Source organism: Vibrio sp. 10N.247.311.47 (genome assembly GCF_041467535.1).
In the GTDB taxonomy this organism is placed as follows: domain Bacteria; phylum Pseudomonadota; class Gammaproteobacteria; order Enterobacterales; family Vibrionaceae; genus Vibrio; species Vibrio crassostreae_C.
In genome coordinates, this window is record NZ_JBFSUR010000032.1 from 1 (window position 1) to 57,671 (window position 57,671).

General features: G+C 44.4%; 43 protein-coding genes, 5 pseudogenes and 1 riboswitch. Of the genes and pseudogenes, 19 read left to right on the top strand and 29 right to left on the bottom strand.

Annotated features, from left to right (window positions below; translation table 11 throughout):
- The first annotated feature begins 126 nt into the window (after nt 1–126).
- From AB6E51_RS18895 to AB6E51_RS18935, 9 genes and pseudogenes are all read left to right on the top strand, one after another.
- On the top strand, nt 127–1,263 hold the full coding sequence (locus AB6E51_RS18895) for an ISAs1 family transposase (protein ID WP_065584870.1): 1,137 nt from the start codon (nt 127–129) through the stop codon (nt 1,261–1,263).
- Nucleotides 1,264–1,435: 172 nt separating this feature from the next.
- Complete coding sequence (locus AB6E51_RS18900; protein ID WP_083190245.1) at nt 1,436–2,230, top strand: helix-turn-helix domain-containing protein; 795 nt, start codon at nt 1,436–1,438, stop codon at nt 2,228–2,230.
- Between the two features lie 157 nt (nt 2,231–2,387).
- Nucleotides 2,388–3,302 (top strand): helix-turn-helix transcriptional regulator, encoded by a 915-nt coding sequence (locus AB6E51_RS18905; protein ID WP_065584871.1) that lies wholly within the window; start codon nt 2,388–2,390, stop codon nt 3,300–3,302.
- Between the two features lie 139 nt (nt 3,303–3,441).
- Nucleotides 3,442–3,810 (top strand): annotated as a pseudogene (locus AB6E51_RS18910) (transposase); the annotation flags it as partial.
- Nucleotides 3,811–4,378: 568 nt separating this feature from the next.
- On the top strand, nt 4,379–6,514 hold the full coding sequence (locus tag AB6E51_RS18915) for an LruC domain-containing protein (protein ID WP_372058133.1): 2,136 nt from the start codon (nt 4,379–4,381) through the stop codon (nt 6,512–6,514).
- Between the two features lie 11 nt (nt 6,515–6,525).
- Nucleotides 6,526–7,161, top strand: coding sequence for a hypothetical protein (locus AB6E51_RS18920; protein WP_017064433.1), 636 nt, complete (start codon nt 6,526–6,528; stop codon nt 7,159–7,161).
- A 206-nt stretch (nt 7,162–7,367) separates the two neighbouring features.
- On the top strand, nt 7,368–7,682 hold the full coding sequence (locus AB6E51_RS18925) for a hypothetical protein (protein ID WP_017061706.1): 315 nt from the start codon (nt 7,368–7,370) through the stop codon (nt 7,680–7,682).
- 123 nt (nt 7,683–7,805) lie between these two features.
- Entirely contained in the window at nt 7,806–8,654 is an 849-nt protein-coding gene (locus AB6E51_RS18930; protein WP_017065718.1) for a sulfurtransferase, read from the top strand.
- 385 nt (nt 8,655–9,039) lie between these two features.
- Entirely contained in the window at nt 9,040–11,334 is a 2,295-nt protein-coding gene (locus tag AB6E51_RS18935) for a putative bifunctional diguanylate cyclase/phosphodiesterase (RefSeq protein WP_372058134.1), read from the top strand.
- A gap of 89 nt (nt 11,335–11,423) precedes the next feature.
- Here AB6E51_RS18935 and AB6E51_RS18940 read toward each other — a convergent pair whose 3' ends face one another.
- Together AB6E51_RS18940 and AB6E51_RS18945 are read right to left on the bottom strand one after the other, a co-directional pair.
- Nucleotides 11,424–12,794: a glycoside hydrolase family 18 protein gene (locus AB6E51_RS18940; protein WP_372058135.1), complete on the bottom strand. Its 1,371-nt coding sequence runs from the start codon at nt 12,792–12,794 to the stop codon at nt 11,424–11,426.
- Between the two features lie 172 nt (nt 12,795–12,966).
- Nucleotides 12,967–13,971: a sugar-binding transcriptional regulator gene (locus AB6E51_RS18945; protein WP_017064428.1), complete on the bottom strand. Its 1,005-nt coding sequence runs from the start codon at nt 13,969–13,971 to the stop codon at nt 12,967–12,969.
- A gap of 459 nt (nt 13,972–14,430) precedes the next feature.
- Here AB6E51_RS18945 and tal point away from each other — a divergent pair, with 459 nt between their 5' ends.
- A complete protein-coding gene (tal, locus tag AB6E51_RS18950; protein ID WP_009845571.1) occupies nt 14,431–15,381 on the top strand; it encodes a transaldolase in 951 nt (316 codons plus the stop codon).
- An 87-nt stretch (nt 15,382–15,468) separates the two neighbouring features.
- A complete protein-coding gene (tkt, locus tag AB6E51_RS18955) occupies nt 15,469–17,475 on the top strand; it encodes a transketolase (RefSeq protein ID WP_137001017.1) in 2,007 nt (668 codons plus the stop codon).
- A 108-nt stretch (nt 17,476–17,583) separates the two neighbouring features.
- Here the strand turns inward: tkt and AB6E51_RS18960 are convergent, their stop codons facing one another.
- Both AB6E51_RS18960 and AB6E51_RS18965 read right to left on the bottom strand, forming a co-directional pair.
- Nucleotides 17,584–19,146 carry a PAS domain-containing methyl-accepting chemotaxis protein gene (locus AB6E51_RS18960; RefSeq protein ID WP_102428997.1) on the bottom strand — a complete coding sequence of 521 codons (1,563 nt, stop codon included), beginning with the start codon at nt 19,144–19,146 and terminating at the stop codon, nt 17,584–17,586.
- 165 nt (nt 19,147–19,311) lie between these two features.
- Nucleotides 19,312–19,716, bottom strand: a pseudogene (locus AB6E51_RS18965) (Lrp/AsnC family transcriptional regulator); the annotation flags it as partial.
- A gap of 409 nt (nt 19,717–20,125) precedes the next feature.
- Between AB6E51_RS18965 and AB6E51_RS18970 the strand changes: the two are divergent.
- The gene (locus AB6E51_RS18970; protein WP_102428996.1) at nt 20,126–20,452 is read left to right on the top strand and encodes a hypothetical protein; all 327 of its coding nucleotides are present in this window, start codon (nt 20,126–20,128) and stop codon (nt 20,450–20,452) included.
- Between the two features lie 47 nt (nt 20,453–20,499).
- Nucleotides 20,500–23,254 (top strand): annotated as a pseudogene (locus tag AB6E51_RS18975) (immune inhibitor A domain-containing protein).
- Nucleotides 23,255–23,467: 213 nt separating this feature from the next.
- Here AB6E51_RS18975 and AB6E51_RS18980 read toward each other — a convergent pair.
- The gene (locus AB6E51_RS18980) at nt 23,468–24,643 is read right to left on the bottom strand and encodes an MFS transporter (RefSeq protein WP_017064421.1); all 1,176 of its coding nucleotides are present in this window, start codon (nt 24,641–24,643) and stop codon (nt 23,468–23,470) included.
- A gap of 227 nt (nt 24,644–24,870) precedes the next feature.
- Between AB6E51_RS18980 and AB6E51_RS18985 the strand changes: the two genes are divergently transcribed.
- The gene (locus AB6E51_RS18985; RefSeq protein ID WP_017061891.1) at nt 24,871–25,761 is read left to right on the top strand and encodes a LysR family transcriptional regulator; all 891 of its coding nucleotides are present in this window, start codon (nt 24,871–24,873) and stop codon (nt 25,759–25,761) included.
- Between the two features lie 94 nt (nt 25,762–25,855).
- Here AB6E51_RS18985 and AB6E51_RS18990 read toward each other — a convergent pair whose 3' ends face one another.
- The 6 genes from AB6E51_RS18990 to AB6E51_RS19015 all read right to left on the bottom strand — a co-directional run bounded on the left by AB6E51_RS18990 (nt 25,856) and on the right by AB6E51_RS19015 (nt 35,864).
- Nucleotides 25,856–30,751 (bottom strand): ATP-binding protein, encoded by a 4,896-nt coding sequence (locus AB6E51_RS18990; RefSeq protein WP_372058137.1) that lies wholly within the window; start codon nt 30,749–30,751, stop codon nt 25,856–25,858.
- Nucleotides 30,752–30,821: 70 nt separating this feature from the next.
- Nucleotides 30,822–31,847 carry an HD-GYP domain-containing protein gene (locus AB6E51_RS18995; RefSeq protein ID WP_029235511.1) on the bottom strand — a complete coding sequence of 342 codons (1,026 nt, stop codon included), beginning with the start codon at nt 31,845–31,847 and terminating at the stop codon, nt 30,822–30,824.
- A gap of 310 nt (nt 31,848–32,157) precedes the next feature.
- Nucleotides 32,158–32,922, bottom strand: coding sequence for an ABC transporter ATP-binding protein (locus AB6E51_RS19000; RefSeq protein ID WP_372058138.1), 765 nt, complete (start codon nt 32,920–32,922; stop codon nt 32,158–32,160).
- Between the two features lie 12 nt (nt 32,923–32,934).
- Nucleotides 32,935–33,885, bottom strand: coding sequence for an iron chelate uptake ABC transporter family permease subunit (locus tag AB6E51_RS19005; RefSeq protein WP_372058139.1), 951 nt, complete (start codon nt 33,883–33,885; stop codon nt 32,935–32,937).
- Entirely contained in the window at nt 33,878–34,831 is a 954-nt protein-coding gene (locus tag AB6E51_RS19010) for an ABC transporter permease (RefSeq protein ID WP_017061896.1), read from the bottom strand. The genes AB6E51_RS19005 and AB6E51_RS19010 overlap by 8 nt, the downstream gene beginning before the upstream one ends.
- Nucleotides 34,832–34,931: 100 nt before the next feature.
- On the bottom strand, nt 34,932–35,864 hold the full coding sequence (locus AB6E51_RS19015) for a siderophore ABC transporter substrate-binding protein (protein ID WP_372058140.1): 933 nt from the start codon (nt 35,862–35,864) through the stop codon (nt 34,932–34,934).
- A 927-nt stretch (nt 35,865–36,791) separates the two neighbouring features.
- Here AB6E51_RS19015 and AB6E51_RS19020 point away from each other — a divergent pair.
- Nucleotides 36,792–37,001 (top strand): hypothetical protein, encoded by a 210-nt coding sequence (locus AB6E51_RS19020; protein ID WP_004731601.1) that lies wholly within the window; start codon nt 36,792–36,794, stop codon nt 36,999–37,001.
- A 230-nt stretch (nt 37,002–37,231) separates the two neighbouring features.
- Here the strand turns inward: AB6E51_RS19020 and AB6E51_RS19025 are convergent, their stop codons facing one another.
- The 6 genes and pseudogenes from AB6E51_RS19025 to AB6E51_RS19050 form a co-directional block, all read right to left on the bottom strand.
- The gene (locus AB6E51_RS19025; RefSeq protein ID WP_050648160.1) at nt 37,232–37,825 is read right to left on the bottom strand and encodes a hypothetical protein; all 594 of its coding nucleotides are present in this window, start codon (nt 37,823–37,825) and stop codon (nt 37,232–37,234) included.
- A gap of 252 nt (nt 37,826–38,077) precedes the next feature.
- The gene (locus AB6E51_RS19030; RefSeq protein WP_372058141.1) at nt 38,078–38,734 is read right to left on the bottom strand and encodes a potassium channel family protein; all 657 of its coding nucleotides are present in this window, start codon (nt 38,732–38,734) and stop codon (nt 38,078–38,080) included.
- Nucleotides 38,735–39,835 carry an AI-2E family transporter gene (locus AB6E51_RS19035; RefSeq protein ID WP_136974477.1) on the bottom strand — a complete coding sequence of 367 codons (1,101 nt, stop codon included), beginning with the start codon at nt 39,833–39,835 and terminating at the stop codon, nt 38,735–38,737.
- A gap of 22 nt (nt 39,836–39,857) precedes the next feature.
- Nucleotides 39,858–40,430: pseudogene (locus AB6E51_RS19040) on the bottom strand (hypothetical protein); the annotation flags it as partial.
- Nucleotides 40,419–41,099: pseudogene (locus AB6E51_RS19045) on the bottom strand (PAS domain-containing protein); the annotation flags it as partial. The pseudogenes AB6E51_RS19045 and AB6E51_RS19040, both read right to left, overlap by 12 nt.
- 274 nt (nt 41,100–41,373) lie before the next feature.
- Nucleotides 41,374–41,802, bottom strand: coding sequence for a PACE efflux transporter (locus AB6E51_RS19050; protein WP_017066716.1), 429 nt, complete (start codon nt 41,800–41,802; stop codon nt 41,374–41,376).
- Nucleotides 41,803–41,939: 137 nt separating this feature from the next.
- Here AB6E51_RS19050 and AB6E51_RS19055 point away from each other — a divergent pair, with 137 nt between their 5' ends.
- Both AB6E51_RS19055 and AB6E51_RS19060 read left to right on the top strand, forming a co-directional pair.
- Complete coding sequence (locus AB6E51_RS19055) at nt 41,940–42,842, top strand: LysR family transcriptional regulator (protein ID WP_050648153.1); 903 nt, start codon at nt 41,940–41,942, stop codon at nt 42,840–42,842.
- A 418-nt stretch (nt 42,843–43,260) separates the two neighbouring features.
- Entirely contained in the window at nt 43,261–43,605 is a 345-nt protein-coding gene (locus AB6E51_RS19060; RefSeq protein ID WP_017064409.1) for a hypothetical protein, read from the top strand.
- Nucleotides 43,606–43,705: 100 nt separating this feature from the next.
- Here the strand turns inward: AB6E51_RS19060 and thiE are convergent, their stop codons facing one another.
- Nucleotides 43,706–44,323: a thiamine phosphate synthase gene (thiE, locus tag AB6E51_RS19065; RefSeq protein ID WP_171733114.1), complete on the bottom strand. Its 618-nt coding sequence runs from the start codon at nt 44,321–44,323 to the stop codon at nt 43,706–43,708.
- Between the two features lie 261 nt (nt 44,324–44,584).
- Between thiE and AB6E51_RS19070 the strand changes: the two genes are divergently transcribed.
- The gene (locus tag AB6E51_RS19070) at nt 44,585–46,528 is read left to right on the top strand and encodes a methyl-accepting chemotaxis protein (protein ID WP_372058142.1); all 1,944 of its coding nucleotides are present in this window, start codon (nt 44,585–44,587) and stop codon (nt 46,526–46,528) included.
- 123 nt (nt 46,529–46,651) lie between these two features.
- Here AB6E51_RS19070 and thiM read toward each other — a convergent pair whose 3' ends face one another.
- From thiM to AB6E51_RS19120, 10 genes are all read right to left on the bottom strand, one after another.
- On the bottom strand, nt 46,652–47,437 hold the full coding sequence (gene thiM, locus AB6E51_RS19075; RefSeq protein ID WP_017064406.1) for a hydroxyethylthiazole kinase: 786 nt from the start codon (nt 47,435–47,437) through the stop codon (nt 46,652–46,654).
- 29 nt (nt 47,438–47,466) lie between these two features.
- Nucleotides 47,467–48,147, bottom strand: coding sequence for a thiaminase II (tenA, locus tag AB6E51_RS19080; protein WP_017061912.1), 681 nt, complete (start codon nt 48,145–48,147; stop codon nt 47,467–47,469).
- 8 nt (nt 48,148–48,155) lie between these two features.
- Nucleotides 48,156–49,112, bottom strand: coding sequence for an ABC transporter substrate-binding protein (locus AB6E51_RS19085; RefSeq protein ID WP_102428986.1), 957 nt, complete (start codon nt 49,110–49,112; stop codon nt 48,156–48,158).
- 46 nt (nt 49,113–49,158) lie between these two features.
- The gene (locus AB6E51_RS19090; RefSeq protein ID WP_372058143.1) at nt 49,159–49,974 is read right to left on the bottom strand and encodes an ABC transporter permease; all 816 of its coding nucleotides are present in this window, start codon (nt 49,972–49,974) and stop codon (nt 49,159–49,161) included.
- Nucleotides 49,967–50,725, bottom strand: a complete 759-nt coding sequence (locus AB6E51_RS19095) for an ABC transporter ATP-binding protein (RefSeq protein ID WP_372058144.1) — start codon at nt 50,723–50,725, stop codon at nt 49,967–49,969. The genes AB6E51_RS19090 and AB6E51_RS19095 overlap by 8 nt, the downstream gene beginning before the upstream one ends.
- Entirely contained in the window at nt 50,715–51,599 is an 885-nt protein-coding gene (thiD, locus tag AB6E51_RS19100; RefSeq protein WP_017064402.1) for a bifunctional hydroxymethylpyrimidine kinase/phosphomethylpyrimidine kinase, read from the bottom strand. The genes AB6E51_RS19095 and thiD overlap by 11 nt, the downstream gene beginning before the upstream one ends.
- A 98-nt stretch (nt 51,600–51,697) precedes the next feature.
- A riboswitch (TPP riboswitch) is annotated at nt 51,698–51,809 on the bottom strand.
- Between the two features lie 98 nt (nt 51,810–51,907).
- Nucleotides 51,908–52,825: a DMT family transporter gene (locus AB6E51_RS19105; protein WP_017061917.1), complete on the bottom strand. Its 918-nt coding sequence runs from the start codon at nt 52,823–52,825 to the stop codon at nt 51,908–51,910.
- Nucleotides 52,826–52,902: 77 nt separating this feature from the next.
- Nucleotides 52,903–53,643 carry an AraC family transcriptional regulator gene (locus tag AB6E51_RS19110; RefSeq protein WP_017061918.1) on the bottom strand — a complete coding sequence of 247 codons (741 nt, stop codon included), beginning with the start codon at nt 53,641–53,643 and terminating at the stop codon, nt 52,903–52,905.
- Between the two features lie 245 nt (nt 53,644–53,888).
- Nucleotides 53,889–54,140 (bottom strand): DUF2999 family protein, encoded by a 252-nt coding sequence (locus tag AB6E51_RS19115; RefSeq protein ID WP_137002141.1) that lies wholly within the window; start codon nt 54,138–54,140, stop codon nt 53,889–53,891.
- A 107-nt stretch (nt 54,141–54,247) separates the two neighbouring features.
- Nucleotides 54,248–55,345 carry an ElyC/SanA/YdcF family protein gene (locus AB6E51_RS19120; RefSeq protein WP_371724983.1) on the bottom strand — a complete coding sequence of 366 codons (1,098 nt, stop codon included), beginning with the start codon at nt 55,343–55,345 and terminating at the stop codon, nt 54,248–54,250.
- Between the two features lie 497 nt (nt 55,346–55,842).
- Between AB6E51_RS19120 and AB6E51_RS19125 the strand changes: the two genes are divergently transcribed.
- Nucleotides 55,843–56,517: a glutathione S-transferase family protein gene (locus AB6E51_RS19125; RefSeq protein ID WP_102333929.1), complete on the top strand. Its 675-nt coding sequence runs from the start codon at nt 55,843–55,845 to the stop codon at nt 56,515–56,517.
- A gap of 103 nt (nt 56,518–56,620) precedes the next feature.
- Here AB6E51_RS19125 and AB6E51_RS19130 read toward each other — a convergent pair whose 3' ends face one another.
- A complete protein-coding gene (locus AB6E51_RS19130; RefSeq protein WP_372058145.1) occupies nt 56,621–57,664 on the bottom strand; it encodes a GMP reductase in 1,044 nt (347 codons plus the stop codon).
- Nucleotides 57,665–57,671: the final 7 nt, after the last annotated feature.

The following is a 57,671-nucleotide window of genomic DNA, read 5'->3' on the forward strand; positions in this document are numbered from 1 at the left end:
TTACCGACTATAAGTTTAGACGGTGGGTGGAAGTGTCCATATCATTAACAACGCCTTATAAATGGGAACTTTTGAATAAACGGGAGATCAGAGCAGCTAGTAATTCTCTATTGTAATGTTTTAAGTATGCCTGACTCTTTTCTCCAACATTTTGAAGCAATTGAAGACCCACGTATTGATCGATGTAAGCGACATGAACTTCTCGATATTATCTTTTTAGCCGTTAGTGCCGTCCTATCAGGAGCGGAAGGCTGGGAGCAAATTGAGGATTTTGGTTCTCATCGCTTAGATTGGCTCCGACGTTATCGCCCTTTCGAATACGGTATTCCACGGCATGACACCATCGCTCGCGTTATATGCCGTCTTAAGCCAGAAGAAATTGAGAGAGCGTTTCAAAGCTGGATGAGTTGTCTTATTGAGTCTACAGGGAGTGATGTCATTGCCATCGATGGTAAAACTGCTAGACGTTCTTTTGATACGCGTGAGAGGCGAAATCCACTCCATGCGGTCAGCGCATGGAGTCGTCAACATCAGCTCGTTCTTGGGCAAGTTGTGGTTGACGAGAAGAGCAACGAGGTAACCGCTATCCCAAGATTACTCACATTACTTGATATTGAGAACTGTATCATCACGCTGGACGCAATGGGATGTCAAAAAGACATCGCTAAACAGATAGTGAAAGGTAAAGCGGATTACGTATTAGCCTTAAAGGGCAATCACTCAGGAATGAAAGCTGAGCTTGAAGCTTGGTGGCATAAATCAATGCGAGAAGGCACCACTTCTGAGACGTATGATGAGTACAGTGAAGTTAGTGTAGGTCATGGACGCATTGAAACTCGTCAGTGTGAGCAGTTAATCGTTGATAGAAACTGGTTAGGAAAAGGTTATCGCTGGGATGGTTTACAGAGTGTAATCAAAGTGACCGCTATGGTTGAAGAAAAATTGAGTGGTAAAAAATCGGAGGAAACTCGATGGTATATCAGTTCATTACCCCTCAACGCGCAGCAAGCATTGGATGCAATAAGAAGCCACTGGCAAGTAGAAAGTATGCATTGGATGTTAGATGTAACGTTTAGAGAAGATGAATCGCGTATCCGTAGGGGCACCGGAGCCTTAGCTTTCAATGTATTGAGAAAAATCGCACTAAGTCTTTTCAAACAAGATAAAAGTAAAAACATCAGCATGGTAAGAAAGAAGAAGATAGCGGCTATTGATGACGAATATCGCTCAGCCCTTTTAAAGACTGGAATTAAAATGCTCTAGCCGTGATCATAAGGGAATGAATATACCAGTGATCATTGAAGATGCTTGATTTTCAATAGAATCAGGATCATGCTACGAACCATGAAAATTACACTGACTCCTCAACAGAAACTACAACTCGAACAATAGCGTCTATTATTATTGTTAATACAATAAATAAAGGGGGCGTAATTTGTTTGGAGAATACTTGAAAAAGTTAAGGCTCGAAAAAGGTCTCACCCAGAAAGGACTCAGCGCATACCTGAACTTAGCCAGCCCCGAGTTCGTAAGCATCGACTCGGTTTCAGTAAGCCGTTGGGAACGGGGCACCACAACGCCACACCCAGTGAGAGCAATCAAAATACTCCGCACCTTAACCAATGATTTGATGCCTTACTTGACATCACTTGAGTGGGAGGACGAAGAGGACATCATGAGCAGAATGGTGTATGAGCGATTTTATTCCACCAAGGCCGCCATCTATTCCGCCTCTTACTCACGCGTAGGCAACATATCAGCGCCCATCATCATTGAAAAAACGATAGACCCAGATGCAGATAAAACGTTCTTTGAGAGTATCCAACATTTTTTACACACTTCTCAGTCCGGTTACCCTGGTTTAGAAGCACTAGACCTCCATTATCTATACAAAACAAGAAAGCTGCTTTTAAACGTATATATTGATAAACAGAGCTTGGAAATTGTTGGCCACAATCTCGCGGTTTTCTTTGATAGCACAGAGTTAGACGCCACCTTCATCACCCCATATAGCACGCTGCCTTTTGACAAACTCAAACCCTATTCTAAAAATGCTCCACTCGCGATATGCAGCCTCAGCCGTTTCGCCACCAGTGAATCTGCCTTTGATATCGTGCATGCCAACTTTGTTCGTTTTATGGCGCCTCTACTATCACTATTTAAGCGGTCCTTTATTTTTGGATTATTTAGTGGAGATTGGGGCCGAAAAAGTAGGTTACGATACGCCTGACCCTTACGGTGCCGTAAAAATTGGCAGCCAAGCATTCAGGCATGGTTTATTAAAAATTGAAAGCGCCGTGATTTTATCTCGCCCTGAAATCGTACGGTTGCTCAACAAAAGCAGAATCAGCGAAGACACGAAAACCGATTGATTCGGAGGGTATCCTTTGTCATTACTATTTGCACAATACTTACAAGAAATGCGTAAGAAGCACAAGTTCACTCAGCAGCAAGCAATTGACCACTTGCTTGAGGTTGACATTGCGTTTGATAAATTAGACATCACTACTTACAGTCGGTGGGAAAGAGGTGTCACCGCCCCGAAACTGGCGAAACAGTTGATGATCATACGAGCCTTTGGAGGAGACATCACTGCCTTGATGCAAACAACGAAGGAAGACACAAAGCTTACATTAGAATTTGAGCGCGCCATTAACGACATTCACTACCCATACGTTATTGAAGAAAAGTTGCTCCCAGAGGTTCGTTCTCCTTCAGAGGCATCATCCCCCATCATGTCACGTGTTCTGTCTTTTACTGAACATTATTTGGGGTTAGAAGTCAGTCAGGAATTACTCAACAACCCCAATGTAATCCTATCGACCATAATAGATAAAACCGGACACCTAGTGGCGCACTCCCTATACAGCTTTGTGCCTGCCGACACACCAAATGAACAGTTAGAACCCGCTAACAGTCACACTTGTCCCTTCACTACAATAGAGAAAAGTCAGGGGCTACCATTAAGTCTCTACAATATATCAGGGTATGCATCACTACCAAGCCCACGTGTAGCTATGTTTATGAACACACTCGATATCATAAAAAAACACCCGGAAGTGAAATATCTAATCACGAACTGTCATAGGCATTCCGTATACAGTCTGTATGACGCGTCTGCAGAAGTGGAAATACTGAGTCGAGGAGAACGTCTTAAAGACGGAGGGGTAAAAGTATTTGGTAAATCTTACCGCTACGTGAGGATTAGAGTCACGGCAGAAAGCCTCCTTGCGTCCAAAGTGGTTTCTCCTCTACTCCCTGACACGACTCCACTCTTGGATGCGTTTAAACGTCAAACCTAAAAATATGCCAACAACCAGGGGGTTAGAGTTAGGCGGAGAAGGAAGTTTCCATACCAACCAACACTCAAGATCTCTACTCGATAAGGCTTGCTCTATAGTAAGTCTTTTGTAAACGCCCCGTGGGTTCATGGGGCGTTTACGTAAAATCATTGAGATATCAGGTGATGGCGCTTATGACACAAGGAATTGCCATGATGCCATACGGATAAAGCGAGCGGTTGCGCTTATCCCGCCACGAGAAGGCGCAGCCTTCTGGGAGGAAGGACATCCTCGCAATTTAGCAGTAGGTTGTCAGAAGCTATACGGCTCCAACAAGAAGTGGAAAAAGCGTTATGGCTATCATAAGCGCTCGCTATCAGAGACAGCAATGTATCGAGTGAAACAGTTGTTAGGTGGGAAATTAAGCCTGAGGAACTACAACGCTCAAGTTGGTGAGACTTACGCCATGATTAAAGCGCTGAACAAGCTTACAGGGCTTGGTATGCCTGAAACTCAGTATGTTGTTTAATAATTACTCAATTTTCGGGCAATTTGGTTTTCTGTCCGAATTACGCAACAAAGCCTCTTGAATGTATTGAATTTGTTGTGACTTCAGTGTACAAATTAGTGGAAATATCACTTCACGCTACCCCTTATTCCATATGGGTTTTTCATGATCTTGCCCTGGGGTATTCCCTTTATGAATCAAACTCAGATTGTGAATTGATTAACAAAGGAAAGAGTTTACCGTTTGGAGGAGTAAAGGTTTATGGCAAGCATTTTCGATATGTCAGAATAAAAGCTAACGCTGAAAGCATTTTAGCATCCAAAGTGGTCTCAGATATTGTTCCATTCACGAGTGAATACATACAGAGCCTATTAGACAATCACTCGTAATTACCGCCTAAGCTCTTGTATCCTTAGCTCTAATCAAATAGAAATATAAAGGCCTTTGGCTATTTGGATGGCACACTTTCATATTGACACTCAAATTGGAAACTGAACTCGATAAATAATAAAAACCCATTAAATCAAACACTTAAAACTGGCACGTAACTTGATTGAATATCTAGACCTTCCATCACAAGGATGTAGATATGAGAATTACAACGTTAAGTTTGCTATTAAGTGCCCCTCTAGTCGCCAACGCAGCGCCATTCGATACCTGCCCTAGTCAAGCATACCTCTTTCAGTCGAAACCCGTTGAAGTTTGGGGTGTAAACCTAGTAACAGGTTCAACCACTCTGTTAGAAGACGATACGGGTATGAATGCCAATATCAATGGTGTTGGTTTCGACTTTCAAGACAGATATATTTATGGCTATGACACCACCAACAAACGCTTGGTGCGCCTTGGACAGGATTTCCAAGCTGAAGTTATCAATACCAGTGGCTTACCAACCGATCACACTTTCTATGTCGGCGACGTCTATGACCATGTTTACTACTTGTATCGTACAGGTAAGGGACTATTTACTGTTGACCTCTCTCCTTTAGACTCTGATCCGAATGCGACCGTCACGGTCAACAAAATCGGAGGCAGCCCAGCAACTGTAAAATTGACTGATTTCGCCTTTCATCCAAGTGATGGCTCTTTATATGGTATCGATAATAACTCTGGTGGCTTATACAGCTTCAACCCTACAACTGGTGCCGAAACCTACATCGGAGACACCGGCGAGTTAGGTACGTTCGGTGCTGGCTATTTTGATGTCAACGGCTACTACTACGTATCTCGAAACCAAGACGGTAAAATTTACCGTATCAATCTGTCTCCAGACAACGCTGCCAATATCGCGGCAGGTATTGTTCCAGCCGTTGAATTTGTTTCGAATGGCCCAGCTTCTGGTCAAAACGATGGTGCTCGTTGTGCTAATGCACCTGTTGTTGATGAAGACTCAAACATCGACTTCGGTGATGCTCCAGACAGCTACCTAACGTTACTGGCGAGCAATGGCCCTCGACATGAACTCGATGGCATCACATGGTTAGGTACAACTCCTCCAGATGCGGATTTAGATGGTTATGTCACACCTCAATCAGATGAAACTGTCGGGGTGGATGATGAATGGGCAAACGGTGGTATCGGTTTTGTTACCGCACTTGAAGCAGGGCTTGATTCAAAAGTAGTAATTGAAGCTTCAACAACCGGTTACCTTTCAGCTTGGATAGACTGGAACCAAGATGGCAGTTTCGATGGCGCCAACGAGCAAGTATTTACCGATTACCTGTTAGATACGGGTGAAAACGATCTGTTCCTAAATGTCGATATCAACGCTCTGACCGGTACGACGTGGGCTCGCTTTAGATTCAGTCAACAAACCAACCTAAGTTACTTTGGCGGTTCAACCTCTGGTGAGGTGGTCGATATTCAAGTCGATGTTCTTAACGATGGTGCCACTGCTCGTTACTTCCCAAGTGCTTCTGGTTACGCAACGCTCGCGTACGAAGATAACTGGCCTTATAAAGCTGACTACGACATGAACGATGCTGTTCTTATGTATCGTATTACTGAAATCCTTAAAGATGGAAAAGTCGTTAAATCAACTATCGACGGCCGCCTAGCTGCTGTCGGGGCATCGTACAGAAATGGTTTTGCTGTTCGACTTCCTAACCTCGACCCGAGCTTGGTGAGTAGTGGTAGCTCTTACATGAAACACAACGGCGTATTCACTGACCTTGACCTAGAAGATGGACGTAGCGAAGCAATCTTTGTTATCGCCAATGACCTGACAGAAAAAATCAGCACTGGCTGTACCTTCTACCGCACCAGTAATGGATGTAAAGAAGATGAGCAGTTCTCGTTCCAAATTGGTATTACTTTAGCCGGTGACGGTGTGAGTACTGGCAGCTGGACCGATATGCCTTACGACCCGTTCATCTTCGCAACGCCTGGGTATTATCATGGTGAAAACCTACCTCTACATCCAGGACGCAGCTGGGAGGTTCACTTGCCAGACCAAGCTCCAACCGAAGCATTTGATACCACTAACCTCTTTGAAGCTGGTTTAGGCGTCGATGACAGTAATCCATCAACAGGTAAATACTTCAAAACAGTAGAAAACCACCCTTGGGCACTAATAGTGACTTCGGATGACGAATGGGAGTGGCCTTTAGAGTACGTCGATATTGTTACCGCTTACCCAGGGTTTAAAGAATACGCAGAATCCGGCGGTGAAACGAACCAAACATGGTACCAATCACCTGCAGACAACCAACGTTACGAACCATAAGGAGAGACGTTATGACTATTCACACTAAACAATATCGAGACAATCATTGCGTTGATTCAAGTCGCAATCTCTTTGAGGAAAAACGTATGTCTGTACAAAGCACTTGGAACATCAAGAAGTCACTAGCCGTTATTTTAGCTGCAGCGCCATTAGTATTAGCCGGCTGTGGAGGCGGCGGCGGTGGGGGCGGAAGTACATCTACGGCATCACCATCTACACCCTCGACACCTGCAACTCCGTCGAATCCGGTAACAGCAACGACTCCGGTAACAGCAACGCCTTCGCCGTCTCCCGCGACAAGTGCGGTAGCAGCGCAGAGCTATACGATGAGTGATTTGGTGGTACCTGATGGATTTGACTACAACTCTGTTGAACAGTTTGATCTCAACATTGACATCAGCAGCATTTCGACAGACCGTTCTTTTGTGACCGTTTATAGCCGCTTTAGTACAAGAGATGACTCAACCTTGAAGCCGGATTACTCCAGCAAGGTCATTGCGGGCCCACTAGATAACGGTGTGTTCGCCTCCAACTTTGCAGCACCAGTAAACCATGACGCACTCTTGATAGAGATTTGGTTTTACGATGGTCAACCTCCATTACAACAAGTGGTTTCTAGCGGCGACTCTCAGATTGTCTGGCAGTAAATTGTTTAACAGCAGGTAACTTGTCGTTAGCGAGATCTCTGACGAAACAGAGTCAAAATGGATTGTTTGTAAGTAGAAAGTGAGCAGAAATGCTCACTTTTTTATTTTCGTCGAGGAGCAGTTAATTCAGCTTTCTTAGCGAGTAGCATTCACTTTACCACCAACCTCACTTATATTTTCAACATAACCTTCAAAGACTTACTCTCATGAAACAGTTAAAAATAGGTCTATTTATCTTAATGTGTGGCGTAGGCGTGTTAGTTGCCCTTGCCTATTTCCCGCTAACATCAGAGACGGGGCAACGTATTCAAGCCAAAGTAATTTCGAACACGCTTACTCAATCCTTAGATGGGCACAGGCGTTATCTGACGGTTCAGACAAAAGATAATGACGTATTTCGGCTCTCTATTGCTCCTACCACAGACTGCCCTATTGATTCTGTGGTCGCGCTTGATACATTAAACAATCAAATAACCGGACAAAGCAGTTATCAGTTCATCCACTGTCGAGCTGCACAGTAGCCATCGATGCAACAACGGTATTCGTAAAGCAACTGTATTCGCAAAAGCAACAGTAATCGCTCTACCACTGTATTCGCTAAAACAGTAAGAATCGCTAAAACAACAAGAATGGATATAACAATAATGAATCAGCCACTCATCTCACCACAACAACTTCAACAACGTTTGCTAGCAGAAGACAATATCATCATCCTCGACGCCAGCATCGAGTTTCAAATTCCAAGCGAGTCAGAAAAGATCAAAGGACAAATGATTCCTGGTGCTATTCGTTTTGACTACGACAAAGACTTTTGTAACAAGCACACTCTGCTTCCTCACATGTTTCCGAGCGAAAAACACTTCAACACTCGCGCAAAAGAAATTGGCATCAATCAAGACAGTACGATTGTGGTTTACGATAACTCCGGAACCTTCGCTTCTCCTCGTGCGTGGTGGATGTTTATGGCAATGGGACACAACGACGTATTCATCTTAGATGGCGGTTTGCCAGCTTGGATCGAAGCCGGTTACGCGACCGAGACTGACTATCGCACCGAAGTAAAAGCGGGCAATTTTGAAGGCCATATTCAAGACAACTACTTTGTCAGTGCTCAGCAGATTGAAGGTTACTCAACTGACAAGAGCGCAAACATTGTAGATGCTCGTTCTCAAGCTCGTTTCGATTCAGAAGTTCCTGAACCACGTGAAGGCTTGCGTAGTGGCCATATACCGAATTCTATTTGCCTACCATTTGCCCAAGTACTCAAAAACGGCAAGTTAAAGTCCCAAGAAGAGCTTATTGATATCTTTTCAACGCTAGAATTAACGCCTTCTCAACCTATGTTCTTTAGCTGTGGATCTGGCGTAACAGCTTGCATCATATTATTAGCCGCTAAACTCGCTGGCTATAACGGTGAAATGGGTGTTTACGATGGTTCATGGACGGAATGGGGTGCTAACGACAAACTCCCTATCGCCGTGACTAAAAAGTAATTCAACTTCGCTTAATGCAACTATTAGAATATACTGCGCATGCATAAAGAGCTTACTGATAATGATGGCCCCACGTCTCATGAAGTAAGCCTCTATGTCGCAGTTAACGCTATGTTCATTTGAGACCAAGACTCGATTCACGCCGTTTGATTTGTAACCCACATCAACTTGCTAACCATAATTCGTGATTAATCATAAACTAATCGTTATCGACGTTATGAATACTAATTTTTCACTCAAGAATCTCTGCTCGTAGTCGTTACACTATTTAACCATTAATACTTTCATCATTGATGTTTGTATTTTTCGTTGCATGAATCGCGCTGACAACCCAATAGTTTGTCACTTGCAGTCTGTTAAAAGTAGTAACCAACAAAGGCATCTCATGGCTCTATTTAAGCAAAATATCTGGTCGCTGTACGCGTTTGTCGTACTACTGACCCTGATACTTTTCGCCGCGTTGGGAATAACAAACTGGAAAGCAAACAGAGACGACTTCATAGAGCAGCAACACATTCAGGTTGAGCTTTTTTCTAGCTCCGTCAACTCGCTGCTGACCAGTCAAGAAGCCTTGTTAGAAGTGGTTGGCCATCAACTGGCTCAACAGTCTGATTTCACACGTACTGCATCTATCCAGATTAGGCCAATATTAGACAAGCTACTTGAGACCCACCCTGCGATAGCAGCGTTTGGCTTGTTGAACACCGACGGTGATTACCTCTCGATTAGCTCAAATCTCGAACTTGCGAATCAAAGGAACTTGCTGCAATACGCGCCAACCAGAGGCTCCTTCCTAGACGCCCTATCAAGCAGTAGCATGGTGCTTGGCCGTACCTATTTTCAAGATTCGTTGAATAGCTTAGTCATCCCGCTGAGAAAATCCATTTCAATCGATGGCAAGAAAACCGATGCAGTAATGACCGCAGGGCTACGATTAGACGCAACGATCGTATTTGAAAATAATGCTCACGCCGGAAGTTTCAATACACTAAGCCTGATCAGAAAAGACAGCTATCGCCAGTTTTATTCAAGTGATATTGAATCTGAGAGTGCCTATTCCTCTCCAGTCGGCAAAGATGTCATACAGCGTATTGCAAGTATCTTTACCGACCACTTCGGAATTAGCGTACAAGAAGCGATGAATGGGCAAGAAACCTATTCTTTTGTCGTCGACGATGAAGAGTACCACTCTTTGATGAGCGCGAAATACATCCCAAACTACAAATTATGGGTGGTAGGACGTACGGATCTAACTCACGTCGATAGTATATTCATACAAGAGTTCAGCATTCTTTTCGTTGCCTTTATTTTTCTTCAGTTTGGTTTCTACTTTTTGGTTAAGTCGATTGCCAAGAATGAACAACGGACTCGTAGCCAACTCATTTATCAGGCGAACCATGACCCTTTAACCTCTCTGCCAAACCGTTTGTACATGCGTAGAAACATTGGTAAATGGATTGACGATGAGTCAGAGCCGTTTTCGCTGTTGTTTATCGATATCGATAACTTTAAATGCGTCAATGACACCCACGGGCATGACTTTGGAGATAAGGTTCTCAAACAGATCGCTTTGCGTTTGATGAGGTTCCGATCTCGCCTCAGCCTATTGGTACGTGAATCCAGTGATGAGTTTTTGTTCTTGACGCCCTTGTCGAATGAAGCTGAAATTAAACGACTCGCCAAGCGCATTATTGAAGTGCTTTCTCAACCTTATGAAGTTGAAAGCGCTCAGTTTTTGTTAGGTTGCAGCATCGGCGTAGCGCGTTTCCCAGAACACGGAAAAGATCTGGATAGCCTGTTACGTTCTGCCGATATTTCAATGTACAAAGCGAAACAGCAGCAAAACTCGTACAGTATTTTCACAACGGAAATGCAAGATGCTCATCTCTACAAAATGAAAGTAGAACAAAGGCTACGCATCGCTATCGAGAAACAAACGCTGTTCATGGTTTTCCAACCGCTGGTTCGTGCAAATGAAAGTATTCATGGTGTAGAAGCACTCGTGCGCTGGATTGATGAGGAATTGGGTTTTGTTCCGCCAGATGTCTTTATACCGATAGCAGAGAACACGGGTTTAATGCAAAAACTGGGGACTTTTATTATTGAGTCCAGCATTATGCAGATCGCCCACTTGCACCGAACAACAGAACAAAAAATCGGGCTGTCGATCAACATATCAGTGCGTCAGTTTTCTCATCAATCCTTCTCTGAGCACTTGTTCGCGACACTAGAAAAGTATCAACTCTCTCCTAGCTGTGTAACGCTAGAAATTACCGAGAGCTTGTTCATTGAAGATGTGACTTTGGTGAAACCGACTTTTGAAGCCCTCAAAGATAAGAATATAAAGATCTCTTTAGATGATTTCGGGACAGGTTATTCATCACTAAGTATGTTGAAAGCACTGCCTATCGATGAACTTAAAATCGATAAGAGCTTTATTGAGAACATTGCTGTCGATCAACAGTCACTCACAATGGTGCAAAACATCATCGCAATCGGTAAGAACTTCGGCATGGTGGTGTTGGCTGAAGGCGTAGAATCGAACGAGCACTTCGCAATTCTAAAGGCATGTGGATGTGACTTAATGCAAGGCTACTACTTCTCTCGCCCTATTCCTTATGATGAGCTGGCTACTCACCTAAACCAACAGGTGACCGAGTACGCGGAATGTTCTATTTAAAAACGTGAGTAAATAGACGAGCAGATAAAGTAGGTGGATAAATACCTACCTTATATTTGGGGTGTCTTTTGATGGGTTATTTATTCATTTCACTCTTTATTCATTTCATTATGCATAACATCGATCAACTGCCCGGAAGGGTCTCCTGATAATTCCCAAGTGAAAATACCACCTAGGTCAGACTTCTTCGCCCATTTTGCTTTTGCTTTAATGGAACGCTGATCTTCAAAAGATATGAATACTTTTTTATCTGGGTTCCATAAATAAGGTGCTTGAGCTTGTTCATCGTACTTGTACTCATAACCTTGTTTGCTGCTGTAGTTATTCATAAGATCCCAGAACATGAAGTAACCATTTTCACCAGTACCAAACTGCGCTCCTTGTTCAGAAACTAGATCACCTTTAGGCAGCTCTCCAGCAAAGTCTTTTGTCCCTTGCCAGCCTCGGCCATAAAAAGCCGCCCCGATGACGAGCTTCTCGCTAGGAATACCTTGCTCAATCATTTGATTAATGAAGACATCAGCTCCCATTCCCCACCAACTGCGCTCTGTGGCATGTAAGTTGGTTGTGTGACCAGTCTGAGTTCCCCAACCTCCGAGGAAGTCATACGTCATCGCAAACATGTTCGTCAAATATGGGCTAGCTGCGTTCCAATCAATTTGGGCTGCCTTAGCACCAACACCGACAGCCGTTGAAAGCTCGTAATCTCTTTGAGTCGTCTTTGATAGAGCGTCCAAATCACTTCTGATTGTTTTTACTAAAAGAGTAAAAGCTTCACGCTCTAGCGCTTTTTGCTCATCCGTTAGTTTCGTCTCTGGGTTCCAAGGCGAAGTGGTTAAGCCGCCGCCTCCTGGGTATTCCCAATCAAGATCAATACCATCAAAGAAGTCGTATTTTTGGATCAATTCAACAGCAGTTTTTGAAAAGTGCGCAATGGCTTGAGGATCTTTCGCCATCGCATGGAAAGGTTCAGACATTGTCCACCCTCCAAATGAGGGCAAAATTTTGATATTTTGATTGTCGGCCTTCAGTTGAGCTAACTGGGCAAAGTGACCTTTATAGGCGACATCAACATCCACGTCTCCGAAATCGACTTCTAACGCAGCTTCTTTATCCACAATAATCGCGGTATATGGTTGTTTGTCTGCACATTGCTGCTTAATTTGTTTTTGAACTGGCTCACCAGCACCGCTATGAGGACCACACATGCTCAAGAAGGCGTAAATAATATGTGAGAGCTTGTCTGCAGGTATGTCGTCAACGGTATAAGGGTTGTCTTTATTCAGATATTGCCAATCCGCAAAATACCCTGCGACGACTTTATCATCGGCATGTACTGTAGGTGTGAGCATACAAGCCGTGGCTATTGAGCTAAGCCCAAAGATAGAAATAGATTTAAAGATAGAACTTGATTGGTCACTGTTGCTAGAAATAGCGTGTGTGATAAATGACAGTTTCATAATTGTCTCCTTTAGTGTGGCTTAACATTAAAGAGTGATAATTCTTTCAACCGCTGAACAAATTCACTATTCGAGTCATGTCTAATAGTTATCCCCCTTATTGCACTGGTTTCATTAGGGGGATTTTCCATGATTACTCAAATAGTGAATTCAACGAAGCACAAATATCTTACTATTCACTGCCGTATGGTTTATTCACGCTAAGTTGTTCGTCCAAGTTAAGTACCGTCAAAGCATTACTTACGCTGGTCGCTATCACATCGACCACACCGGTTCTTAGTGCGCCTAATAGAGCTAATGGCTTACTGTTCTCCGCTGCAATGGCAATGACTTCCGCTATTGGGCGAAATTCTTCCAAGGCCAAACCAATCACACGGTCACTCATTACTGTGTTTGCTGTTTTACCGTGAACATCGAAAAAGTCATAACCCGCAAAGTCACCGACGACACCTTGTAATAAACGAGATTGAACGACCTCACCTGCGGTAAACCAGCCTAAGTCGACCATATAGCTGTTTTCGCTCATATCACCGATACCGACCAAAGCGACATCGGCTTTTCGAGCGAGATCGAGGGTCTGCTTAACGGTGCTGTTTTCCATGAATGCGGTTTTTTGCGCTTTATTCTCGGCATAAGCGGGCGCGTATAAGGTTTCAGAAGATCCACCGTACTTTTTGGCTAACTGCCTGCATATATGGTCGGCATTAAACATACCGCCTCTTGGGTGAATACCGCCGATACCACACACGAATTTGCAGTCTCGTGGCGTAATGACGCCAGTGTGATGAGCAACAGACGATACGTTTCGCCCTTGTCCTACTGTCACTACCATGCCGTTTTTCAGTGTACTGGTAAGGTAGTTAGACACTAAACCAGCAACCTGTAATCGCTGCTTCTCTTCATTTGGTTGGTCTAGTGCCACAAGCGCACGCTTTACACCAAATCGTTCGATCAAACGTTGCTCGATCTTCGCACTAAAGACGGGGTGATATTTCACGGTGATCTCAACAATGCCCTCATCTCGGGCTTGCTTGAGCATTCGACCAACCTTTGCACGGGAGATAGAGTACTTTTTGGAGATCTCTTCTTGTGTCGCACCATCCTGATAATAAGCAACAGCCACTTCAGTGAGGAGATCAGTGTTTTCTTCGGAAACATCTTGGATATTCTTACTCATATACCACGCAACCTATATTTAACAATTATTTTACCTACTTTGAGAACAAATGTTCGATGCATCAGCAAGTGATACACAAGTTTACACCGTGAACATATGTAACAACAAGGAACATTTGTTCACGATGATGACCTTGGTTTTATTGTTGATTAATCCACCTCATTCTGCCCATTAAACGTTTGCTTGCATAGCCCATGATTACTAGAGCGAAATATATTTGACTGAAGTCACCATACAGTACTATTTACCGTTGACTTTGGGGCTAGATCGGATAAATATGGCTACATCATTTACTCATCGAGCGATCAAATGTTCTGTGCAAATGTTCGTTCGGAGAAAAATTTAAATTAATGTAAGTTTGGCTCACTGGTACAACCATTGAGAACTTCATTAGTTAGCTTGCAAATGCCCACACCTCTCCCATTAATGAGGTGTTATGCGATACATAGGATGATCAAAATGAGCAATAAATTAGAGCAACTTCGTAAACTAACAACTGTTGTAGCTGACACTGGCGATATCGAAGCTATCAGCAAGTACACTCCTGAAGATGCAACAACTAACCCATCTCTAATTCTTAAAGCTGCTCAAATTGCTGAGTACGCTCCTCTAATCGATGCTTCTATCGAATACGCAAAAGCGCAAAGCGGTGATAAAGCACAGCAAGTTCAAGATACTTGCGACATGCTTAACGTGAACATCGGTAAAGAAATCCTAAAAGTTGTACCTGGCCGTATATCTACTGAAGTAGATGCTCGTCTTTCTTACGACATGGAAGGCAGCGTTGCTAAAGCTCGTCAACTTATCAAAATGTACAACGACGCTGGTATCACTAACGACCGCATCCTTATCAAACTGGCTTCTACTTGGGAGGGCATCCGTGCTGCTGAAATCCTAGAGAAAGAAGGCATCAACTGTAACCTAACGCTTCTATTCTCTTTCGCTCAAGCTCGTGCTTGTGCTGAAGCTGGCGTATTCCTAATCTCTCCTTTCGTAGGTCGCATCATGGACTGGTACAAAGCGAAAGAAGGTCGTGATTTCGAAGCTTCAGAAGATCCAGGTGTAATCTCTGTTTCTGATATCTACAACTACTACAAAGACCACGGCTACAAAACTGTTGTTATGGGCGCAAGCTTCCGTAACATCGGCGAGATCCTTGAACTTGCTGGTTGTGACCGTCTAACTATCGCTCCGCAACTTCTAGCAGACCTAGAAGCAGCAGAAGGCGAAGTAGTAGAGAAGCTTATCGACTCTAACGGTACTAAAGAGCGTCCAGCAGCGATGACTCACGCTGAGTTCCTATGGGACCACAACCAAGATGCAATGGCTGTTGAGAAACTGGCTGAAGGCATCCGCAACTTCGCCGTTGACCAAGGCAAACTAGAAGACATGATCGCAGCTAAGCTGTAATCACTCTTACCAAATTCAAATAGGGGAACGTTCAGTTCCCCTACTTTTATCAATTTTGTTTTTCTTAATTTTTATTCGGAAGTTCTTATGAATCAATCTCCTCAAAACAGAAAGCATCTAGCTAACGCTATTCGTGCTCTAAGCATGGACGGCGTACAACAAGCAAACTCTGGTCACCCAGGCGCGCCTATGGGTATGGCAGACATCGCTGAAGTACTTTGGCGCTCTCACCTAAACCATAACCCAGCAAACCCAGAGTGGGCTGACCGCGACCGTTTTATCCTGTCTAACGGCCACGGCTCAATGCTGATTTACTCTCTGCTTCACCTAGCAGGTTACGAGCTTTCAATTGAAGATCTTAAAAACTTCCGTCAACTGCATTCTAAGACTCCAGGTCACCCAGAGTACGGCTACGCACCAGGCATCGAAACAACGACTGGTCCTCTAGGTCAAGGCATTACTAACGCTGTTGGTATGGCTATGGCAGAGAAAGCGCTAGCAGCACAGTTCAACAAAGAAGGCCACGACATCGTAGACCACTACACTTATGCATTCATGGGTGATGGCTGTCTGATGGAAGGTATCTCTCACGAAGCATGTTCTCTAGCAGGTACGCTTGGTCTTGGTAAGTTGGTTGCTTTCTGGGATGATAATGGTATCTCTATCGATGGTGAAGTTGAAGGTTGGTTCTCTGACGATACACCTAAGCGTTTCGAAGCTTACGGCTGGCACGTAATCCCAGCGGTAGATGGTCACGATTCTGACGCTATCAACGCAGCGATTGAAGCGGCTAAAGCAGACCCTCGCCCTACTCTAATCTGTACTAAAACAGTGATTGGCTTTGGTTCTCCAAACAAAGCAGGTACGCACGACTGTCACGGTGCTCCACTAGGCGCTGAAGAAATTGCAGCAACACGTAAAGAATTAGGTTGGGAGCACGGTCCTTTTGAAATTCCGTCGGAAGTTTACTCAGAGTGGGATGCGAAAGAAGCAGGCGCAGCTAAGGAAGCAGCGTGGAACGAGAAACTTGCAGCTTATGAAGCAGCATACCCTGAGCTGGCAGCTGAATTCAAACGCCGCGTAAACGGTGACCTACCAGCTGAGTGGGAAGAGAAAGCATCGGCAATCATCGCTGATCTTCAAGCTAACCCAGCAAACATCGCATCACGTAAAGCATCTCAAAATGCTCTAGAAGCGTTCGGTGCTATGCTACCTGAATTCATGGGCGGCTCGGCTGACCTTGCGCCTTCTAACCTGACTATGTGGTCTGGTTCTAAGTCTCTTGAAGCAAACGACTTCTCTGGTAACTACATCCATTACGGTGTACGTGAATTCGGTATGACGGCTATCATGAACGGTATCGCTCTGCACGGTGGTTTCGTACCATACGGCGCAACGTTCCTAATGTTCATGGAATACGCGCGTAACGCTATGCGTATGGCTGCTCTGATGAAAACTCAGAACATCCAAGTTTACACGCATGACTCTATCGGCTTAGGCGAAGATGGTCCTACTCACCAACCGGTTGAACAGATCGCTTCTCTACGTCTAACTCCAAACATGAGCACATGGCGTCCATGTGACCAAGTTGAGTCTGCTGTTGCTTGGAAACTAGCAATCGAGCGTAAAGATGGTCCTTCTGCACTTATCTTCTCTCGTCAAAACCTTGCACAACAAGATCGTGACGCTGAGCAAGTAGCAAACATCGCTAAGGGTGGTTACATCCTGAAAGATTGTGAAGGCAAGCCAGAGCTTATCCTTATCGCAACGGGTTCTGAAGTTGAGCTAGCGGTTAACGCTGCTGCTGAGCTAACGGCTGAAGGTAAGAAAGTACGCGTAGTTTCTATGCCTGCTACTGATGCGTTCGACAAACAAGACGCGCAGTACCGTGAGTCTGTACTTCCATCTGACGTAACGGCACGTATCGCTGTAGAAGCTGGCATCGCTGACTTCTGGTACAAGTACGTTGGTTTCGGTGGCAAGATCATCGGTATGACAACGTTTGGCGAATCTGCACCTGCAGGTGAGCTATTCAAGATGTTCGGTTTCACTACTGAAAACGTAGTAAACACAGCGAAAGAGCTTCTAGCTTAATCTTGAATACATTGTCTCGCCCTTCAATGGGTTGATGCATACAGAAAGCCCCGCATGAAAATGCGGGGCTTTTTTTGTCTTTTCTCTCATTCGGATTAAATCTAACGGCTATTTTTCTTCGAAACGCTTTGCCAGTTGGTAGAACTCATTGACTCGTTCTTTTAGCTCTGTGGAGTGGTCTTTCACAGAATGCGTTGCCACTAAGTTTTGTTCTGCGGTCGAGGCGATAGACTGCATATGCAGATTGACTTCACTCGACAGCTCACGTTGCTTATGAGCAGAACTTTCAACAGACTGCATGAGTTCATTCATGGATTGCATTAGGTTTTCGACTTCCGACAAGCGCTCTGCACTCACCTTCGCAACATCACCACATGCGTCCGTTTGCTTACGGTTCGCCAGAATATCTTTTTGCCACCCTTCAATCGTCGTTAGCATGGTATCGATGCTCTCTTTGATCTGAACCGTAGCCTTTGAGGTTCGACCCGACAATGCACGGACTTCGTCGGCAACAACGGCAAAGCCTCGTCCTTGCTCGCCCGCTCTCGCCGCTTCAATCGCAGCGTTCAGGGCCAACAAGTTGGTTTGTTCGGCGATTCCACCAATCTCTTCCATTATCTTGCTTACGCTCTGCGCTTGATCGCTCAGTTGGTAAGTCGTTTGAGTCGCCTTTTCAGCCTGAGAAGCTAGGCTCTCTAAGTTTTGATGAGTTTGATTAATGCTTTCTTTAGCGCCAGCACAGGTTTGCAAAGTCACATCAACAATCTGGTGCGCTTCTTCTGTGCGAGAAGAGACCTCATTGGCGGTGACTTCAACCTCTTCAGTCGCCTCTCGTACTTGAAGAATGTCTTTTGTTTGTTGATCTAAGGCTTCTGATACTTCAAATGACGTCGCATTTAGGTTGTCAGCCAAATCTTGTAACGGCTTGGCTGAGTCTGTCATGCGACCTAATACGGTGTGGATTCTTGCAGACAATAGTTTTAAGTGAAAATCGGCAATAGAGAACTGACTATTACCTGAATAAACAAGACGACTAACACTATCGAATTTAGATTGCAGCTTTTTCAACTGCAGTGGAGTATCAATCAGCTCTTGTCGGAAAAGCAGTGCTAATGCTGAAACAGGAAGTAGGCTCAACAACCATTGTGATACTTGCCCTACTTCAATGAGATTTGAAATTAACGGCGCAGCCAAAGAGCCTAGCAACACGGCGTAACGAACACTGTCACTGATCTTTAATGACCATTGGCGACCCGACTTTTCAGCCTTCAAGAGGCCTTGGTAAGCCTTATCTGCAACTTGTATCCATTCATTCTTTGGCTTAACACGAACAGATTGGTAGCCACTCACCTTACCATTGTCGTAAATTGGAGTTACATAAGCATCGACCCAGTAAAACCGACCAGATTTGGTTTTGTTTTTTACGATGCCACGCCAAGCTTTACCTTGCTTTAGGTTAACCCACATATCAGCAAAAGCGGCTTTCGGCATATCGTTATGCCTTACGATATTGTGGTGTTGCCCTAGCAATTCTTGTTGGCTGTATTCCGCTATGCGACAAAAAGCATCATTACTGTACGTAATCACGCCTTTTAAATCAGTGGTAGAGACAAGTTGTTCGTTTTCGCTTAGAAGCGTTTCACGAGATTGAGTAGATGAGCTGACAGTCATTATATTAACTTAGGTTAATTATTATTTTAGGCGAGGAATATATACAATTATTAAAGTTATGACAAAATGTGAACGTCACATTTTGTGTAAATGCCTGCTATTTATACAAATATTAGCTAAGTACCTCACAAAGCTAATAACTTCACTATCTTCTCATGCCAACAGTCACGACTCATCTAAGTTTACGGCAGTGGTAAATTTCACGGTTCTCATTGAGACAGAGGTATGGAATTTACGAATATTCAGATCTTTGCGTAGTACTCGCTCCACAAAGTCTTCGTAGGCTTGAATGTCTTTGACCGTCACAATCAGCATGAAATCAAAGCTGCCTGATATCTGATAGCACTGCGTGACCTCTTCTGCCTTTGAAATAGAATGGCGAAAGATTTGGTAAATATCCCCTCGATCACGCTCCATTTCCACGGACACAACCAAAGTCATCTTACTGCCGGTCAGTTCTGGATTAATGATGGACACACCACCGACAATCACGCCCTCTTCTCTCAGCCGTTTCACTCGCTTTAAGCAAGCAGGCGGTGACAACCCGACCAGCTCTGCTATTGTTAAATTTCACGTCATTGAAACACTGAAAGTTACTCTCAATACCCTAATTATTGATATTTTGAGTAAAAATAATTTGAGCATGGGTATTTACTAATGACTCAGTTATTACATGCGTATTTTAAAACACCGATAATAAAAAATTATCTTATTAGTTAGAACCCAACGCCTTGTATAAAGCGCCCTCCAGAATAATAACCACGACCTAATCAATGTTATTAAACATCCAAACTATCAACTATTCATTCAACAAAACCCATTAAATAACTGACAATAGAATAAATAACACTCCTTATTTTATATTAACTCTAAATGTTGAAACCGGAACGAATAATTAATTGTAATAATTATCCATTTGATTGGTAAAATTTATAAATATATTTTGTTACATAATCAAAACTGATGGCTTGATATAATAATGTCACACAAAACAATGGCTTTAATGGTTCTAATTTTTTCCTCACTGTCACAGGCTTCCACTATTGAGAACGACGAACTATTGCTGAAATCATTGATAAAACAAGGTGTTATCTGTTCAGGCTTAACCTATGAGGAAAATCAAGAAGCTTTGCGTATCTATCTCAACGCTAAAAAAGTGAAGAGCACTCCGTTTGATTCAAAAAATAGAAAAGAGACAACCAATACAAAAGAGATAGAAGATAAAAAAAATACAACAAACACACGTCAGTTAAATAAGACACCACAAGAGTGTATTAGGCCAAACTCGGACAACAGATCCGAATAAGGCAAGTTGATACTGATATCGACATGGAAATATAAAAAGGAAATATAATGAAAATGATGAGAAGAACATTGTTGGCTTCAGCAATGCTTACTCTATTTAGCGTCAGTGGTTATGCAAAAACACCTATTGATTTAGGCGTAGTTAATGAAGACAAACTCATTGAAATGCTAGTTAGACAAGGCTTAGTCGACCAAGATGCAACCGATGTGGCAAAGCAGGATGCGCTTGACCGTTACTTGAAAAATAAAATCAATTCCGGTTTCAAAGGCGATGCTCAATTCGGAAAAAAAGCACTTGAGCAACGCGCAAAAATACTCAAAGCCATAGAAAAAGGGTCTGGCGTTAAAAAAGCGAGTGTCTTTGCTTTAGAAGTCGGCACCAAGCGCACCGATAAAGTACTCGCTCTATTGGTCGATTTCCCTGATTTGAACTGGGATGACAACAAGTTGACCGAAGAGCACACGCAGATGCTCTACGAGAGCTACAACCCTGAACATTATCAAGAGTTGTTGTTTTCAAATTCTGGCTACACAGGGCCAAATGGCGAAAACCTAATCTCGATGCGCCAATATTACCAAAGCGAATCAGGCGACAGTTACAGCGTTTCAGGTCAAGCGGCAGGTTGGTATCGCGCCTCTAAGCCTGCGTCATTCTATGGTGGCATCCCCTACCACCGACAACGACCTAAACGCCCAAGAACTGGTTCGTGAAGCGCTGAATCAACTGGCTCAAGATCCGAGTATCAACCTTGCCGATTACGACATCGAAGATCGTTACGATTACGACGGTGACGGAAATTTCCGCGAACCCGATGGTGTGATTGATCACCTGATGGTGTTTCATGCATCGGTAGGCGAAGAAGCCGGTGGTGGCGTGTTAGGCCCTGATGCGATTTGGTCTCACCGATTCAACCTTGGTCGCACTCATGTACTGGAAGGTACTTCTAGCTCGCTTCCAGATCGATTTGGTGGCCAATACGCGGCGTTCGATTACACCATTCAACCGATTGATGCGGCTGCAGGTGTTTGTGCCCACGAATATGGTCATGATTTAGGCTTACCAGACGAGTACGACACGCAATACACAGGCAAAGGCGAACCGGTTTCTTACTGGTCAATCATGTCTTCGGGCAGTTGGGCTGGTCAAATTGGTGGTACACAACCAACGGCATTCAGCTCTTGGGCAAAACACTTCCTACAGAAATCGATTGGCGGTCGTTGGGTTAACGATGATCAGATCTCGATTGATGACCTAGAAGACAACCCACAAGTGTATACACTGTTCCAAACGACGGATAACAGCCGTCCGAATATGATTAAAGTGGATCTTCCTGAGAAGCAGATTGAAAGCCTGAAACCCTTTGAGGGCGAGTATTCATTCCACTCTCAAAAAGGCGATGATCTGAAAAACAGTATGACTCGCAAGTTGATGATCCCAGCGGGTGATTCTGCACTGCTGTCTTTCAAAACTTGGTATGAGATTGAAAAAGACTACGACTTTGCTCGCGTGCTAATCAACGGACAAGCCATTGCAGGCAACATTACCTCAATGGACGACCCATACAACACGGGCCTCGTTCCTGCTATTGGCGGCGAATCTGGCGGATGGGTTAACGCTGAGTTCGACGTTTCACAATGGGCAGGACAAGAAGTTGAACTTTCATTTGAGTACATCACCGATGGCGGCTTAGCAATGGAAGGCTTCTATTTAGATAACCTTGCTGTGGTTGTCGATGGTGAAGTGACCTCAATAGATGATGCTGAGAGCAACTCCACCTTCTCCCTTAATGGTTACAAGCTGAGTAATGGATTCCATCAAGCGCAGCACTACTATCTATTGCAGTGGCGCAGCCACATGGATGTTGATGAAGGCCTAGCGAACATCAAACGCATGGGACAACTGATGTCATTCGACCCAGGATTGATCATTTGGTACGTCGACGAATCACTCACCGACAACTGGGTAGGTAAACACCCTGGTGAAGGTTGGTTAGGCGTGGTCGATGCAGACCAAAATGCCATGGTGTGGGCAAACTCTGGTGAAGTGGCTCAAACACGCTACCAAGTTCGAGACGCTGCGTTTTCACTCAAAGATCATACTCCAATGCGCCTTGTAAACAGCGATAATGATGTACTCGAAGATACCAGTTTGGTTGGCAATGCTAGCTTCTCGGATGACCAAGATTACACATCGCCTCAAGCACCAGATTCAGGACGCATCCTGACGGAGTTTGGTTTAGCGGTCGATATTGTGAATCAGAGTGACAACAACGAATACGGCGTGGTTCGCTTATCTAAAGTAAGCCAACACAACGTCGCTCCTACTGCGAACTTCGAGCTGAATGTGACTGGCCTGAATGTTTCTGTAAACAACTTCAGCTCAGACCAAGACGGTGAGATCACCCATTACCTGTGGGACTTTGGGAACGGCACAACAAGTAACGAAGTGGCACCAACTTGGTCTTACGAGCAAGCGGGCGAATACACGGTGAACTTGACTGTTGTCGACGACAAAGGCGCTACCGCTTCATTTAGCTCCGTAGTGAGTGTTGAATCTCCAAACGCCCTTCCAGAAGCGAGCGCGAAGTACATTCACTTGGGCCGCTGGGTAACCATGTGGTCTACAAGTTCAGACAGCGATGGTCGTATTGTTGATACCGAGTGGACACTTCCAAACGGAAAGGTGAAACGAGGTCGCACATTCACGTCAATCTTCCCTTCATACGGAAAGCACGAGGTGACACTGAAGATAATCGATGACCAAGGTGGGATTACCACTAAGACAATTTTGATCGACCTGTAAATCATCGCTGGCTCTGTCATGCGTATTTACAACACAAGCTTAAGTACTGTTGTCACAGGATATAAGCCACGACAGCAGTTTTAAGAAAACGTTATTATTTAAGCCGTAAGCAAAGGCCCTATCGATTTGGTAGGGCTTTTTATTGGTCGCAGTTCGAGATACTAGGGTTTTAATCACAGTAACAAATTTACTGAACCACCATTCGATGAGCCATTACACAGGCTGCTTTTGAATACGCGATTTACGAGCACTGAATGCGAACAGCAAGATAACAGCTAACACGAATGGTAATACGTAGATATTGAGGTTCTGCCACCCTGCTGTCGATTCTAGCCAGCCAGAGAGCATGGCGGTAATCGTCACACAGCCAAAGACAATAAATTCATTAAACGCTTGTGCCTTAGCTTTATTCTGCGATTGGTAGGACTGACTAAACAAACCTGTTGCCGCGATAAACATAAAGTTCCAACCGACACCAAGCACAACTAGAGCCGCTCTGAAGTGCCAGATAGATTCGCCATGAATGTTAATCGCGATACAGACAACGAACAGCACCCCACCCGCTAAGATCATCATTCTTGAGCCAAACTTCTCGATAAGTGAACCAGTAAAGAATGCAGGAACAAACATCCCCAATACGTGCCACTCAATGACGCCCGCTGCTTTGGTAAAGTCAAAGCCACAACCAATCATTGCCAATGGCGTTGCTGTCATCAGGATATTCATCACCGCATAAGCGACCATGGCAGCAAACACTGCGCCAATAAAGTTAGGCGCTTTTACTATCACACTGAGAGGATCGGATTTAGGTGCCTGACTATTAAAAGAGACTTTTGGAAACTGAATTGTTTGTAAGATGAGTAACGCAAGAATGTTCAATCCAATCAAAGAAGCAAAAGCACCAATGTACAAGCCATCTTGCGACCACTGTTGCGACATAATCGCCAAATTTGGCCCTAATACCGCGGCTAAAACGCCACCAGCCATCGAGATAGAGATCGCTCGATGACGTGCATTTTCATCACACACCTCGATTGCAGCAAAACGATAAAGCGTGCCAAAACCTATGCCTATCCCAAGTAAGAACGTAGCGAAACAAAACAGATAGAAATTTTGCTGAGACAGTGCGTAGGTGGCAAGACTAGCTCCTGTAATGCCAACCACATTACCAATGCTAAATCCTCGCTTTCTCCCTAACTTGCCTGAAATTAAAGATGCTGGAATAGTGGCTGCCATTAGACCCAAAAACTGCAGTGCAACCGGCAAGGTGATCATGCTGACACTGGGTGCAATCTGCTTACCGATCAAACCAATCACAGAGATCAGTAATATGTTACCCGTCATCAACAAGGCCTGACACAGTGAGAGCAGCCAAACATTTCTATTCATCTTCGTTCCTAAATATGAGCACAGTTGGTCAATAGACCAAAAATTCAACAAAGTCGCAACACTTTGTTACTCATAGCAACTCTACAAAGCGACCAATAGACCAATATAAAGTGCTACCACCACATGACTTTGATTAGCGTTACTTAAGACGCTAGAGTTGAAATTATCATTACTTAAGATAATAATAATTTTCTGTTATTTATAGGCTTTAGTATTTGAAGGTGAGTATGATTAATCCACTTTGGCTCAATACGTTTAAGACTCTGGTTGAAGTTGGCCATTTCACCCAAACGGCAGAAAAGTTGTATATGACACAACCTGGAGTCAGCCAACACATCAAGAAGCTTGAACAAGCTTGTAATTGTGACCTGCTATCTCGAGAAAACAAGAGCTTCGAACTGACCGAACAGGGTCGGATTATGTATCGCTATGCGATCAAACTAGAGAAAGACCAAGAAGATCTTTTTGAGTCTCTGAGTTTTGATAACCCTTATGCTGGGCAATGTCACTTGTCTTGCTCTGGCTCACTCTCTTTGCGTCTGTATCCCAAGCTTCTTGAACTTCAACAGCAACACCAAGAGCTCAGCATTAACTTAGAAGCCGCTCCAAACAAAAAGATATTGAATGACCTAAGCGAAGGCACTACCGATATCGGCATTGTTAGGCATTCCCCGAACGACAGCTACTACCAAAGCCAAGTCATCGGCAAAGAAGCACTGTGTCTTATTGTTCACCACAGCCTTGCTGATTTAGAGATAACGCCGCAAGTATTGAATGACATTGGCCTGATTGCCCACCCAGATTCTGCACACTATCTGTCTTTGTATTTCGACCTTTGCGGAGATAAAGACTTAGCGAACATCAACGTTAATGAGATACCAAGATCTGGCTACATCAATCAGCTTCACCAGATCTTGCTACCCGTATCAAAAGGATTAGGTTTTACCGTGTTACCGGCTGGCGCGGTTGAACACTTCCCAGATAGAGACAAGCTACACGTTGTGCCGCCAAAGGTAGAAGTAGAGGAAACGCTGTATCTGGTTCAAAAACGAAACCGAAAACTGCCGCACCGATACGATACGGTTGTTGAGCTAATCAAACAGAACGTGAGTCGTTAGTTCGGTATAGATAGATTTAAAGCCTTTAGCTAGCTCGGTATTTCGCTATAAGAGCTAAAGGCTTTAATGTTGAAGTGATATTTATAAAAGACAACTACTCAGAAGCGCCAAGCCCCTCTTTTGCTCGTTCAAAGTCATAATTATCTAACGCACTTCGAACATCTTTGAGAACAACAGAATGTGGATACTGTGCCAGTAACTCAGTCACATATTGAGTTGCATCGTTATCATACGCATCCAGCAGTGATAGCAACTGAGCATGCTGTTCTGACGTGATGCTCGGTGAGTCAGAGGTATCAGCAAGACTCACATCGGCTTCTTCAGTACTTGTCGTATTGAATCCCCCAACACCAGACACATCAAAGCTGATCTCAACTGCTTTAATCAGTTCGATTAACCCAAGTTCGCCTTGCTTAAGATCTGCTTCATCACACGCCTTGTTATGCGCTTTGCTTTCTAAATCACTGAGTAACTCTGCCAATCGCAATCCACCAATCGAAGCTGCCATGCTTTTTAAGGTATGTAGATTACGCTCTAACGTCTCCCAGTCGCCTTGTACTAAGTTATCAAAAGCATCCGACATAATGTCTGGCGATCCTTGGCAGAACCTATCAAGCATTTTGGCTTGCAGCTTCACATCATGATAAGTCAGTTGCTCAAACCTCGACTGAGAGAAAACAGGCGGCTCAATTTGGGGATCGGAGTGCAATTCCGCACTCTCACCAGAATCACCTGTCTGGATCGCATCTGAAGAGGTGTCTGATGGCGCTCGACCTTCAACTAAGACCTCAGGAACAATGTATCGAGTAATCAAAGACATCGCTTTATCAATAACAATAGGCTTATCCAAGAAGTCCGTGATGCCCGACGCCCTCGCTCGTTGTTTCGCATCATCAAAAACATTGGCTGACATTGCAATAATCGGTACATCTATATCGAATTCACGAATCAAACGGGTAGCTTCAAAGCCGTCCATAATCGGCATTTGAAGATCCATGAAGATTATTTCGTAGTCGTTGTTTTTAGCTAACTCCAGCGCTTCCTTTCCGTTTTCAGCAAGATCGGCATTTAATTTAGAGCGACTGAAAAATGCTAAGGCGAGATCTTGGTTCAGCTCATTGTCTTCAACCAATAACACTCTTTGCCCTTTGAACTCTATCTGATAATCCAGTTGCAACTCTTGAGCTTTGAAGTCGGCTAACGCATCCGAGCTTGAGCGTGGCAATGTCAGTACAAAGGAGAACTCACTGCCTTGCCCGTAAACACTCTCTACCGTAATTTGACTGCCCATCGCATGAACTAATTTCTGGCTAATGTTGAGCCCAAGCCCTGTACCGCCAAACCGACGTGTCGTTGTGGTATCCGCTTGGCTAAAGGCTTCAAACAGCTTGTGACGGTTCTCATCCGAAATGCCTATCCCGGTATCCATCACACTCACTCTCATGGTTAGGCTGCTGTCGTTCGAGTCAACATGCTCCACCGTTAATACTACGCTGCCTTGTTCCGTAAACTTAATCGCGTTGCCCACAAGGTTGAGTATGACTTGGAACAACCTCAATGGATCGCCTTGTAGTGGCGTGTCTAACTCTGGGTCGATGACCATCGACAAATTGAGTTGTTTCTCAGCTGCTTTCGACTCCATTAGTTCAATCACATCTTTAAAGGTCGTTACGGGATCAAACGGGACGTTATCAATAACAAGTTGTCCAGCTTCTATCTTTGAGAAATCAAGGATGTCATTGATGATACCGAGTAACGAATGGCCAGAACGGTGCACTTTCTCAATGTAATTTCGAGCGACAGGATTAGATATTTCGCCAATAGCCAGATAAGACAAGCCAATAATGGCGTTCATTGGGGTTCTTATCTCATGGCTCATATTGGCTAAGAATTCCGATTTAGCTTGGCTCGCCAAATCGGCTCTCTGTTTTTCTTCTTCCAATTGCTCGTTTAGGCGCTTCATTTCTGAAATATCGAATGCCCAAAATAGTGTGGCGACTTCACCATCAATCTCAAAAAGATAGTAACTGACCAAAGCAACAAATCGGGTTCCATCAGACTTTCTGAGTACTAACTCCCTATTTTCAACTTTACCGTTAAGGTCGAGCTCTTCATGCACGCCATCACGAACGCTCAGCGAGTCATGGATAGCGGCAACGTCGATAGAAGACAACGCCTGATCTTCCACGCCAAACAAACGTTTTGCCGTATCGTTCGCGTAACGAACCTCTTCTTCAAATACCACACTAGCTGCAATTGGAGAGCTATTTAGCATGTTGTAGAGTTGGTTCTGCGCCTTTTCCAGAGCTTCGGTCGCTTCCTTAGCAATACTGATCTGCTTCGCTAATTTACGATTCCAGAAAATAATAAGAAGAAGGATCACCAGAGAAAAAACCGAAATAGTGTAAACCAATTGATAATCAACTCTTTCTATCGCTTTGGGCGCCGCCCACTTCGCCGATATCTTTTGATGTTCTTCAGCAGAAATACTCTCAATCGCCTTATTCACAATCGAATAAAGCAAAGGTTCAGATTTGATGACATGCAGAGTTGGCGACAGGAAGAAGTCTAACCGGCCGATGATACCAACCCCTCGATGACCAAATGAATCAATGAGGTAATTGAGGACATCAACAGTGTCGACCATGCCGTCTAAGGTTTTATCATCCAATCGGTTGAGCCCATCGGCCGTGGATTCTACCTCTACCCACTCAACGTTCGGGTACTTATCTAAAATCGCGTTAGTATTTGCCGCATTCTTCAATATACCGATTTTCCAACCATTAGCTTCTTCAAGTACCAAGCTACTAACGTCTCTTCTCGATGCAATGGCCAAACGACTTGAAAACAAGCTTTTAGCTGCTTTGACGTTATCTCCTAACGAACGATTCTCTTGAGCTGCTGAGACCAGTTCCACTTCATGATGATCAACCAAGCTTCGGGTCTCAGACCAATTCGCCACATCAACATGCTGAATACTTAGCCCTGTTTTTTGTTCAATCAGCGTTAGATAATCATCAATCATCCCGATGTATTCACCGGTATTGGATACCGCTTCATAAGGTAACGAATTCGGATCGATACCTATACGTACATCCGGATTATCTTTAATCCACGCACTCTCTTTTTGGCTTAGATTTAGGATCTCTCCAGTCAAGTTACTCGCTTGATAAACATCCGTAATATAGCGTTTCGCCGCATCTCCGAATGAACTAAATTGTTCGACAGATGGAAAATAAACATGGTTCCGTACTAACGAATTAACATCAAAGTAGAAAGTCATCGAACCAGAGTTGATACTCCCTCCCTTGGTCCTATAATTCGCCACCTTGGTGACTGATGAAAAGTGAGAGGTATTTTTCTTCTCTCCATATTGATCAACTAGGTTGCCTATGTACCAAGATTTGATCGGGCGACTATTGTTATCCGCTTGTGCGGTGATCACCTGAAAAGAACTGTCCGTGTCGAAAATTTCAAACACGTCCGTCAACTCTTCAAAGCGGTCGTTGACGATAAAATACGCAGATATTTGCGCGATAATATTCGCTTTTTTAAGGACTAGGCTTAAATCACTCTGAACCTGCATCTCGATAATTTGGTTTAAGCCGTCATCCTCCTGTTTAAGCCTTTTAATTGCGGCATTGAAGCTATCTCTGATTTCTTCACTCTTAAAGTCCACATAGATCGGATACTCAACTTTATACTCGTCATGTAGCGTTAGCTCTGCCATTTCAATAAAACGAGTATTGGTGATAAACCACTCTAGCACTCTTCGTTCAACCATTAGCAGGTCAACATTTTGAGCCCTCAACTGCGAGAATGCTGACTCAAGATCTTCGTAATCTTCAACACGATCAATGTCTAACTTACTCTTCAGAACTTCAACAGAGTTTTTAATTGAGGATGTTTCGTCGAACAATAACGCCCCTAATGATAGGTCTTTTTGGGATTGAAGTTGGAGTTTGCGGCGAGTTAGTGAAACAGGAACAAACTCAATATTAAGAACGTTATCACTTAAAAAGTGCGCATTAGGATCATCAAACTGAACACCAGAAACAAAGGCTATAGAATTATTGTTATCGATGGCTTTTTTAGCGGCGCTAGGTGGAAGTGTGACAACGTCACCTAGTTTATATCCCATGTCATTCAGTGCACGCTGAAGAATGTCGTGCTCTAGCCCGACTGCGGTGCTGTCTGGGTAAATATACGGAGGGTTACCAAAGCCAAACACGCCTTTTAGCGGCACTCGATAGGGGGAACTGTCTAGCCACTTCGATAAAATCTGGTTCTTGTTATCAACGTCGAAGGTTTCAATCTGTTTGTTGATTAGCGTCAGCAGTTCTGGTTCATCGGTTCGAATCACCATTGATGCTTCAAACCTTTTCCAATGCTCCAGAACATAATTTACCGCTAAATCATGAACGCCAATCTTTTCCGCAAGATCCATAGTGGTGATAGGTTCACCGACCATGCCTTCGACATCCCCGGCCCCTAACGCACGTACTGCATCAATAACGTTATCAAAATCCACTCGCTCAATAGAACTCAATTTGACACCAGCTCGCTCCAAATCGATATTTTCATTAACCATCGCAATACGGCGTTTATTATTTTGATCTAGGTTTCCATCGAGTTTGTTGTCGATGGGAACAATCACTGCGACCTGATAAGGAATATAGGGAGCACTCGCAAGAAAACGGCCACCTTCACTTGGGTCGAACTGTTGGAATGGAAATACATCGCCTCGCCCGTCGACTAACGCGGCTTTAGCCTCGACACGCGAGTTAACTGTGACAAACCGAACATGAACACCAAAACGCTGTTCAAGATCTAATGTCCAATCTTTGATGATCCCAGAAACCTGCCCATCATCATCGATGAATGAGTAAGGATAATGGTTGGCCAAGACAACAAAAGTTACCGTTGGTTGGTTTCCCAACCACTGATTTAACTCAGTATCTGTTACCTCAGCAGCATTCGTAGATCGCATTAGCAGCGACCACACTACAAGTGTAATGACCAGAAAAACAACCAAACGATTTAGCGACAACATCAAGCCATCACTCATCTCTAAATTTCTCTTTAATTGCTAGAATCTCAGGTAACTTCAGAAAAAACACATCAACGATAGTTGGATCAAAATGTTTGCCTTTCTGTTCTTCAAACAAGTTCAGCGCCTCATCAATACTCCAAGCTTTTTTATAAGGGCGCTCTGCGGTCAGGGCATCAAACACATCAGCAACAGCCGCAATTCTTCCAACCAATGGGATACCTTCACCAGCTATCTGGTTTGGATAACCACTGCCATCCCATTTTTCGTGATGATATTGCGCCACCTGAATAGCCATACGCATCAGTTTGGAATCACTCTGCCTACCAAGTATATCAACACCATATTCGACATGCTTTTGCATAATTGTCCACTCGTCGGCGTCCAATTTACCCGGCTTGAGTAATACGCTATCAGGAATACCGATCTTGCCAATATCATGCATTGGTGCTGCATCACGCAACGTCTCGGCATCTTCGTCAGTCATTCCCAAGGCTTTAGCTAGCACTTCACAGTAGTGACTCATACGCTTAACGTGCATGCCTGTTTCATTGTCTTTAAATTCAGCAGCTCTACCCAGTATGTTCAGTGTTTCTAGCTTACCGAGATTGATCTCTTGAGTTTTCTCTTTTACCTGACTAAACAACGCGCGTTGTTGGTCATAAAGTGCGATATGCGTTTTCACACGCTGGAGTGCAATTGCAGGGGTTATCGGCTTGGTTAGGTAATCGACAGCCCCCAAGGAGAGTCCTTTTACTTCGGCTTCTGGACCAATTGTGGCGGTCACGAAAATGATAGGAATGTGAGCCGTATTCGGCTGAGCTTTAAGTTGGCGGCACACCTCGTAACCATCGATGTCAGGCATCATGATATCAAGGAGGATAAGGTCTGGCTGCGGCACCATCTTCGCGATCTTGATACCAATTGTGCCGTTAATCGCTACTTTCACTTGATAAGTATCTTTGAGTATTGCCGTTAACACATCCAAGTTACTTGGGGTGTCATCCACGACTAACACTATAGGTTTCCGACTCATTGATACCTCGTATACAAATCAAACAGTTATAACCCTAGTGTAGAACGGTTTCCAGAGGTTAAGTAGAAAAAAAAGCAATTGATTTTCAAAAATGAAGAGTAGATCTGTGAGTGACTTCAAACTGGCGTTATTAGAAGTACGACCAGTCAATATTACGTCAGTTAAGTTATTATTATACAAGGGGAATTACCTTTGCATTTCAACATTTCACTAACAACACAGATACTATCCGAAAACAAAAAGAGCTCCTCATATGGGAGCTCTTTTCGTTCAACGGCTAGAAAGCAAAACAACCGAGTTATTCAGTAATCTAACGACCAGAATAATACATACAGATTCGAACACCATCGAACTCACGAATCTCAAATGGGATCTCGTAGATAGACTCCATCACTGATTTTTCAACCACTTCCGAAACCTTACCCGACTTAACCACTTTGCCTTTCTTCATCGCAACAATGTTATCTGAGTAACAAGAAGCGAAGTTGATGTCATGAATCACGATAACGACCGCTTTATTGAACTCATGCGCTAAACGACGCAACGTCTGCATGATTTCAACCGAGTGTTTAATATCAAGGTTATTCAGAGGCTCATCTAAGAACACATAATCCGTATCTTGCGACACAACCATCGCGATAAACGCCATTTGACGCTGACCCCCACTCAACTCATCAAGGTATTTATTTTGGATGTCAGTAATGCCAAGGTGTTCTAGTGCTGTATCGACGATTTTATGATCTTCGTCTTTCAAGCGACCTTGAGAGTGTGGGAAGCGACCAAAACAGACCAACTCACGAATCGTAAATCGCATATTGATGTTGTTTGATTGTCTTAACACGGCAAGGTGCTTAGCTAGCTCTTTGGTATCCCACTCAGCCAGTAACTTATCGCCAATGACCACTTCACCTGCGTCACTGTCGGTTAAGCGGCTCGCCATTGAAAGTAGTGTACTTTTACCCGCACCATTTGGGCCAATGATAGAAGTCACTTCGCCTTTCGGGAACATAGCACTGGCATCATCCACCACGAGTGACTTGCCATACTTCTTACTTAAACCTGTTAATTTAATCACTACTTACTACCTTTACTGAATTCTGGTGCGTAACAACAAGAACATAAAATACAAACCGCCGACCAAGTTAATAATCACACTCACAGTGGTTTCAAACGCCATCACTTTTTCGATAAACCATTGGCCAGAAACCAATAGCACGATCGCTAGTAAGCTGCTTGCGATGATAAGCACACGATGCTGATAAGATCGGAATATCTGGCGAGCTAAGCTTACGGTGATCAAGCCAAAGAACAGCACAGGGCCAACCAGAGCCGTAGACACCGCGACCATCACTGACACAATCACCAAGGTAATCTGAGTCAATCGCTTGGTGTTCACACCCAGGCTTGTCGCGTTATCAACACCAAGCCAAAGTACATCAAGCTTAGGCGCCAACAACCAAAGGCCAAGCAAGCTCAAACCCAAAGGAATAAGGCTGAGGTAAACCAACTCGCCTTTCACGTTATTGAAACTTGCGAACATCACATTCTGCAGCACCGCGAACTCGTTCGGGTCAATCAACATCGCTAAGAAGCTAGACAGACTCGAGAATACGCTGCCACACACAATACCAATCAACAGCAGTGTGAATACGTTGTTTCGCTTGCTCTTAAAGTAGAAATGGAACAGAGCAAACGAGAACAAGATCATCACAGTCACAGACATCGAAAAGTTTGCGATCGAGTCAATCACCCAGAAGCTAGCACTGCCAAACACAAACAGAAGTACCGTTTGTACCAGCATATACAAGCTGTCAAAGCCCAAGATGGAGGGGGTTAGAATTCGGTTATTAGTAATGGTTTGGAAAACCAATGACGACGCCGAGATCGCTACCGCCGCCAACACAATCGACAGCAGTTTTGGTAGGCGCAGAGACAAGAAGAACTCGTAGTTATCCCACGTCAGCCCCTGCCCGATGAATAGCGCTGTCATACCCAAAGACGCGATAGCCAGAATCGCAATTTTTACTGAATCACGCATTCGACTTGTCTCTCATGATTAGGTAAATAAAAATCATGCCACCAAAGATGCTGATTACCATCGAGATTGGAATCTCATAAGGGAAGATGACGATTCGAGCTAGCAGGTCACAAGCCAACACCAAGATCACCCCCCAGTAGGCAGTCCAAGGCAGAATCTTCTTCATGTTATCGCCCATCATCAGCGACACGATATTCGGCACGATAAGGCCAAGGAATGGGATAACACCAACGATCATCACCACAGAGGAGGCACTGATAGCCACTAACGCAACACCAATGAAGACGATCTTCTGATAATTCAAACCGATGTTTTTCGCGAAGCTCTCACCGATGCTCGCCGCACTGAACTGGCTCGCGAAATAGTAAGCCAATACACAAGCAGGCACCGCGAGATAAAGGATTTCATAGCTGCCCTGCAACACGCTCGCAAAGTTCGCCATAGTCCATGCCGACATGGTTTGTACTAAGTCGTACTTATAAGCAATAAAGGTTGTTAGAGACGAAACAACGTTGCCATACATAATGCCAATCAAAGGCACCAATACCGCGTTCTTAAACTTGAGGTGTTGTAGGAAGCGAACCAATAGCATGGTGCCAAACACTGCAAACGCGAAGATAAAGCCTAAGTAGCTCCATTGCGCAGCATTGCCTAGCACTAGAATGCCGACAATGTAACCCAACATCGCACAGTCAATGGTGCCCATCGTCGAAGGCGCGGCAAACTTGTTCTGTACGATTTGCTGCATGATCAAGCCAGAAACACTCAATCCCGCTCCGGCAAGCACGATCGCGAGTAGTCGAGGAATCCGACTAACAATATAAATAGAATTGGCGTGTTGGTTGCCATTGAAGAAGTCACTAAAACTGATTTCAGCGACTCCAATCATCAATGACGCAACGCATAACACAACAAGAAATACAGCAGCTGCAATGGGTTTCAACATAGAAATAATACTAAAGGTAGGTCTCGGGTAGCCCGTATAAAAAAGTGAAAAAGGGCTTATAAGAACACTCTTATAAGCCCGAAAATCTGATGGTTAGTAACTATTGAATCGTACGTTCAATGTCACTAATCATTCTGTGAATCGCCGTCACACCGCCACCAGCCAGATACCAAGCACTTGAATCAAGGTAAACGATATTGCCGTGCTGCGCTGCAGGTGTTGCCGCAACCAGTGGGTTATCAAACAGTTGTTGTGCGCGTCCTTCTGATTTACCAATCGCTTTTTCGCGGTCAAGCACGTAAAGCACTTCAGGTTTTGCATCAGCTATGTATTCAAAAGAGATTAGGTTGCCGTGTGTTCCTTTAATCGGAGCCACGGTTGCACTCTTTGATTCCACGAAACCAAAGTCATCAAAGATGATAGAGAAACGGCTGCCTTTGTTGAACATCGCAATGTTGTTGCCGTTGTTCATTAGCATCATTGCTGAAGTTTCGTCAGACGCTACTTTGTCGTTTACCGCTGTGATAGAAGCTTGAGTCTCTTTAATGATCGCTTCGACTTCAGCTTGCTTACCAAAGATGTCGCCTAGCACACGCCAGTTTTGCTGAGCATCAGCCCAGTACTTGTCGCCTTCAATAGAAAACATGACAGTAGGAGCAATTTGTGCCAGTTTGTCGTAAACCTTAAGCATGCGGTTTTCCGCGATGATGATGTCAGGCTTCAACATGTAGATAGCTTCAAAATCAGGTTCGCTTAAAGAGCCTGTATTTACCGTCGTATCTTTGTACGAAGCTAGGTAATCAGGCAGCAAGCTATGAGGCGCGCCAACTGGCTGTACACCAATTTTATCGAGCACGTCTAAGCTACCGTGGCCTAGAACCACCACTCGCTGTGGTACTTCAGTAAACTGCGCTGTGCCTTTCACATGCTCAATGGTGACGGTTTCCGCATGCGCGGTCATCATGAATGATGATGCTAGAACGATGGCAAGCCCGCTCAATAACTGGCGAACTGAATTGATTGTTTTCTTCATGTTTCTTCCTTTGCCATTGATACAAACCACCACTCATGACAATGAAAGTCACATTACTCATAGACGAGCATGGGGCGTACACAACTGCTAAATAACGATAATTTAAAGTCTGTCATTGGATTGACAACAAACTTGTAACGCAAGTGAGAACTATTATCAATTATATTTGCACTAAATTGGCGATACAACAACTTTATTATTCAGAAACGTAAAAGTGAGTATTCATATTTTGCGTAGTCAGGAGAGGTATTAGGAATCAGAAATATCAAAAAGACGCGAAGAGGAAAATACTCATCAACCTGAAGAAAAAAACAGATGGGGAAAGCACCCAAAAACCCTGTAATTACAACGCTGAACCCCAAAATCATGGATTGTAATTTACAATGTAAAGATCATATACAACAGAGACTTAATCATCACCAAATTAGCTGATCAATTAAACCCACTAATGACAACGAATACGAACAGCTGAAAAGCCAAGACTCAGTCAGATATCATGGTCAAATCCCTGACCTTCGCTCATTTAACCTTCAGTAACCGATGGTAAATCACCCAAAAATATTTTTGAATTTAATTGAAATAGGGTTGTAATTTTGAAAACTAGGCGTATAGTTCGCCACCTGGCTCTAATCTATAGAGCTGTTAATGCTAAAGTAAGTCCAAGTTCCACATAGACAGTTCTCGATTCCCTCGTTACACCATCTCTGCGTCAGCTTTCACCCAGATAGTCATTCAATAGCTTTTAAATTCGATCCTACTACCGATCTATCGTCATTTGCTCTTTTGTCAGCGAAGTCAGAATAGATCGAGCACTTAAATACAAATGTAATAAACACAAGGCACAGTTATGTCACGCAGAACAACACGACAAACCCATTGGTACCAACTATCACGCGAAAAAACAGTCAATAAACTAAAAGGTAATAAATGCTCAAGATTAAAATAGATTTACACAAAGAAGAGATTTCATGGGTCACCGAGATTCGACAGCTCAATAGCGATATACTCCACCGCCACATATTGCCCAAGCTACAACATCACAGCTATCTCATCGACTTTGAATTTAATGAACGAGAAAGCATCGGAACTATCGTTTCAGGCAACGGAAACACCCTAGGACATTTCACACTCCTATAGCATTTCCCAAAGGCTACAAAAGAAACACCATCTAGTCCCAAAGATGTAAAAGATGTCACCCTCAATTCGCTCTAGCAGAACAAAATAGAGTAGAAGTAAAACAGATCTGAAACCTAGCCCTTTTTGCATTTCACACGCGGCTAACGCTAGCTAGGTTATCGTACTTCTATTGAAACCAACTTATATCAAACTCTAAATCACCATTGAGTCATTATCAGTGCATTCATGGACTAATAAGTTAACGGCATCGACCTTAACTTCTGATCAAGAGTATATAAGTGTTCTGCAGCTTGCATGTGTTGAGGGTAATCACTGAACTTCTCACGATTCTCCTCATTCATCTTACATGTCTCATCCACCAGCATTAACTTCCAATACAGCTTCGTTGTATGCAGCATCGCCAGTAACGGTTTGAACACCTCTTTCTCATAAGCTTGAATCAACTCTTCAATCAACTCGTCACGTTCGTCTTCGCTTGCGATTGAACCTTCGGTTGCCGACAACACTTTTTGATACTTCAGATTTTGTTGCAGCTTATCCATAACCGTTTGGTTTTCTTCCGCTAACTCAACAAGCTTCGACTTAATGATATTTACCCAATTCGCTTGGCTCAGTACTGTGTCATCAACGCTGGTAAAGTCTTCTCGTATTTGTCGTTCAACGTCTTTTTGAGCTTTCTTTAAAACCGCACGCACCTTTTGGAAAGGCAGCTGATACTCCTTACTTAGCTCGATAATCAGTTTATGAAAACCACCATTTGGAAGGTGTAAGTTTTCTTTAAACGTCGCCATTGCAGCTTCTTGCTGTTCGGTAAGGTGAGTCATTCTGTTTCCTATTCTTTATCACTTATGGTGCTGAGCCCGCGATCATACCACTATTACCCTCGTTTTTTCGGTAACTTGAACAGTTACACCTCGCTATGCCGTTAAATTCACCCAACTCTTTACCTTTTGCCTAGTTATTAATCCATATGGCGTTAAATGGTAAAACTGATCATCGATTAAAATCCATACTACACCTGTTCCAACAAAACAGACTTCTAACTTATACAGGTACTTAAATGAAAAAGATTGCACTTAAGATTGAGACTGCGCAAGTCGGATACTCACCAAACTCGCCACCATGATAGCTAAGTAAAAACTGCCGATAATGGATTCCATAAACACGAAGAATTGAGCAATAGGTAGAGCTGGTGATATGTCGCCGTAACCAACTGTGGTCAAGGTGATGAAGCTAAAGTACATCGCATTGAACAAGTTCGTTAACCAGACTTGCTCTTCTAACCCGTTAAAGGCATTCGGAAAGATCTCTAAAATTAACAAGTAGATGGTCGACCAAGCAAACCCTAACAACAAGTAGATACAGATTGAGCCGATGATGTGATTGGGTGTCACCGTTTTGGCTTTCATCACCTGCTTCAACGCCGAGTAAATGTGTGAAAACAAGAACACAGCCAACGCCGATAGCGTCACTATCGACAGGTTATAGCCTTCCAAAAATGAAAACACGCCAGACACGAGCGCCGTAATCAATAACAGCCCGTACCAAGAGCGATACAAGGCTCGCTCTTTATGAATACCGGCAATTGAACTCGCCAACGTAATAATGATAAGAAATAGGATTGTTTTCTGGCCTTGCGGATAAAACTGCTGCATCACCGCGCAACCAAAAAACAACACCAACAGCGCATAGAATAAGAAGTAGAAGTTGTCGTCTTTAGAGACTGGCTTCATCTATTTTCCCTCGACCTCTGCAGGTTTTTTCTCAGTTTCTTGTTGATTTTTCTCTTCAAGTCCAAGCCACGCCATCATCAGCTCATAACTTAAACTCAGTATCACAGCACCGACAAACAGACCGACGATGCCTGACATCGCCATTCCGCCCAGCGCACCCAATAGAATTACCAACATTGGAATGTGAGAGCCACGGCTCAGCAGTACTGGCTTCAAGATAGCGTCACTGCCGCTCACTAAAATACACCACACTAAGAACAAGCTCGCCGCCAGTGTCGATTCAACGCTGAACATGTAGATGATCGCAGGTAATAGAGCAAGAATCGGTGGCAGTTGGATTATCGCAATGAGCAGCACAGCTAGCGCCCAAAACGCAGCCGCAGGAACGCCTGCAATCACCAAACCGATTGCCGACATCATGGATTGAATCACAGCCACACCAATCACACCTTGCACAACGCTTCGCACGGTCGATTTAGAGAGCTCTACCAACTCTTCACCTTTACCGCCCGTTAAACGCGCCACTAAGTGAGTCACGCCGGTTTTGCATTTATCGGCATTACTCATGAATGCACCCGCAATGATGGTAGAGATGATGAACTGAATAAAGCCGCCACCTAACGAGCCAAGAACAGAAGCCGCTTTCGTCGCAAACTGTTTAAGTTCATCCGCATACTTTATGAAAGTGCCTTCAATATTGTTGGAGGCGGCAACCAAGGTTGAATAAACCTTTTCCCCTATTAATGGAATATCTTGTAAGGACTCTTTCGGTTTAGGCAACGACAATGTGCCATCTTGAAGCCCTGTCATCAGGTCAGTCGCGCTGGTGTAGATACCAGAAGAAAGCGCCGCCAAAGGAATAAATAGAAGAATCACACCAATAAAGCTCAGCAATGCACTGGCTTTACCTTTCGACATCCCGGTTTTATTTGAAATTGCGACCGCCACTGGATACAACGCAGTCGCAATGATCGCACCCCATATCACCAGAAGAATGAATGGGCGCAAAATCGAAAAACACCAATACACGAGCATGGCAATCGCTGCGATCTTGATGGCAGCGTCTATCGCCTGTTTTGAAAAATCATCGGTTAACTTCATGAGACGTCCTTGTTAGACAAAATTAAGGCTGATTTTGTAGAAACTTCCAATTCCGTGTTTCTAGGAATAGAGAAGCCAAAATCATATATATGCCAATTAACACTAATTGGAATATGCGTATAAGAGTGTTGCTATCGATGTCACCGGAGCTCATCAACGTGCTACCAACCAGTACGAGCAACGTACTAAATGCAGTGGCGAAAATAGGTGCTTTTTCGGGAACCGTGTAGATCTTGGTAGCCATAAGAATGGCAATAAGTCCTATAAACAAAGAATAGAAGACAATGTTGGGTACTATAGAAAGAATTGAAAAAGCAGCAATCGCCAGCAATCCCCCGATACCGTTACTTATCACCAGAAAAGCGCTCAACTTTATCGACTTCTCTGACGTAATCATCAACGATAACAACGCAATGAACATCATTGTCAGTAAAGCTTCAGATATTTGAAAAATAAAGAAAAAACACACCACAGGATAGGAGATAATCATCGCCTTAAAGGCCGCATACCAACGCTGTTTCTTTTCGAGTGGCGCAGCAGCTAAGCCTGAGAACGCCGATTTTGGCTCAGGGAAAAACACATGCACTAACGCAAAACAGGAATGTGTGTAACCATAACGCTCTGCCAGGTTAGAATAATGTTTTAAGTCGTTATCAAAGCGGCGTCGATTCCAGCACCCTGTCAGTGAATCCGTTTCCACCAGCATTCTTAATCGACGCTCCAATATCTTGCGTCGGCTAATATCCGTAAAGGTCACCACGTACTTGTTATTGTGCGGCAGAATTTCAGTTAGCTTTTCCGCCACAACGTTTACGGTAAACTGCTCACCAAGTCGACTGACGCCACTCAACTCACCTTTCCATCTCTGGTTTTCCTTCAGTGAGCGAGTAATGGTCGTGATTAGGCTGCTGTTATTCATAAAACAGAGATCAGAAATCGGACGAGATTCGACTTGGTCAAAGGCATAACCTGAAACCCGAGAGAATTGTTGATTCACTTGTATGACCCTCAATTGACTATCGAGGACAATAAAACCTGCGACACCATCAATGATCGCTTCCGATAAGTTATTCTTGCTTTGAGCCATTTCATGTCGATAAAGGCGTGCGGTAATAAGAGTGCTAAGTAAAAACAACGCACACACCGAAAAAACCATGGCTGACGTAGAAGCAATACTCAGCAACCACAAGCTAAATGCCATATTGAGGACAAGTGCAGACACCACGTATAGCGGCATTTTTCGGTCATAACTTAACTTGTTCATAGTTTGCTCTGGTGATGGGCGAATGACTATGATGGCTAAGTTTTAATTAAGATATTTACCATTTTACGACACATACAAATTCAAATTACATATCGAACAATAAGTGCATAGGGTTACACTAACTATTAAGCGGAAGAGATTGAAAAGATTCGAGACCGCCACTTTGAATGCCAACCAGTGCCGGGTTACCTAGGCCTACTAACCGAATATCTCCGTCAAAATAACGAATAAACAAACGGTTAGTGGCCAAGCTCGTGTTTACTGACTTGGTAGATTACTGAACGGCTAGCTCCCCTCTGCGTACCCAGAATGCTCGAACATGGTCATAAATCAGATTAAACACAAACGCGTAAATGGTAATAAAAATGGTCACGCCGATGTCCATCAAAAATGCCTGCCATAACCCCACGTTAAGTAAGTATGCCATCACAGGGATTGTCGCTATCAACAAGCCAGCCTCAAATAGCACGACATGAAAAACACGTAACTTAAGCGAACGCTTTGATTTTTCCCCCGTGAAATAACGATCAAAAATACGGTTAAAACAGTAGTTCCAAATCATTGCGATAGTCGCAACAACTATCATGGTTCCTGATAAGGCATTCACATCGTGATCAGTAAATATCGCTAAACCTATAATTGACAGTGTGACGGCCAATACTTCAAACAACACCGAGTGGAAAACTCTCTCTAACGTACTCATACATTCCTATAGCAATTTATAACATGGTGGACTTACCGAAATTATGTCACCGAAAACAATAAGAGAAAGTTAACAGCCATCACGTTTAGTGATAGCTTAAGTATAAGTACCCCATTTTGTATTGAGCGAGAGATAACATGTACAGTTTTGAGCAACTAAAAGTCTTCGTCACGGTGTGTGAAAGTGGCTCTTTCTCTGCCGCCGCTCGCAAACTGAAACGAGCTCAGTCTGGGGTAAGCCAATCGATAGCCAACCTCGAAATTGCCATTGACCAAGAGCTGTTTAACCGAGAGAAAAACATCCCCGTTTTAACCAGCAAAGGTAAAGCGTTATTGCCTGTGGCTAAGTCCATTCTTGACCAGCAAAAGTACTTCGATCAAAAAGTAGAATCGCTGACCCAAGAAGATGAGCACGAACTGATCATTGCGGTTGATGAAAGCATCATAGATAAGAATTTCATTAAGATAATCAGCTCACTGGCCGATCAGTTCCCAATCACGCACTTCGATATCATCACCACTTCTACCTTCGATGTTGAAGATCTAGTGAGACGTGGCAAAGCGCAGATTGGCATCATCTATGCGGATGGCGAACTGAAGGTCGATATGGATTTCTTTTTGCTAGGCCAAGCGCGTTTCCTAACCGTTAGCTCTGCCACTCACGAACTCAGCCAAATGTCCGTAGTACAAGACTCGGACCTCAAGCGTTATCGCCAATGTGTGCATCGCAGCTCAAAGCAGCGCGAATTGTGGTTCACCTACGGTATTAGCTCGATGCTTTGGTATGCCAACAACCACAAGACCATTGTTGATCTCGTTGAACAGAACGTAGGTTGGGCAAATGTGCCCGAAATGATGGTGATGGAAGGCATTCAAAAAGGTGATCTTGTGGCGTTACCTGTCTCGCACGAGCATGGTGGTTGGATTACTCCAGTGGGTTGTTTGGTGTCTCGCAGCCACATCAATGGCCCAGTGCTCACTAGCCTTATTGAAAAGCTTAAGGGGCACTCACTGCAATACAATCAATGGCAAGCCAACTAAACTCCCCCAATTCTTGAGTTCAGCCTATTTCAGCAACGGAATCCTAAGTCAATGACGGTGGTGCTTTCTCCACCGCTACCTCATTTCTGCTTATCTTGCCGATAAATATCTTTGTCGTGTGGATAAAACACCCTAGTTGATGTCCCAAAGTGACATAACTACTATGCGATCCCAACGGGTTTGTCTTTTCAAACGAATATAGACAGACCCAAATCGTTCTTTAACACCACTGACCCAACTTCAAATCTCCCAGATAAGCGCTCAGCCTTGCCGTTGCTTATATCGGTTTCAAATAGATCACTTTTTGAATATTAATTCGCACCCAGTTTATGAGCGCTCTTTGAGTGCTTTTTTATATCTAAATGAACCTTTTGGAAAATTTGTCGTGAACGTTTTAAGAAATATTTGCCCTGAGAAAATGGGTAAAGAGCGTAACAAACGAGAGTATGATTTACGCGTACTTAATTGTGTCAGTGAAAGCGAATATGAATCGCGTATGGCGGTTTGGAATAGCCTTGCGTTAACTGCTACTCCGTCTGCTTCGGAAACAAAGGGCTTCATCGATGAGTCTTTCAACAAGCTTCAACAAGACCTGAAAGAAGCTAGCCGTGAGTTATCGATTAACTACACGGACTTCATCGCAATGGCGCATGAAGAGATCAACTACATTAAGGTGTTTGTTGCTGATAAAACAGCACAATACGGTTGGTACGCTGCGATCGTTCTTATGGTCATCGGCACGGTTGCTCTGTGTATTCAGTAAGTTAGACCAAAAATTTTACTGGCTACTGCATCGAGCGCTTTAATGCGCTCTAACTAGAAAACAAATGACGAGTCTCATTTGTTTTCTAGCCACCACAAACTCACTCTCCCATCAAAAACAACAAATCTTGGGTCGCTTGTTTCGGGTCTTCTGCGTGACATATCGCTGATACCAAGGCTAATCCATGAATACCTGTGTTAACCAACTGCGGAATGTTCGATTCGTTGATTCCACCGATACCAACAATCGGCAATTTCGTTGTTTTCAAAGCCATTTGAATGCCTTCATAACCCCAATGTTTCTTGAGGTTTGTCTTAGTCGGTGTGGCAAAAATCGCACTGAGACCAATGTAATCGATCGGCAAACTATCTGCTTGTTGTAGCTGCTGTTCAGTTTCAATTGATAACCCAAGAATCTTGTCTGAACCAATCAGCTTACGTGCTAACTCTGCAGGCATATCCGATTGACCCAGATGCAAACCATCGGCGTCGACAGCCAATGCTACGTCCACTCGGTCATTGATGATCAGCGGAACACCTGAGCCAGCCAGAATCGACTTAACCGCTTGTGCTCGTTCAATGAAGGCTCTTACGTCCCCATGTTTTTCTCTTACTTGAACCATAGTGACGCCACCAGCAACCGCTTGTTCAACCACGAATTTAAGCGTTTCTAGATCTTGTTGGTCGTCAGTCACCAGATAAAGTTTATAAGGGTTCATCGCGTACCTTTGAAGTCGATTTCTAAAATTGGTTTTCTGCCATTTTACCGACAAATCACATCCTATGCATGGAAGTTAGCACTTAATTCCTTAAGTTAGGCGGTTGAATTCAAATACGCAACTCGTTGAAAGCATGTCGAAAAACCCGATTTTTCTAACAAAAGCGTTACTTATTACACAAACTATTCGCTTTAGCATGCCCAGAATGCTGTTTTATGAAATACTCCCCTATGAAGGAATCAGGTAAATATAGGGATAGTTATGCGCCACCTTTCTATAGCGCTCAAGATCAAGCTGGGTTATGCCATCTGCTTGCTCTTTTTCGTCATTTCAGGCCTTGTGAGTTACAAAGGTATTCAAACCTTGTCGAACGGCTTTAGCCAGTACAGTGACCTCAGCCACAAGGCGACATTGTCAGGCAACATTCAAGTGCACTTTCTTCAGATGCGTTTAGCTTCTGAACGTTACTTAGAGTCATTGGATGATCAATACGAAGCGAATTATCAATCGAGCAAACTTGCGATTGATGAACTGCTGAACAACTTAATCCAAACCACCACCAATACTGGTAGCTTGTCGAGCCTGCAATTAGTGCAAGACAGCGTTGCAGCTTTTAATGCGGCTTATGGATCAATGAAACAGAGCCAACTGCTCATTGACCAGTTAGTGAACGTGGAGATGGTCACACGAGAAACCAACGCACTGAAAGCGGCTCAGAGCTTATTGTATGAGTCTTACAATAACAATGATCCAAACGCGAGCTTATATGCGGGCATGTTGATGGAGAACTTCCTCGCCGCCAAGATCACTGTACTGAGTTACTCGAACAACAACGACCTCAAAACCTACGAAGCCGGTAAAGACATCTTTGAATATGCTCTGCCAGGTATCGAGGGCGATATTGAATCTCTTAAATCATCTCCTTATCAAAGTGAATTGATTGAAGATTTCTCTAACCAACGGGAAGCGTACGCGAAAGGCTTTGAACAAGTTCACCAACAGATGCTGGAGAACACTCAAAGAACCGCTACCCTCGCCTCTATTGGTGACAGCTTAGCGATTTCGGTAGCTGATGCTCAGAGCATTCTAGAACAACAGAAACAAGCATTAACACCAGAACTGCAAGCCAGCGAAAAGCGCTCGATTCAAATCATCATATTGCTGACGGGTGTGGCTTTAGTTATTGGTATGACGAGCGCCGTATTAGTGACTCGTTCTATTACCAAAGGCATTGCACAGGTTAAACAGATCACCAACGAGCTTTCTCAGGGCAACCTGAATGTGGAAGTGAACATTGAGAGCAAAAATGAGATTGGCGAACTGCTGACTAATATGGAGATCACCATTGAATCTCTGCGCGATATTGTTGGCCAAGTGAACCGTTCTAGCGTGCGTATTGGTGAGATGTCGGAGTCACTCAATCAAGTGACAAATAACAGCTCGACCAACGCAACACAATTGAACAGTGAAATGATCAATATCTCTTCTGCCGTTGATCAATTAGCTTCCAGCACATCAGAAATTGCGGCAAGTGCTAACCACGCGTCTCAAGTTGCCAACCAAGCCACCGAGAATGTGGCGATGGGACTGAAAGAAGTAGATAAGACACTGCATGAAATTGGTAGCGCCGATGAAAGCATGCAGGTAAGCAGCCAAAAAGTGACCGACCTACATAAAGAGTCGATGAACATTGGTGCCATTCTTGAAGTAATCAAAGGCGTTTCTGAGCAGACCAACCTGTTGGCATTGAATGCGGCTATTGAAGCTGCGCGCGCAGGTGAACAAGGTCGCGGATTTGCAGTAGTAGCCGATGAAGTAAGAACGCTCGCTAAACGTACCCAAGACTCTGCTAGCCAGATTGATGAGCTCATCACCTCACTACAACGTGGCGCTAAAGATGCGTTAGAGTCTATCAAAGAGAGCCACAGCACGGTTTCAGACGCTTCAACGCAGGCGCAGCAAGCTTCTCAGAACTTACATGTGATTAATCAACACATCCAAGATCTGAACCAAGCCAACAGCCAAATCGCGGTGTCGGTTGATGAGCAGGATCGTCTTACCAAATCACTGGGTGAAAACGCGCAAGGTGCAAACACTATTGCTCAAAGCAACCAAGAGTCGGTAAGCAGCATTTCAGGTGCAGCGAGCGACTTAACCGAGGTTGCTCATCACCTAGAGAGCCAAGTTAACCGATTTAGAACCTAGCCAGCCAGTCTATACACAGCTGACACAGTTCCAAACCAGTAATAAAAAGCCCCCTACACATAAGTGTCGGGGGCTTTTTTAAGTTAATCTAACTCTAACTTGTGGCTTAGAGTTAGATTAGCCCTACTGAATCTTCAAGCGTTGAATCAGAGTCTCTTCGTCTAACTGATACAACTCATCAAGCAAGTTAATTTGCAAGCTACCTGGGCCGCGAGAGTTTTCAGCCGCGATTTCACCAACCACGCCTAATACCGCTGCTGCAGCTAAACCACTATCATCACCAACAGCCGCGAAAGCACCCGTCAATGCAGTTAAAGTACACCCCATACCCGTCACATACGGCATCATTTGGTGTCCATTGTTTAACGTCACCACGCTGTCTTTGGTGACAACGTAATCTGTCTCACCAGATATCACCACATTTGCACCGTATTCAGCCACTAAGCACTGTGCAGCACCTAACGCAGCATCACTGCTATCAAGCGCATCAACGCCTTTGCTCTGCGCTTGTTCGCCCGCTAACGCGATAATCTCAGACGCGTTACCACGAATGATCAACTTATCGGCTAAGCGTGCAATTTCACGAGAAGTCTCGGTACGCAACGTACTTGCCCCACAACCCACAGGGTCAAGAACCACAACCTTGTTGTTCGCGTTAGCTTGTTCAACCGCAAAACACATTCTTGGCGTCCAAACGCTGTCGAGCGTGCCGATGTTGATCACCAAAGCGCCAGAAAATGACATCATCTCTGCCAGTTCTTGTTGTGAGTGCGCCATAATAGGCGAAGCGCCAATCGCTAATAACGCATTGGCCGTGTTGTTCATCACTACATAGTTGGTGATGTTCACAACCAGTGGTTTTTGCTCTCGTACTGCGCGTAGCGATTGAATAATTTGTTCAGTAAGCATGGGTAAATCCTTATTCGTGAAAGTCGCTTTTAAGCCGCTGTTGAATCATCAAGAGCGTTCAGCCCTTGCTGCCAAAAAGCCACTTCCATACGCGTTGCGGTTTTGAAGATATGAACGATGTTCTGACCGCGTTCGCTGTTGATATCAATTTCAGCAAGCAACTGATTGAAGTATTCCGCGCCCGTTGCTACGCCAGACTGGAACTCTTCACTGCCATACAGTTGCAGCCAGCTTGCGTATGGGTTGCCTTCCAAAACAGTATCACTGCTTTCTAACAGCGCTTTACCAATCACGGCATAACCGATTGAACACGGAGCCAGTGCCGCATATAAGTCGACAAGATCACCCGTCATACCCGCATCTAGAACGTAGCGCGTGTAGGCAACAGTGCCGAAATCTTCAGGTTCGTTTTCTAAATCCGATTCGGTTAAACCCCACTGACCACAGTAAGTCACATGGTGAGAGATTTCAGAATCTAGCAACGCATGAACACTTGGCAGTGCACGACGCATATCAGCCAAGGTTTTAGCCTTGTAAATTGCCAATGCATAAGCGCGGGCATACTGCTTTAAAAACAGAAAATCTTGCTTCAAGTAATGCAGAAAACACGGCTGAGCGAGTGTGCCGTTTGCCAGCGTTTTAACAAAATCATGCTCGGTGTAGTCTTGCCAATCTTGTTGACAGGCTTGGATTAAGTCTTGGTATTTCATGAGATTCCTTAGTCAAAAGTCGGTACGTAGTCAGCGGCTTTCGGTAGTGATTTGATAATGCCTTTGTCGAACATGAACTGTGCGTAATCGTCGTAACGCTTCATATCTACAGCAGAAGGGCGAAGTGCAAAGCGAGTCAATGTGTCGTTCCATGCGCGTTGGTTAAGCTCGTTATTCAACGTATCTGGTGAATACGCCACAAACTCACTCCATGACTCTTGGGGGTGGTTCACAATGTAAGTCGTTGCTTGTTCCAATGCTTTGTTGAACGCTTTGATCGCTTCATCATCGTGTTTCTTTGCGTTCGCAACAAAGATAAGCTCGTCGTAAGCGGGCACACCGTGCTCTTCAGGGAAGAATGCTTTCGCTTTAAAACCTTCAAGTGCTAACTGGTTGGTTTCGAAGTTCCGTAAGCCACCCCAGATTGCGTCTACCTTGCCCGATGCCAATGAAGATGAAAGTGCCCAACCGACATTGATGGTTTGCACATCTGTAAATGCAACATTTTCTTGCGCTAACATAGTGCCGATAGTCGCTTCTTCGTTACCCGCAATCGCAATACCGATCTTCTTGCCTTTCAGATCCGCTAGCGAATCGTTCTTGCCGTTATCCAGTACCATTAGTGTGTTCAGTGGCGTCGCGATAAGGGTTGATGCACGAACTAAAGGAAGACCCGCTGCCACATCCATGGTTAAACTTGGTTGGTAAGTTACCGCTAAATCGACCTTACCTGCCGCGACCAATTTTGCTGGCGTGCTTGGGTCTGCTGGTTCTTGGATTTCAACCTCTAAGCCTTGGTCAGCAAAGTAACCACGCTCTTGAGCAATCACAATCGGGCCATGGTTCGGGTTCACAAACCAATCCAACATCAGCGTCAGTTTCTTCTGTTCAGAGTCCGCTAGAGCATGACCTGAAACCAATGAAGCAAGCAGTGCCACTGCACCTATCAATTTTGTATTTTTCACGGTTAACCTTTCCTTTTGAATATTATTCTTATGTTGAGCGAAGCCATCATTGGTTTTCCCAAGGGATAGCTTTTTTGAGTAATTTATCTGTAACGAAGTAGAGCGAGATAGACAGCACCGCCAAGATGAACAAGGCAGCAAACATCTCATCGATGATCATGCGCGCGTTGGCCTGCAGCATTAAGTAACCCAGCCCCTCACTCGAACCAACCCACTCGCCGACAACCGCTCCAATTGGCGCAATCACCACAGCCACACGAATGCCAGACGCTAAGGTTGGCAGTGCGGCAGGAAGTTGGATATGACGTAGCAATTGCCACTTCGATGCACCCATCGTCTTGGCAAGATCGAGATAACCTGTCGGTGTATTGCGTAGACCGTCGTAACAACAAGTGGTTACTGGGAAGAAGATAATGATCGCCGCCATCACCACTTTTGATGCGATGCCATAACCTAGCCACAGCATCAGTACTGGCGCGATAGCAAACACAGGGATCGCTTGGCTGGCAATTAAGATAGGCAATAGCCAACGCTTTAGCGGATCAAACATCAGCATCTGCAGGGCGAAAAACAGCCCCATCGACAAACCGAGTAACAAGCCAAGTAGGATCTCTTGCGCAGTCACCCATGTGTGTTTGAGTAACACATCGTAACGTTCAATAAGCTTGAGAAAGACTTCTGCGGGAGCCGGAAGAATGAAGCTCGGCATTTCGAAAACAACGACCACAAGTTGCCATAGGCCAAGAATCACAGCACTGCTGATAAGCAAACGAACAACAGGATTCATCTGACGAGGGCGTGCAGTGGTAGTCTGTCCGTTAGTTGAATGAGCTACAGCTCCACTTCGCGTTAGATCATTCATAATCACGCTCCAACTGATCTAAGATCGCTTGTTGCAACTCGGCACACTCACCATCGAGCACTCGTGGTGTTGATGTGAGAGGCACAGATAAAGACTGAGCATTCGCAGGTGTGCCTTGCAACACATACAAATTGTCCGCCAAACGCACCGCTTCTTGTGGATCATGGGTGATCAACACAACGGTTTTATCTCTCAACAGCTCACACGCTAAGCTCTGTAGTTTGTGTCTCGTTACCGCATCCAGCGCAGAGAACGGCTCATCCATCAACACGACTGGCTTGTCTTGCATTAAGGTTCGAGCCAAAGCAACTCGCTGACGCATACCTCCAGACAATTGATCTGGCATAGTAGACGCGTGATCAGCCAAACCAACAGCAGCGAGCAACTCTAGTGCTTGATTGGTTTGCTGTGCTTTATCAAAAGCTGGATTTTGAAAGCGATGACTCAGACATACATTGTCGATAACCGACAGCCATGGCAGTAACAAATCCTGCTGCGCCATGTAAGCGATGCGATCCGTTAAAGGCAATTCATCAGAGGTTGTCAATGTTCCCTGCCACTCCACCTTGTCGTCCAACAAGCCTGCCAGATAACGCAATACCGTGGTTTTCCCGCAGCCACTTCGACCTAGCAATACCGTCCACTTACCTGCGCTTAAGCTAAGCGACAACCCAGACAAGGTTGCGTGCTCACTGTCGTTATAACGTAAAGAGGCATTGCTGAGCTGAACACCCACCGTATTAACGGACATTCCCGTGCCCAGCGAAGAAGTGATTTACGGGCCCATGACCTTGGCCGACTTGCAACTCATCAGCATGAGCAATCGCGCGCGAAATGTATTGTTTGCCTAGCTCAACAGCCTCTGACAGCGTGTTGCCTTGCGCTAAGAAAGAAGCAATAGCAGATGAAAGCGTACAACCCGTACCGTGGGTGTTTTTGGTAGGAAAACGCTTCGCACTAATCAAAGCAGACGTGGTTGGCAGAATCAGTAAGTCGTTACTGTTCTCATCCTTCTCTAAATGACCGCCTTTGAGAAGAACGGCTTTAGCACCTAGTGCACGCAGGTCTTCAATCATATCCTGCATTTCGGCTTCGCTTTCAGGCACAGCTTTGCCCGTTAGTGCTGCGCCTTCCGGCAAGTTAGGCGTAATGATGTCTGCGAGCGGAATCAGTTCTTGTTTTAGCGTGGTGATCGCCGAGTTTTCTAAAAGAAGGTCGCCACTTGTCGCCACCATGACAGGGTCAATCACTAGGTGTTTAGGTTGGTATTGTTTGATTTTGTCCGCGACGACTTTGATGATTTGCGAATCCGCCAACATGCCGACTTTTACCGCCACGATATTCAAATCGGTAAACACTGCATCTAACTGACTAGCGACATGCTCTAGTGGGATTGGAAATATAGCGGACACGCCTTGGGTGTTCTGAGATGTAATCGCGGTAATTACCGAACAAGCGAAGCTACCCGTTGCAGACATGGCTTTAATATCAGCTTGAATGCCCGCGCCACCACCACTGTCAGAACCCGCAATGGTCAAAACAATCGGAGTATTGATCGAAGAAGATTGGTTTTCTGGTGTTTGAGTGCTGTTAGGTGATACTTGAGAATTGGAATGCTGTGTCATGGTCGCTCCTACTGTCTAAAAGACGTAAGAGAACCGAACTTTGGCCGCAAAGAGAGTGTGGAGGTGAAAGCAATGAGAGATCATTGTTGAACCACGTAGGCAAAGTAATCATAGTTCCCTACGCCAGTGTTAACTGAATCAGGTTCAACGGGTCTCGAATAACGATCTCAGCAAACACCAACTAAGGTATATGCCCCCCGACTATTGATAACGATAGTAACAGCACTCTCGCAACTGAGATACTCATTTTATTCAATTATAAGAATCACGCATGAATTTAATTCAATTAATCCCGTTTTAACAAATACTTATAATGGCTTTTTAGTTGGCTGAGATTGGATGAATAAACACATCACTATCAAGAACATACCTAGCCATCCAACCAATGGAATAAGCTCACCCACAATACACACGGCCAACACGGCGGCAACGACTGGCTCAAGTAAGGTAATCAAGTTGGCGCTACTCGCTGTGACATGGCGTAGCCCAAAACTGAAAGCGATATAGCCTAAACATTGAGGAAGTAACACCAAGTAACTCACCACCAATATATTGGTATTCGATGCGAACAAGTTATCCCCCGTAAACCAAAGCGTTGGCAGTAGCAACATCGCTCCTAGCCCAAATATGCTGCCCATCGCTGCTTGCGACTTAATGCCTTCGTCTATCAGAGCTTTTGTCGCCCATGAATAAATGGCGTAACACAACCCAGCAATCAACCCTAATCCAATGCCCAAAAGCTTCAGATCGTCACCAGAATCATTCGCTGATGATGATTCTGAAAATACCAGTAGCCCAATACCAACCACGCCAATGGCAAAGCTCGTTAACCAACGTTTGTTGATATTATTCTTTTTGCTAATAAGACACTCTAAAAGTGCAGAAAAGAAAGGAGCAGTAGCTATCGACACCACTGTGCCCATTGCGACACCAGATAACTTCATCGAAGAGTAAAAAGCCAGAGGATAGATCGCCAAAGCCAGCGCACTCGCCGCTAACAACTTTTTGTTGAGCAAAAGCTTATCAAGTGAAGATAAGATCTTTCGATACGCCAAGACTGCTTGCATTAAGCCGCCGACGCCCATTGAAAAAGCACCAATCGCTAATGGGCTGAGATCAGGCGCAAAGCTTGCGGCGGTGCCTGTCGTGCCCCATAAAACAGAAGCAAACACGATGGCTAAAGTGCCCGTTTGGAATTCGTTAACGCGATTGATGGCAAGATTCATTTCTATTACCTAGTCTATTTTCATTTCTGAAATAGATAATAGTGAACATATACTAAGTTGAGTTTGCCAAAAGGACGCTATTCTTGTTTTGGAAGACTCTCTTTCATCGAGCCCAAAAACGCCCTTGGAGACATGCCAAAGTGCTGAGAGAAGCGTCGACTGAATGCAGACAAGTCACTATAACCCACATTTTCTGCGACCAATTGAACGGGTAAATCGGTATGGCTAAGCAAGGCTTGAGCTTTCTCCATACGATAGCGAGTGATGTACTTAAGCGCACTGATTCCAATGCACTCTTTAAAGCGCTTCTTAAATTGAGTGGGGCTCAAGCAAGCCGTTTCTGCAAGCTGAGAAATAGAGAGAGGCTGGGCGTAATTATCCGCAATGAGCCTTTGGACCGCTCGAATACGAGGGTCGATGCTCTTGCTGACTTTTTGTTGCTCTAATAACAGTGAAAACACATCCAAGATGGATGATTCAATGCCACTGTCCACTTGGTATTCCAACTGCTTTTCAACAAACAGCAAGAAGCTCATTAAGGGTGGCGTGATAGTAAACACCGAGAGCTCATGCTCTAACAAGTGCTGCGGTAACTCTGCCATATCTGCGACAATAAACCGCGCTGCTTCATCCGCCTTAAACGCATGCGCTGTGGTTACCGGAATCACCACGCATTCGCCCACGGCCACCTTGCCGACATATCCCACCATTTCAATACTAATACTCCCTTGAATAGGCAGCACGAGTTGATGGTAGCCATCATGGGCATGAGTATTAAATTGCTTGGTGTAAGATCGAATGCTTAGGCTAGATTTCATGAGCAACGCCGGAATTCAGTTTATTGAAACATGAGTGTTAAAAAGAAATTACATGATTTAAGCGAGGGAGTCACATCGGACTAGTATTTTTGTCATATCTCTTTCTAGCCTTTCTAAGTCGGATCAAAAAAGCCGTTTAAGTATTGATACTCAAACGGCTTTTTACTCAAGTCTAATTCGCAATCTCAAGAACAGTTAACCGAATCGGCTATCACTTCCTAACAAAATCGCTCATTCAGACTCTATTATTTTTGAAGTTGCTCTTTAGCGGCTTCAACCTTAGAAAAATCTAGGCCAAGCTGTTCAACTGCTTCTTTGATTAGCGCAGGGTTTTGCATTACCTGGCCCATCAGCATTTGAAGTTTATCTTGTGGTAAGCCAAGTTGGCTGATCGTCGCCATTGCTGCAAGAGGGTTCTCGGTCAACGTCTTGAATAGCTCGCTGATCTGCTCGTCGCTAATATTGTTCTCTTTCAACATTGCCAAAATCGGGTTCATTTTTTTGCCTTTGAAACACTAAATTAAGTAGGAGCACAGCATACCATCTAGCTGTGCTCGATTGTACTAGCAACTTATACTTTGCCTACTGTGAAGTAACCCTAAGCCTAGCGAGACTCTAATGGGTAAGAGCGGTAGCTCCACATACCATAGGTTCTAAGCGCATCTCGGTAGATACCTAGTAGCTCACCATCACTCGCCTTCTTAAGATCTGCGAGTGGCTTGTCTGGGTAAGAAACCGTATCAAAAGTAATGCCCTGAGGGCCGGTTTGCCAGCTAGCGATTTCAAACAGAGTTTGACCACGACGAACATGGCTTGCCGAGCTAATAATGGTCGCGTGCTTAATATCATGGCGAGCAAGTGCGTAGCTACTGAATAAGGCATTGCCTACCGTGCTGGTCGCGTAATTCTCTTCGATGATGCGATCTTTGCTTACCCCTTTCTCGATAAGCCAATCCGCCATTAACTTACCTTCAGTCTTGTGGTTCTTGGGCACGCCACCCGTTAACACGATCATCGCATCAGGGTTAGCTTTCGACATTGCCAATGTGGTTTCAAGACGTTCAATCAAGATTTCATGCATAGAGCCATCAGGGTTAAGCGCGTAGCCCAAAGTGACGATGGCACCGTGATCGCTCAACAGTCCCTTATCTGCAGACTCTTTAAGAGGTGTTTCTAACACGCGGTCAACCGTTGCAAAAATACGTTTGATGTCTTCAGCCTTGCCTTTATTCAGGCTTTCCAGTTTATCCATGTGCTTGTTGGATTCACTTTCATTGCCTTCAAATCTTTGCCAAACCGCAAGATACGCATGCAAGTCGACATCGTCTGGCGCAACCGTCAGTGCTTGTTCAAACAACTCAATAGCGCGTTCTGCGTTCTTGTTGTAGATCTGAGCGTTCGCCGCCGAAATCAACAAGTCAGTACGGTAAGGTTCTAGCTGGTACGCTTCTAACAATCGGTTAGTCACAATTTCCATGTTGCTTGGCATTTTAGCCGTGAAGCCCGCGTGAGAAATTCTTGCCGGAGACTTAAACGCCTGCAACGCATCAAGAAGTAGTTGATCGACAACTTGTCGCTTAGTCACCAACTGCGCGTAATCCGCAGAAGCCTGTACAGCACCATCGTTAGCAGCAAAAGAGTAAGGTGTTGCGCCAAAAGCGAGCATGCCACCAAGAGCGAGGGCGATAATGTTCTTTTTCATGGAAAGATCCTGTGTCGTTAAGTGTTCACATCAGATTTGTTCACCAATGTAAGTCCCTAAGATTAAAAAACCGTGAACCAAACCTTACTCTCCAAGGTTTATATTCATTTGTTGCATAAGATGTGGCTGCAGATCACGATTTTGAACTTACCAATAAGCCTGTGCATCCAGATAATTCTGGTTTGAACCAGTGCTCAACGTTTTTGTTGGAATATCTGACTGCGGATTTCATACGCCCTATCCCGCCAAAAACCACCCATCACAAATCCGAACTCCGCATAAAGCAACGAATCAAAAAAACCACTTTAAGCTCATTTTTTCAACAACTTAAAATCCAACACACTGAATCGCGCGATTTTACCCCTCGCTCAAATAACGAGGTCTTCAACACATAGAGTTGGAATGCGAGTCAGAAGATCTTCAAATAATTCAAAATCAACCATTGAACGATCGTTCAAGTGGTGCTTTAATAAATGACCAATACAAGGAGTTACCCCATGCTTAAGTTCTATTTTCACCAAACACCAAACCCAATGAAGATCGCTCTGTTTTTGGAAGAGACAGGCCTAGATTTTGAACTTGTTCCTGTCGATACCTTAAAGGGTGAGCAGCATTCACCGGAATATCGTTTAATCAATCCAAATGGCAAAACGCCTGCGATTGAAGATGAAGGACAACGTGTATTCGACTCTAACGCTATCCTTCTGTATCTCTCAGAGAAAACAGGCAAGCTTGGCGGTCAGCCAGAAGACAGAGCTGAACTACTCTCTTGGATGATGTTTATCGCGAGTGGCCTTGGTCCATATTCAGGCCAATCGGTACACTTCCGCCATGCTGCACCAGCAGGCTTAGACTACGCTGTGAACCGATACCTACGTGAAGCACAACGTCACTACGAAGTGTTAGAGAAGCATATGGAAGGTCGTGAATTTATCGTAGGAAATGAGTACACCATTGTCGATGTCGCTGCATGGGGTTGGATTGACAAAGCACCAGTCGTGCTTGGTGAAGAAGGCCTAGAACCTTACCCGAACTTGAAGCGTTGGTTTAACGCAATCAACACTCGCCCTGCTGCACTGCGTGCTCGCGAAATCGGCAAAGGCATTGAGTTTAAAACCGAACGTGATGAAGAAGCGAAACGAGCACTGTTTCCTTCGAATTATGCGAAGTAGAAAAATTGAGAGTTAATGCTCTACTGAGTGATAGCTAAAACTCAAACATAAAGAGCCGCTAAAAAGCGGCTCTTGATCTTCAAACTATTCGAACTCGTTCAGATTACTCTTTACCGAATACGTTGTTCTCTTGCTCTTGTACACGGATGAAAGTAGTACGCTTAGTTAGCTCTTTAAGCTTTGCTGCACCTACGTATGTACAAGTTGAACGTACACCACCAAGGATGTCAGAAATCGTGTAATGAACTGAACCACGGTATGGAAGTAAAACAGTTTTACCTTCCGCAGCACGGTACTTAGCAACACCACCTGAGTGCTTGTCCATAGCCGACTGAGATGACATGCCGTAGAACTTCATGTATTGCTTACCGTCTTGCTCTACAACTTCACCGCCTGACTCAGAGTGACCTGCTAGCATGCCGCCTAGCATTACGAAGTCAGCACCGCCGCCGAACGCTTTAGATACGTCACCCGCACATGAACAGCCACCGTCACCGATGATCATGCCGCCAAGGCCGTGTGCTGCGTCGCCACACTCGATGATTGCAGAAAGTTGAGGGTAACCTACGCCTGTTTTAACACGTGTAGTACAAACAGAACCAGGGCCGATACCAACCTTAACGATGTCTGCGCCAGCTAGGATTAGCTCTTCAACCATGTCACCCGTTACAACGTTACCAGCAGAGATAACTTTAGTCGGGAATTCAGCACGTACTTTTTGTACATACTCAACTAGGTGCTCTGAGTAGCCGTTAGCGATATCAATACAGATAAATACGAATTCGTCGCTAAGCGCCATGATTTGCTTAGTTTTCTCAAACTCAGCTTCAGAAGTACCTGTTGAAACAAATACGTTGTTCAGCGTTTTCTTGTCTGCTGTTTTTGCGAACTCAGCCCACTGCTCTACTGTGTAGTGCTTGTGTACTGCAGTCATAACACCGTGCTCTGCTAGAGCAGCTGCCATTTCAAAGCTTGCTACCGAATCCATGTTCGCTGCAATTACTGGAGTACCAGACCATTGACGACCGCTATGCTTGAATGTAAAATCGCGGGTTAATTCAACTTGAGAACGGCTTTTAAGGGTAGAACGCTTCGGACGGAAGAGTACATCTTTGAAACCTAACTTAAGTTCTTGTTCGATACGCATGATAATT

Coding starts and splice junctions, on each gene's coding strand:
- AB6E51_RS18895 (WP_065584870.1), top strand. CDS start 127: ATGCCTGACTCTTTTCTCCAACATTTTGAAGCAATTGAAGACCCACGT.
- AB6E51_RS18915 (WP_372058133.1), top strand. CDS start 4,379: ATGAGAATTACAACGTTAAGTTTGCTATTAAGTGCCCCTCTAGTCGCC.
- AB6E51_RS18920 (WP_017064433.1), top strand. CDS start 6,526: ATGACTATTCACACTAAACAATATCGAGACAATCATTGCGTTGATTCA.
- AB6E51_RS18925 (WP_017061706.1), top strand. CDS start 7,368: ATGAAACAGTTAAAAATAGGTCTATTTATCTTAATGTGTGGCGTAGGC.
- AB6E51_RS18930 (WP_017065718.1), top strand. CDS start 7,806: ATGAATCAGCCACTCATCTCACCACAACAACTTCAACAACGTTTGCTA.
- AB6E51_RS18935 (WP_372058134.1), top strand. CDS start 9,040: ATGGCTCTATTTAAGCAAAATATCTGGTCGCTGTACGCGTTTGTCGTA.
- AB6E51_RS18940 (WP_372058135.1), bottom strand. CDS start 12,794: ATGAAACTGTCATTTATCACACACGCTATTTCTAGCAACAGTGACCAA.
- AB6E51_RS18945 (WP_017064428.1), bottom strand. CDS start 13,971: ATGAGTAAGAATATCCAAGATGTTTCCGAAGAAAACACTGATCTCCTC.
- tal (WP_009845571.1), top strand. CDS start 14,431: ATGAGCAATAAATTAGAGCAACTTCGTAAACTAACAACTGTTGTAGCT.
- tkt (WP_137001017.1), top strand. CDS start 15,469: ATGAATCAATCTCCTCAAAACAGAAAGCATCTAGCTAACGCTATTCGT.
- AB6E51_RS18960 (WP_102428997.1), bottom strand. CDS start 19,146: ATGACTGTCAGCTCATCTACTCAATCTCGTGAAACGCTTCTAAGCGAA.
- AB6E51_RS18970 (WP_102428996.1), top strand. CDS start 20,126: ATGTCACACAAAACAATGGCTTTAATGGTTCTAATTTTTTCCTCACTG.
- AB6E51_RS18980 (WP_017064421.1), bottom strand. CDS start 24,643: ATGAATAGAAATGTTTGGCTGCTCTCACTGTGTCAGGCCTTGTTGATG.
- AB6E51_RS18985 (WP_017061891.1), top strand. CDS start 24,871: ATGATTAATCCACTTTGGCTCAATACGTTTAAGACTCTGGTTGAAGTT.
- AB6E51_RS18990 (WP_372058137.1), bottom strand. CDS start 30,751: ATGCGATCTACGAATGCTGCTGAGGTAACAGATACTGAGTTAAATCAG.
- AB6E51_RS18995 (WP_029235511.1), bottom strand. CDS start 31,847: ATGAGTCGGAAACCTATAGTGTTAGTCGTGGATGACACCCCAAGTAAC.
- AB6E51_RS19005 (WP_372058139.1), bottom strand. CDS start 33,885: ATGCGTGATTCAGTAAAAATTGCGATTCTGGCTATCGCGTCTTTGGGT.
- AB6E51_RS19010 (WP_017061896.1), bottom strand. CDS start 34,831: ATGTTGAAACCCATTGCAGCTGCTGTATTTCTTGTTGTGTTATGCGTT.
- AB6E51_RS19015 (WP_372058140.1), bottom strand. CDS start 35,864: ATGAAGAAAACAATCAATTCAGTTCGCCAGTTATTGAGCGGGCTTGCC.
- AB6E51_RS19020 (WP_004731601.1), top strand. CDS start 36,792: ATGCTCAAGATTAAAATAGATTTACACAAAGAAGAGATTTCATGGGTC.
- AB6E51_RS19025 (WP_050648160.1), bottom strand. CDS start 37,825: ATGACTCACCTTACCGAACAGCAAGAAGCTGCAATGGCGACGTTTAAA.
- AB6E51_RS19030 (WP_372058141.1), bottom strand. CDS start 38,734: ATGAAGCCAGTCTCTAAAGACGACAACTTCTACTTCTTATTCTATGCG.
- AB6E51_RS19035 (WP_136974477.1), bottom strand. CDS start 39,835: ATGAAGTTAACCGATGATTTTTCAAAACAGGCGATAGACGCTGCCATC.
- AB6E51_RS19050 (WP_017066716.1), bottom strand. CDS start 41,802: ATGAGTACGTTAGAGAGAGTTTTCCACTCGGTGTTGTTTGAAGTATTG.
- AB6E51_RS19055 (WP_050648153.1), top strand. CDS start 41,940: ATGTACAGTTTTGAGCAACTAAAAGTCTTCGTCACGGTGTGTGAAAGT.
- AB6E51_RS19060 (WP_017064409.1), top strand. CDS start 43,261: ATGGGTAAAGAGCGTAACAAACGAGAGTATGATTTACGCGTACTTAAT.
- thiE (WP_171733114.1), bottom strand. CDS start 44,323: ATGAACCCTTATAAACTTTATCTGGTGACTGACGACCAACAAGATCTA.
- AB6E51_RS19070 (WP_372058142.1), top strand. CDS start 44,585: ATGCGCCACCTTTCTATAGCGCTCAAGATCAAGCTGGGTTATGCCATC.
- thiM (WP_017064406.1), bottom strand. CDS start 47,437: ATGCTTACTGAACAAATTATTCAATCGCTACGCGCAGTACGAGAGCAA.
- tenA (WP_017061912.1), bottom strand. CDS start 48,147: ATGAAATACCAAGACTTAATCCAAGCCTGTCAACAAGATTGGCAAGAC.
- AB6E51_RS19090 (WP_372058143.1), bottom strand. CDS start 49,974: ATGAATGATCTAACGCGAAGTGGAGCTGTAGCTCATTCAACTAACGGA.
- AB6E51_RS19095 (WP_372058144.1), bottom strand. CDS start 50,725: ATGTCCGTTAATACGGTGGGTGTTCAGCTCAGCAATGCCTCTTTACGT.
- thiD (WP_017064402.1), bottom strand. CDS start 51,599: ATGACACAGCATTCCAATTCTCAAGTATCACCTAACAGCACTCAAACA.
- AB6E51_RS19105 (WP_017061917.1), bottom strand. CDS start 52,825: ATGAATCTTGCCATCAATCGCGTTAACGAATTCCAAACGGGCACTTTA.
- AB6E51_RS19110 (WP_017061918.1), bottom strand. CDS start 53,643: ATGAAATCTAGCCTAAGCATTCGATCTTACACCAAGCAATTTAATACT.
- AB6E51_RS19115 (WP_137002141.1), bottom strand. CDS start 54,140: ATGAACCCGATTTTGGCAATGTTGAAAGAGAACAATATTAGCGACGAG.
- AB6E51_RS19120 (WP_371724983.1), bottom strand. CDS start 55,345: ATGAAAAAGAACATTATCGCCCTCGCTCTTGGTGGCATGCTCGCTTTT.
- AB6E51_RS19125 (WP_102333929.1), top strand. CDS start 55,843: ATGCTTAAGTTCTATTTTCACCAAACACCAAACCCAATGAAGATCGCT.
- AB6E51_RS19130 (WP_372058145.1), bottom strand. CDS start 57,664: ATGCGTATCGAACAAGAACTTAAGTTAGGTTTCAAAGATGTACTCTTC.